47 protein-coding genes and 1 riboswitch (2 of these 48 only partly in view) are annotated in these 57,671 nt (G+C 49.7%); of the genes, 16 read left to right on the top strand and 31 right to left on the bottom strand.

Annotated elements, in window-relative coordinates:
- The 10 genes from relA to djlA all read right to left on the bottom strand — a co-directional run.
- Window positions 1–1,268: the 5' portion of a GTP diphosphokinase gene (relA, locus tag ACXAG2_RS06820; RefSeq protein ID WP_474865409.1), read on the bottom strand. It extends 916 nt beyond the left edge of the window; only the first 1,268 of its 2,184 coding nucleotides appear in the window; its start codon is at window positions 1,266–1,268; its stop codon lies off the left edge, out of view.
- Window positions 1,269–1,283: 15 nt separating this feature from the next.
- Window positions 1,284–2,588 carry a 23S rRNA (uracil(1939)-C(5))-methyltransferase RlmD gene (rlmD, locus tag ACXAG2_RS06815; protein ID WP_474865406.1) on the bottom strand — a complete coding sequence of 435 codons (1,305 nt, stop codon included), beginning with the start codon at window positions 2,586–2,588 and terminating at the stop codon, window positions 1,284–1,286.
- 32 nt (window positions 2,589–2,620) lie between these two features.
- Window positions 2,621–2,998, bottom strand: a complete 378-nt coding sequence (gene acpS / locus ACXAG2_RS06810; protein WP_303573694.1) for a holo-ACP synthase — start codon at window positions 2,996–2,998, stop codon at window positions 2,621–2,623.
- 2 nt (window positions 2,999–3,000) lie between these two features.
- Window positions 3,001–3,744 carry a pyridoxine 5'-phosphate synthase gene (gene pdxJ, locus ACXAG2_RS06805; protein WP_474865403.1) on the bottom strand — a complete coding sequence of 248 codons (744 nt, stop codon included), beginning with the start codon at window positions 3,742–3,744 and terminating at the stop codon, window positions 3,001–3,003.
- An 84-nt stretch (window positions 3,745–3,828) separates the two neighbouring features.
- On the bottom strand, window positions 3,829–4,524 hold the full coding sequence (recO, locus tag ACXAG2_RS06800; RefSeq protein ID WP_474865401.1) for a DNA repair protein RecO: 696 nt from the start codon (window positions 4,522–4,524) through the stop codon (window positions 3,829–3,831).
- Between the two features lie 7 nt (window positions 4,525–4,531).
- On the bottom strand, window positions 4,532–4,804 hold the full coding sequence (locus ACXAG2_RS06795; RefSeq protein WP_474865398.1) for a hypothetical protein: 273 nt from the start codon (window positions 4,802–4,804) through the stop codon (window positions 4,532–4,534).
- Window positions 4,797–6,527 carry a single-stranded-DNA-specific exonuclease RecJ gene (recJ, locus tag ACXAG2_RS06790; RefSeq protein WP_474865395.1) on the bottom strand — a complete coding sequence of 577 codons (1,731 nt, stop codon included), beginning with the start codon at window positions 6,525–6,527 and terminating at the stop codon, window positions 4,797–4,799. Before recJ ends, ACXAG2_RS06795 begins: the two co-directional genes overlap by 8 nt.
- Window position 6,528: 1 nt before the next feature.
- On the bottom strand, window positions 6,529–7,314 hold the full coding sequence (locus ACXAG2_RS06785) for a DsbC family protein (protein ID WP_474865393.1): 786 nt from the start codon (window positions 7,312–7,314) through the stop codon (window positions 6,529–6,531).
- 146 nt (window positions 7,315–7,460) lie between these two features.
- Window positions 7,461–8,375 (bottom strand): site-specific tyrosine recombinase XerD, encoded by a 915-nt coding sequence (xerD, locus tag ACXAG2_RS06780; protein WP_474865390.1) that lies wholly within the window; start codon window positions 8,373–8,375, stop codon window positions 7,461–7,463.
- 6 nt (window positions 8,376–8,381) lie between these two features.
- Window positions 8,382–9,227: a co-chaperone DjlA gene (djlA, locus tag ACXAG2_RS06775; protein WP_474844942.1), complete on the bottom strand. Its 846-nt coding sequence runs from the start codon at window positions 9,225–9,227 to the stop codon at window positions 8,382–8,384.
- Between the two features lie 333 nt (window positions 9,228–9,560).
- On the opposite strand from djlA, the gene ACXAG2_RS06770 reads away from it, so the two are divergent.
- The 8 genes from ACXAG2_RS06770 to ACXAG2_RS06735 all read left to right on the top strand — a co-directional run bounded on the left by ACXAG2_RS06770 (window position 9,561) and on the right by ACXAG2_RS06735 (window position 20,221).
- The gene (locus tag ACXAG2_RS06770; protein WP_474865388.1) at window positions 9,561–11,804 is read left to right on the top strand and encodes an LPS-assembly protein LptD; all 2,244 of its coding nucleotides are present in this window, start codon (window positions 9,561–9,563) and stop codon (window positions 11,802–11,804) included.
- 58 nt (window positions 11,805–11,862) lie between these two features.
- Window positions 11,863–13,143, top strand: a complete 1,281-nt coding sequence (gene surA / locus ACXAG2_RS06765) for a peptidylprolyl isomerase SurA (RefSeq protein ID WP_119500150.1) — start codon at window positions 11,863–11,865, stop codon at window positions 13,141–13,143.
- Window positions 13,144–13,157: 14 nt separating this feature from the next.
- Complete coding sequence (gene pdxA, locus ACXAG2_RS06760; RefSeq protein WP_474865386.1) at window positions 13,158–14,141, top strand: 4-hydroxythreonine-4-phosphate dehydrogenase PdxA; 984 nt, start codon at window positions 13,158–13,160, stop codon at window positions 14,139–14,141.
- On the top strand, window positions 14,138–14,959 hold the full coding sequence (gene rsmA, locus ACXAG2_RS06755) for a 16S rRNA (adenine(1518)-N(6)/adenine(1519)-N(6))-dimethyltransferase RsmA (protein WP_474865384.1): 822 nt from the start codon (window positions 14,138–14,140) through the stop codon (window positions 14,957–14,959). Before pdxA ends, rsmA begins: the two co-directional genes overlap by 4 nt.
- A 1-nt stretch (window position 14,960) precedes the next feature.
- Window positions 14,961–15,338 carry a Co2+/Mg2+ efflux protein ApaG gene (gene apaG / locus ACXAG2_RS06750; protein WP_474865382.1) on the top strand — a complete coding sequence of 126 codons (378 nt, stop codon included), beginning with the start codon at window positions 14,961–14,963 and terminating at the stop codon, window positions 15,336–15,338.
- Window positions 15,339–15,384: 46 nt separating this feature from the next.
- Window positions 15,385–16,200 (top strand): symmetrical bis(5'-nucleosyl)-tetraphosphatase, encoded by an 816-nt coding sequence (locus tag ACXAG2_RS06745; protein WP_474865379.1) that lies wholly within the window; start codon window positions 15,385–15,387, stop codon window positions 16,198–16,200.
- 241 nt (window positions 16,201–16,441) lie between these two features.
- Window positions 16,442–18,466: a methyl-accepting chemotaxis protein gene (locus tag ACXAG2_RS06740; protein ID WP_474865377.1), complete on the top strand. Its 2,025-nt coding sequence runs from the start codon at window positions 16,442–16,444 to the stop codon at window positions 18,464–18,466.
- Window positions 18,467–18,598: 132 nt separating this feature from the next.
- On the top strand, window positions 18,599–20,221 hold the full coding sequence (locus ACXAG2_RS06735; protein WP_474865375.1) for a sensor domain-containing diguanylate cyclase: 1,623 nt from the start codon (window positions 18,599–18,601) through the stop codon (window positions 20,219–20,221).
- Here ACXAG2_RS06735 and ACXAG2_RS06730 read toward each other — a convergent pair.
- From ACXAG2_RS06730 to ACXAG2_RS06705, 6 genes are all read right to left on the bottom strand, one after another.
- Window positions 20,175–21,119 carry a DMT family transporter gene (locus ACXAG2_RS06730; protein WP_474852396.1) on the bottom strand — a complete coding sequence of 315 codons (945 nt, stop codon included), beginning with the start codon at window positions 21,117–21,119 and terminating at the stop codon, window positions 20,175–20,177. The genes ACXAG2_RS06735 and ACXAG2_RS06730 overlap by 47 nt on opposite strands.
- A gap of 110 nt (window positions 21,120–21,229) precedes the next feature.
- Entirely contained in the window at window positions 21,230–21,937 is a 708-nt protein-coding gene (locus tag ACXAG2_RS06725; RefSeq protein ID WP_474865372.1) for a helix-turn-helix domain-containing protein, read from the bottom strand.
- A 39-nt stretch (window positions 21,938–21,976) separates the two neighbouring features.
- Window positions 21,977–23,326, bottom strand: a complete 1,350-nt coding sequence (gene lysC, locus ACXAG2_RS06720; protein WP_474852394.1) for a lysine-sensitive aspartokinase 3 — start codon at window positions 23,324–23,326, stop codon at window positions 21,977–21,979.
- 33 nt (window positions 23,327–23,359) lie between these two features.
- Window positions 23,360–23,809: a DUF192 domain-containing protein gene (locus tag ACXAG2_RS06715; RefSeq protein ID WP_442858450.1), complete on the bottom strand. Its 450-nt coding sequence runs from the start codon at window positions 23,807–23,809 to the stop codon at window positions 23,360–23,362.
- A 67-nt stretch (window positions 23,810–23,876) separates the two neighbouring features.
- A complete protein-coding gene (gene acnB / locus ACXAG2_RS06710) occupies window positions 23,877–26,489 on the bottom strand; it encodes a bifunctional aconitate hydratase 2/2-methylisocitrate dehydratase (RefSeq protein ID WP_474865370.1) in 2,613 nt (870 codons plus the stop codon).
- Between the two features lie 188 nt (window positions 26,490–26,677).
- Entirely contained in the window at window positions 26,678–27,766 is a 1,089-nt protein-coding gene (locus ACXAG2_RS06705; RefSeq protein ID WP_474865367.1) for a PQQ-dependent sugar dehydrogenase, read from the bottom strand.
- A 94-nt stretch (window positions 27,767–27,860) separates the two neighbouring features.
- On the opposite strand from ACXAG2_RS06705, the gene ACXAG2_RS06700 reads away from it, so the two are divergent.
- The 4 genes from ACXAG2_RS06700 to ACXAG2_RS06685 all read left to right on the top strand — a co-directional run bounded on the left by ACXAG2_RS06700 (window position 27,861) and on the right by ACXAG2_RS06685 (window position 33,934).
- A complete protein-coding gene (locus ACXAG2_RS06700; RefSeq protein WP_474865365.1) occupies window positions 27,861–28,301 on the top strand; it encodes a hypothetical protein in 441 nt (146 codons plus the stop codon).
- A 95-nt stretch (window positions 28,302–28,396) separates the two neighbouring features.
- Window positions 28,397–29,539 carry an FIST signal transduction protein gene (locus ACXAG2_RS06695; RefSeq protein ID WP_474865362.1) on the top strand — a complete coding sequence of 381 codons (1,143 nt, stop codon included), beginning with the start codon at window positions 28,397–28,399 and terminating at the stop codon, window positions 29,537–29,539.
- A complete protein-coding gene (locus tag ACXAG2_RS06690; protein WP_474865359.1) occupies window positions 29,539–32,853 on the top strand; it encodes a PAS domain-containing hybrid sensor histidine kinase/response regulator in 3,315 nt (1,104 codons plus the stop codon). The genes ACXAG2_RS06695 and ACXAG2_RS06690 overlap by 1 nt, the downstream gene beginning before the upstream one ends.
- A gap of 13 nt (window positions 32,854–32,866) precedes the next feature.
- Window positions 32,867–33,934 (top strand): response regulator, encoded by a 1,068-nt coding sequence (locus ACXAG2_RS06685; RefSeq protein WP_474865357.1) that lies wholly within the window; start codon window positions 32,867–32,869, stop codon window positions 33,932–33,934.
- Window positions 33,935–33,950: 16 nt separating this feature from the next.
- On the opposite strand, the gene ACXAG2_RS06680 is transcribed toward ACXAG2_RS06685, so the two are convergent.
- The 13 genes from ACXAG2_RS06680 to phoB form a co-directional block, all read right to left on the bottom strand.
- Window positions 33,951–35,057, bottom strand: a complete 1,107-nt coding sequence (locus ACXAG2_RS06680; protein ID WP_474865354.1) for an energy transducer TonB — start codon at window positions 35,055–35,057, stop codon at window positions 33,951–33,953.
- 95 nt (window positions 35,058–35,152) lie between these two features.
- Window positions 35,153–35,800 (bottom strand): class I SAM-dependent methyltransferase, encoded by a 648-nt coding sequence (locus ACXAG2_RS06675; RefSeq protein ID WP_161599091.1) that lies wholly within the window; start codon window positions 35,798–35,800, stop codon window positions 35,153–35,155.
- 353 nt (window positions 35,801–36,153) lie between these two features.
- On the bottom strand, window positions 36,154–37,452 hold the full coding sequence (locus ACXAG2_RS06670) for a tetratricopeptide repeat protein (protein WP_474865352.1): 1,299 nt from the start codon (window positions 37,450–37,452) through the stop codon (window positions 36,154–36,156).
- A gap of 5 nt (window positions 37,453–37,457) precedes the next feature.
- A complete protein-coding gene (locus tag ACXAG2_RS06665) occupies window positions 37,458–38,066 on the bottom strand; it encodes an energy transducer TonB (RefSeq protein ID WP_474844959.1) in 609 nt (202 codons plus the stop codon).
- Between the two features lie 3 nt (window positions 38,067–38,069).
- Window positions 38,070–38,477, bottom strand: a complete 408-nt coding sequence (locus ACXAG2_RS06660) for an ExbD/TolR family protein (protein WP_070123859.1) — start codon at window positions 38,475–38,477, stop codon at window positions 38,070–38,072.
- Between the two features lie 23 nt (window positions 38,478–38,500).
- Entirely contained in the window at window positions 38,501–39,025 is a 525-nt protein-coding gene (locus ACXAG2_RS06655) for a MotA/TolQ/ExbB proton channel family protein (protein WP_119500130.1), read from the bottom strand.
- Window positions 39,026–39,028: 3 nt separating this feature from the next.
- Window positions 39,029–40,393 carry a MotA/TolQ/ExbB proton channel family protein gene (locus ACXAG2_RS06650; protein ID WP_474865349.1) on the bottom strand — a complete coding sequence of 455 codons (1,365 nt, stop codon included), beginning with the start codon at window positions 40,391–40,393 and terminating at the stop codon, window positions 39,029–39,031.
- Between the two features lie 12 nt (window positions 40,394–40,405).
- Window positions 40,406–41,164: a DUF3450 domain-containing protein gene (locus tag ACXAG2_RS06645; protein WP_119500128.1), complete on the bottom strand. Its 759-nt coding sequence runs from the start codon at window positions 41,162–41,164 to the stop codon at window positions 40,406–40,408.
- Window positions 41,165–41,337: 173 nt separating this feature from the next.
- Window positions 41,338–43,989, bottom strand: a complete 2,652-nt coding sequence (locus ACXAG2_RS06640; protein WP_474865347.1) for a TonB-dependent receptor domain-containing protein — start codon at window positions 43,987–43,989, stop codon at window positions 41,338–41,340.
- 123 nt (window positions 43,990–44,112) lie between these two features.
- Window positions 44,113–46,872 carry a hypothetical protein gene (locus ACXAG2_RS06635; RefSeq protein WP_474844962.1) on the bottom strand — a complete coding sequence of 920 codons (2,760 nt, stop codon included), beginning with the start codon at window positions 46,870–46,872 and terminating at the stop codon, window positions 44,113–44,115.
- Window positions 46,873–47,187: 315 nt separating this feature from the next.
- The gene (locus ACXAG2_RS06630) at window positions 47,188–48,150 is read right to left on the bottom strand and encodes a PstS family phosphate ABC transporter substrate-binding protein (RefSeq protein ID WP_474865344.1); all 963 of its coding nucleotides are present in this window, start codon (window positions 48,148–48,150) and stop codon (window positions 47,188–47,190) included.
- Entirely contained in the window at window positions 48,147–49,445 is a 1,299-nt protein-coding gene (phoR, locus tag ACXAG2_RS06625; protein ID WP_119500124.1) for a phosphate regulon sensor histidine kinase PhoR, read from the bottom strand. Before phoR ends, ACXAG2_RS06630 begins: the two co-directional genes overlap by 4 nt.
- 83 nt (window positions 49,446–49,528) lie before the next feature.
- Entirely contained in the window at window positions 49,529–50,218 is a 690-nt protein-coding gene (gene phoB, locus ACXAG2_RS06620) for a phosphate regulon transcriptional regulator PhoB (RefSeq protein WP_474865341.1), read from the bottom strand.
- A 198-nt stretch (window positions 50,219–50,416) separates the two neighbouring features.
- Here phoB and ACXAG2_RS06615 point away from each other — a divergent pair, with 198 nt between their 5' ends.
- Window positions 50,417–52,147, top strand: a complete 1,731-nt coding sequence (locus tag ACXAG2_RS06615; protein ID WP_474865339.1) for a sensor histidine kinase — start codon at window positions 50,417–50,419, stop codon at window positions 52,145–52,147.
- Between the two features lie 97 nt (window positions 52,148–52,244).
- On the top strand, window positions 52,245–53,150 hold the full coding sequence (rdgC, locus tag ACXAG2_RS06610) for a recombination-associated protein RdgC (RefSeq protein ID WP_119503293.1): 906 nt from the start codon (window positions 52,245–52,247) through the stop codon (window positions 53,148–53,150).
- Between the two features lie 17 nt (window positions 53,151–53,167).
- On the opposite strand, the gene ACXAG2_RS06605 is transcribed toward rdgC, so the two are convergent.
- Both ACXAG2_RS06605 and ACXAG2_RS06600 read right to left on the bottom strand, forming a co-directional pair.
- A complete protein-coding gene (locus ACXAG2_RS06605; RefSeq protein ID WP_474865337.1) occupies window positions 53,168–54,352 on the bottom strand; it encodes a benzoate/H(+) symporter BenE family transporter in 1,185 nt (394 codons plus the stop codon).
- Window positions 54,353–54,604: 252 nt separating this feature from the next.
- Window positions 54,605–55,441, bottom strand: coding sequence for an HDOD domain-containing protein (locus tag ACXAG2_RS06600; protein WP_474865334.1), 837 nt, complete (start codon window positions 55,439–55,441; stop codon window positions 54,605–54,607).
- A gap of 303 nt (window positions 55,442–55,744) precedes the next feature.
- Window positions 55,745–55,886, top strand: a riboswitch (cobalamin riboswitch).
- 164 nt (window positions 55,887–56,050) lie between these two features.
- On the opposite strand from ACXAG2_RS06600, the gene ACXAG2_RS06595 reads away from it, so the two are divergent.
- The gene (locus tag ACXAG2_RS06595) at window positions 56,051–56,884 is read left to right on the top strand and encodes an ABC transporter ATP-binding protein (RefSeq protein WP_474865332.1); all 834 of its coding nucleotides are present in this window, start codon (window positions 56,051–56,053) and stop codon (window positions 56,882–56,884) included.
- A protein-coding gene (locus ACXAG2_RS06590; RefSeq protein ID WP_474865329.1) for a FecCD family ABC transporter permease crosses the window boundary here: on the top strand, window positions 56,874–57,671 show its 5' portion. The gene runs 213 nt beyond the window's last position; 798 of the gene's 1,011 nt are visible here — the first part of the coding sequence; it begins with the start codon at window positions 56,874–56,876; the stop codon falls past the right edge of the window. The genes ACXAG2_RS06595 and ACXAG2_RS06590 overlap by 11 nt, the downstream gene beginning before the upstream one ends.

The following is a 57,671-nucleotide window of genomic DNA, read 5'->3' as shown; positions in this document are numbered from 1 at the left end:
TTACTGTGAATGTAATAGGCAAAATCCAGCGGCGTTGCGCCCTGTGGCAGGTCGACAACATCCCCTTTCGGGGTAAACACATACACACGGTCGTCGAATACCTGACTACGTAATTCTTCGACCAGGTCGCCGCTCTCCGCCACTTCTTCCTGCCAGGCAAGAATGCGGCGCAGCCAGTTAATACGCTCATCGTAACCGGATGCCTTTCCGGTAGACCCTTCTTTATATTTCCAGTGAGCCGCTACACCCAGCTCTGCATCCTGATGCATTTGCTGAGTACGGATTTGAATTTCAACGGGCTTGCCTTCCGGCCCCACAATGACCGTGTGGATAGACTGGTATCCATTCGGTTTTGGTGTGGCGATATAGTCGTCAAACTCTTTGGGAATATGTTTGTAGTTTGCGTGAACGGTACCCAATGCGGCATAACAATCCTGTAACCGTTCAGCAATGATGCGTACCGCACGAATATCAAAAAGCTGCTCAAAAGTAAGGTGCTTTTTCTGCATCTTTTTCCAGATACTGTAGATATGCTTAGGGCGGCCGTAGACTTCCGCTTTGATGTGCTCGTTATCCACCAGCGCCTGTAAGTCAGACACGACATTCTGAATGTAGGTTGCCCGCTCCTTGCGCTTACCATCGAGCTGTTGAGCAATATCTTTATAGGTTTTCGGATGCAGGTAGCGGAAAGCCAGGTCTTCCAGCTCCCACTTTAGCTGACCGATACCCAGACGGTTGGCCAGCGGCGCATAAATCGTCGCACACTCTCTGGCAACCAGCACCCGGGTCTCTTCGTCGGCTTTTTTAACCTGTTGCAGTGCACAAATCCGCTCAGCCATCTTAATTACCACGGCGCGGACATCTTCCACCATAGCAAGTAACATCCGGCGGATGCTGTCGATATGTTGTTCGTCAGGAACAGACAGGGAAGATTCGTTCCGGCGGCGGCTGTGCAGAGTTTTGATAGCGTCCATGCGGCGGACACCATTGATCAGATCGCTGATCTCTTCACCAAATTCCGCCAGCACGTCAGTATCGGTGAGATTATGCTTTTCACAATACTGGTACACCAGTGCCGCCTGCAGCGTGGCATCATCCATGTTCAGCTGATGCAGAATTTCCACCATTTCCTGCCCGACCAGCAGACGGTCAGGCATATGGGACACTGCTTTTAATTTTTCTTTTGTAGTATCACTTAGCGACAGACTATTTAACCAGGCTTCAAATGACGGTCTGTCAGGCTCGTGTACTTTTCGTGTTGATACCATAAAACATCAACTCGCTTATGCTTTGTTCTTGTGGTCCGTTAATAACATCATGACTTCCAGATGTCGGGTATGGGGAAACATTTCAATGAGCCCCACGCGCTCGATTGCATACCCAGACGCCAGAAGGCACTGCGCATCTCTTGTCAGAGTACCCGGATTGCAAGAAACATACAAAATTGATTTTACCCGTTGTCGTGTCAGGGTTTCACATACGGCATACGCGCCTTCCCGCGAGGGATCCAGCAACAGTTTATCAAAACCGCCGGTCAGAGCCTGAGCTACTGCCTGTTCATCAGACAAATCCAGATGTAACCAGTTCACATTGTCTACGCCCTGTTTTGACGCATTTTCTTTAGCCCGCTGCACCATTTCAGCCACGCCCTCAACGGCCTGCACCTGTGCTCCCCGTTTTGCCAGCGACAGGGAAAAGTTACCCAGCCCGCTGAACCAGTCGGCAATTTTTTCACCGGGCTGCGGATTCAACCACTCCATGGCCTGTGCCACCATCATAGCGTTAACCGGCCCGTTTACCTGAACAAAATCATCTGCCGCCGGAGACAAACTCAATCCGGGTTCTGTGGTGCAATACAGCTCCGCTTCTTTATGCAATGTAAGCGTGCCTTCCTGTCCTTCCACGGTCATGTTTACTTTATGCTCAACAGCAAATGCTATCAGTGCATCGCCGAATGCCGGGGACATGGGTTTAGTCAGCCGCACAGAAACAGCATTCACATTATCGCCGGCAAGTAAGGTGACATGGCCCACATGTTTACGGGCAGAGTGACCCGACAGAAGTGCTTTTAAAGGCGCGATCAGCGCAGATAATCCGGGTTGCAGTACAGGGCACTGGTCAACATCCACCACCTGCTTACCCTGCTCTTCCCGGTAACCTAACTTAAACTGTTTGTCATTTCGTGCGTCTGTTGCGAGCCGGGCTTTCCGGCGATAACCACGACGTTCTCCGGTGACCGCTGCGGTCCAGGGAATGTGATCTAACCCAAACTGTAATTTCCACCAGCTATCCAGCGCTTCCTGACGATATGTGAGTGCCGCACCGGCATCTGCATATTGCAACTGGCAACCTCCACAACGATCAGCGAGGTCGCAAAAAGATGTTACCCGATGAGGGCTGGACGTGAGGATTTTTTTTACCGACGCTCTTGCGAAGCGCTTTTGTTGTTGTGTAACCAGCACATCAACTTTTTCGCCGGGCAGCGCACCATCAACAAACAGTACTGGTTTGCTGTCGTTACACACACCTTGTCCGGTCATGTCCCAACGTTGAACGGTGACGGTTTTACCGGTTTGTGTTTTTTTCAACGACTTTGCCGGCTTATAGAAACTGACCATAATTATGATTCTAAAATAACAGTAGCAGTAGCGTAATGCTGCTCATCAGAAATGGAGACATGACTGCGAACAACGCCCTTTTCTTCACAGCGTTTTGCAAATTCATCACTAAATGTCAGAAAAGGGGCGCCGGACTCATTGTTACTCACACAGATATGATGCCAGCTGATCCCCCGGCCAATCCCCGTGCCTAATGCTTTGACCGCTGCTTCTTTCACTGCGAACCGCTTAGCCAGATATCTTGCTGGTTCAGGGCTCGCTCCGAAGATAACCATTTCCTGCTCAGTAAGAACACGGCTGGCTAACCGCGCTGAACGGGACAGAGCGTCTTCTATGCGGGCAATTTCGACAATGTCCGTGCCCATTCCCACAATGGCCATGCTCAGCCTGCTTTTCCTGCACGGGCTTCCTGCATCAGCGCACGCATATCAGCGACGGCTTTTGCCAGACCATCAAACGCCGCACGGGCAATAATGGCGTGACCGATATTCAGCTCAATGATTTCAGGAATGGCGGCGACAGGCTTCACGTTATGGTAGTGCAGGCCGTGACCGGCGTTAACTTTCAGGCCTTTTTTAGCGGCATAGTGAATACCTTTTTTAAGTCGTGCCAGTTCCACTTCCTGTTCACGCTCATTTTTTGCTTCAGCATACTGACCGGTGTGAATTTCGATATAAGGCGCACCACATTCAATGGCCGCATCAATTTGCTTCTCGTCTGCATCAATAAACAGGGAAACCTGAATACCCGCTTCACCCAGCATGGTACAAGCGTTTTTCACTGCATCAAAATTACCGGCGACATCCAGACCACCTTCTGTGGTCAGCTCTTCACGCTTTTCCGGCACCAGACAGCAAAAAGCAGGCTGTGTTTTCAACGCTATCTGCAGCATTTCGTCTGTCACTGCCATTTCCAGATTCAGACGGGTGTTGATCGTTTGTGCCAGTAAATCCACGTCACGATCTTTAATATGACGGCGATCTTCCCGTAAATGTACAGTGATCCCATCGGCGCCTGCCCGCTCGGCCACGTCAGCGGCATGTACAGGATCGGGATAATTCGTACCCCGTGCGTTTCGCAGCGTGGCAATATGGTCAATGTTAACGCCCAGTAAGATGTCGTTCATGGATAGATAACCCTGGCAATAAAGTGTGAAGATTGTAGCAAAGAAGTTCCCCGCTGACTCAGGAAAATAGGCGTCAGCCACCGCCTAAGCGCGAAATAATTCTCTGCTTTTTAACGGTTTATCGCCCAGCAATCGATGCAGTGCCTGGCGATTGATCAGTTTCGCAGCCCGCCGCGACAGCGCGGTCCATTCCCCGTGTCCTAATTCGATAAGCGCCGTTCCCGGCAACCGGTGTTTATGTGCGGGCTGATGACAGGCCACAAACCCCTGTTCCGGCGAATACAGATACCAGCCATCAGGTTCAATGGCTTCACCGCTCAGCCCGTCAGTAAACCAGTCCGCGAGCATACCCATTTCTTCTAACAGAGAAAACTCAAACTCACGTAATGTTTTTTCAATATCAGGTTGAACGATAAGGGAATTCAGGGCGTGCTCATATTGTGCATACACCGTATCACTGGCGAGGCCCGCCGGCATGACACGGTTAAGTATTTCATTTAAATACATGGCACAAAACAAATCGTTCCCTGCCAGCATGGGCACCGGCCCGCCACTTTCAATTTGTCTGAGGTTTTTAAGGTCGGTTTTTCCGCTGAGCTGGATGCGCACTTTACGGAAGGGTTGCAACAGGCTTTTACGCTCATTCTTGCTGCTTCTCACGCCTTTCGCTACCGCGCTGACCTTACCGGTTTGCAAGGAAAAGAAATCGACAATATAAGACGTTTCCCGATACGGACGGCGGTGGAGCACATAAGCATCTGACCAGTCTGGCTGACTCATCTGTGGGTTAACTCCGCTTGATCCGGACCACTTTCATTGTTTCAAAAGGGATACCCGCCACTTCCTCCTGCTGACGGTAATAGGTCAGGTTGACCCTCGCCCCTTTGAGTGACTGATACTGTTGTTTACGCCGGAAAATGAAGGGCACGTCCACGCCATCGAGCATCAACGTATGACGCACCCACTCGCCTTCTTCACGCTGCACATGAGACACGACCTTGCAGTTTTCACTGTGGGTCAGCGCCTGATGCTTCTCTGTGAGTGCTTTACCGTCATTCACCGGGTACGATCTCTTCAATAAGCAGTTGAACTGATTCCCGTCCCCGGAAGGTGTTTATATCGAGCTGATACACCACCTGTGCGCGCAGGATACCGGCATTTGGCCATACTGTGGTGTCTACACCAAATGCAATGCCGTCTACCTCTTCGCCATTGGTCTTACGGAATACCAGCTTAAGGTGATTTTTGTTTTCCCCTACCATGCGCTGATCAACAATATCCAGCACACCGTCAAATTTAGGGGCATCAAAGCCCTGACCGAACGGACCGGCCTGACGTAAGGCATGAGCCAGACTTAAATCTATTTCGTCAGCAGCCAGCTCACCATCAGACAGTATTTTTCTTTCGCAATCAATATTCGCCAGATGACGCAGGGTGACATGATGAAACGCCTTTTCAAACTGAGCCAGCGCATCTGTTGCCAGGCTTAAACCCGCCGCCATAGCATGGCCGCCAAACTTGTCGATCACACCCGGCCAGCCGGTATTCACTTCATCGAGAATATCGCGGATATGCAAACCGGGAATGGAGCGCGCAGAGCCTTTAATGGTGTTGTCGTCCTGGTTGGCAAATACAATAACCGGCCGGTGATGCTTTTCTTTTAAGCGTCCGGCCACAATGCCAATGACGCCCTGATGGAAATGGGGCTGGTACATCACCAGTGCAGGAGGCAGGTCCTCGCCCACAGAAACAGAAGCCAGTGCCGCTTCTGCCTCTTCTTTCATTTCGGTTTCTATGGCCCGCCGTTGTAGATTCAGACGGTCGAGCTCTGCTGCCATATGGCGTGCCTGCAACGGATCATCGCAAAGTAAACACTCTATTCCCAGCGCCATATCGTCCAGCCGTCCGGCTGCGTTCAGCCTGGGCCCGATAACAAATCCCAGATCGGTACTGGTGAGGTAAGCCAGCGGCTTATTGCGGTTAGCAATTTCGAACAGAGCCTGAATGCCCGGCCGGCAATGTCCGCTGCGAATGCGTTGCAGGCCCTGATACACCAGAACACGGTTGTTCTTATCCAGCGCAACAACATCGGCAACGGTGCCTACTGCAACGATATCCAGAAGCGTCGCCAGGTTAGGCGGCTGTTTGCCTTCAAACCAGCCTTGTTGCTGTAACGCTGCCCGTAAAGACAGCATCAGATAAAAGGCTACACCAACGCCGGCCAGATTCTTTGAAGGAAATTCACAGCCCGGCTGGTTGGGATTCACAATCGCATCGGCATCAGGCAGCGTGTTTCCCGGCAAATGGTGGTCCGTCAGGATAACAGTGAGTCCCAGCGCTTTCGCCCTCTTCACACCGGCAAGGCAGGCAATACCATTATCAACGGTAAGTAAGATATCGGTACCCTGCTCATACGCGACATCAACAATCTGCTCACTGAGGCCGTAGCCGAAATCAAACCGGTTAGGCACAAGATAGTTCACCTGCTGCAAGCCTAACTGGCGCAGCGCCAGTACACAAACAGCGGTGGAAGTTGCACCGTCGGCATCGAAGTCACCGATAATGGTGACCCGCTTTTGCATTTTGATAGCATCAACCAGGCAAGCCGACGCAGCGTCGATGCCTTTAAGCAGGTTGTAATGGGTGAGTTGTTTTACGGCGTTATCCAGCTCGTCAATATTCCGGATAGCGCGGCCGCGGTACACCCTGTCAAGTACAGGGTGTAGTTGTGTACTCAAACGGGAGTCAGAGCAAAGCTCCCGTCTCACAATGGGTAACGACATATTATTCAGTTTGTGCGATTTCTTGGATCAGGACGTCTGCAGGCTTATAACCCGGCAACATGGTTCCGTTATCAAAAATGATGGCAGGAGTACCACGGATCCCCAGTTTACGGCCGGCAACAAATTGTTCGGCGACTGTGTTATCGCAATTTTCTTTAGCAAAGGTCGGGTTAGCAATTGATTTCGCGCGGGTTAACGCTTCCTGCGGATTCTTTGCACACCAGATAGAAACCATGTTTTCATAGTTCTCTGTACCCAGTCCGGCACGGGGCCAGGCAAGATAACGTACAGTGATACCGGCCTCATTTAACTCGTCTACTTCACGGTGTAACTTCTTACAATAGCCGCAGGTGTAGTCTGTAAACACCGTCATTACGTGTTTTTCGTTTTCAGCTTTAAATTCGATGCCCTGGTCAGCGAACGGTGCAATGGCATCAAGACGAACCTGACCCAGCGCCACTTCGGTAAGATCTTTCATACCCGCGTTCACATCGTACATGTGACCGAACATCATATAATCTGCGTTTTCTGTTACGTAAAACACCTGATTCGCCGCAGTCACTTCCAGCAAACCATCGACAGGAGAATTAGCAATCGCTTCAGGTTCCACACCCACAATGCTTTTTACTTTATCGTTGACCGCCTGCTCTGCACTGCTGTTTACAGTCGCCGCAGGCTGGCTTGCCGCCTTTCCGGTGGATTCAGATGATGCATCAGATTCTGCCGAGCACCCTGTTGAAAGCACAATACCTAACGCAACCATCACGGCATAACGAATATTCTTCACAAAAACTCCCGGAACGCAGGCCAGTCGCCCGCATGTGTAAATACGTAAACAGATTCTTATGCAATACTATCACAATCTCACCACGGCAAAAGTTATCTGAAAGTCCGTGATCATTCTTTCACCGCAGAAAGCGTATGAGAATACCTTCATCCCCTCGGGTGATGGGTATGAATGAGGTTTTGCAGCCGCTCGGTGGCAACATGGGTGTAAATTTGTGTGGTAGAAAGATCACTGTGACCAAGTAACATTTGCACTACCCGCAGATCAGCCCCGTGGTTTAACAGATGTGTAGCAAATGCGTGACGCAACGTGTGCGGCGATAAATGTTGTGTGATACCGGCAACAGAGGCGTAGTGCTTGATGCGGTGCCAGAACGTCTGCCGCGTCATCTGCACGCCCCGCAGGCTGAGAAAGAGCACATCTGTCTGGTGTTTTACCAGTTCTGGTCTGGCAGTTTTACAGTAGGTTTCAATCCAGTCGACAGCGTCCTCTCCCAGCGGCACAAGACGGTCTTTATTGCCTTTACCGGTCACCCTGACAACACCTTGCTGAATACTCACCTGATCCAGCCGTAAGCCAATGAGTTCACTGACCCGCAACCCTGTGGCATAAAGCACTTCCAGCATACATTTGTCACGGCACTCTACCGGATCTTCGGGGTTTGGCGCATTGAGCAAATCATCCACCTGAGCTTCACTTAATGACGAAGGCAATTTTTTCGGCAACTTCGGATTAGCCAGCTGAGTCACCGGGTTATCGGTACGTACCTGCTTTCCGATAAGGTAAATATAGAACGCCCGCATGGCAGACATGGCCCGCTGGGTACTGCGGGCAGACAGGCCGGCCTCATGACGGTACTGTAACCAGGCCTGCACTGATTCAGTGTACAGCAGGCTGATATCGTCTATCTTTTCCTTCGCCTGACAGAACAGAGCCAGTTTTGATAAGTCAGTGCGGTAGCTCTGCTGGGTATGTTCACTCAACCCTTTCTCTAACCAGAGCATATCGGTGAACTCGTCAATTAACGCCCGGTTTTTGTCGCTCAGTACCTCTTTTGCCATGCCGGATCAGAACCCGCGCTTTTCTTTGATAAGTTCATAGGCAGCCTGAATATCCTGCGCTTTGGCTTTGGCAATATCCAGCGCCTGTTGCGGTAAGCCTTTTGATACCAGTTTGTCCGGATGATGCTCAGACATGCGCTTGCGATAAGCACGTTTTATGGTTTTCTCATCATCCGACGCGGTTACACCGAGAATACTGTAAGCATCGTCCAGAGACTGGGTATCAGAATATGACTGCGCCCGTTGCTGATGACCGTGCTGACCACCCTGCCCGCCGCGCTGACGGAATCGAATTTCCGCTTCATAAGCAGAAATCAGAAAATCCAGATCTTTTCGCTTGAAATTCAGCACCATGGCGACTTTTTCCAGCACTTTGTATTCTGGTGTGGACAGCGTGCCGTCAGCAAACGCGGCCTGAATCAGGATTTCCAGGAACATTTGCAGTATGTCCCGGCGGCCATGGCAGGACTCAACCAGGCCTTTAAGTGTATCTGCCAGCGGAAAAGCGGATGATTTACCTTCACGGAATGCCTGCTGGGCTTCACGGCGGGCATCGCCGGTCAGCTGCATATCATCCATCAGTACTGTAGCAATTTTTATCTCCCGCTCGGTAACCTGACCATCGGATTTAGCGAGGTGGCCCAGTGAAGAAAAGAGCGCATGGAAAAACACTGCCTGCTGCTTCATTCCGGACTGGTCAGTAAAGAAACGGCCAAATCCGCCCAGCTGATTAAAATCCTGACTGTAAGCCTTATCGAAGAAGTGCCCCACGATTAAACCTAAGATCGCTCCCGGTATTTTCAGGAACATAAAACCAAATACAAAGCCGAGGATTTTCCCCCAAAAAGACATACAACCTTTCTCCTGATAGACGTAAAGCAGCTGATGAATACTGTATAGCAATGCTGCCTGACTTGATACTCTGCCCTGACGGCACAGTAAACGGAATTTATGACATTAACGATGAGATATGGCGTCAAACCGTAAAGATCAAAGTCAAAAAAACACTGAATTGACAAAAACACTGTAAAACTTTTCAATTTTTTAGCTTTGACGGTTGGCTCAGACACCAGAAGTGCTTAGAATTGCTTACTTTATGGTTCGCTGGCGAAAGCATTAGTGAACCTTCGATTCAGGACACCGTCACATATCATTGTGATCACGAAACAGGCCTCCCACAGACGCATGAAAAAAACCTGTGCCTCCTTTCTGCTTGTCGCACTGAGCAGCACCGCCGCGCTGGCGCAAGAATCACGGTCTCCGGCCGAAAAAAATGACGATTCGCCCGGGTTTTGCCCTGTGCCACCGGTCAGTTTTTCCAGTAAAAAGCTGATGCCGGCCGGTGAAGTGAAAGTTGAGGCTAACCGTGCTGAAATCATTGAACGGGAAGTTGCTCTGTTTTCCGGCAACGTCGATATTACTTCAGACTCTGCCACTATCCGTGCCGATCAGGCGCAGATCAATAACAACGGCCAGCAATTGTATGCCAAGGGCGATGTTGAATACGCAGATAAGCAGTTGCATGTGGCATCTGACAGCGTGGATGTTGATTCCAAAGATGAAAGCCTGACTATGTCAAACACGGTTTATCATCTTAACGGTTCAAACGGCCACGGCGATGCCAGTACCATTGCGTTAAATACTCAGGATGGCCTTGTTCTTCGTGATGTGAGTTTCACAACCTGTCCTGAAGGTGAAGAAGAGTGGCTGATCCGCGCGTCTGAAATCAGTATCCGCCGGGGCAAAGCCTGGGGTGAAGCCAAGCACACCCGCTTTTATCTGGGCAATGTGCCGGTATTTTATCTGCCTTATTTTGCCTTCCCGCTCACAAATCAGCGTCAGACCGGCTTTCTGTTTCCTAAGGTGTCTAACTCCAGTAATACCGGCGTTGATTACGAACAGCCCTTCTACTGGAATATGGCACCGAACTATGACATGACGCTGTCCCCCAGGGTTATGAGTGCCCGTGGCGTGCAGCTGAAAACGGAATTCCGTCATATGTCAGCAGCCAGTTACAGCCAGCTGAATATGGAATATCTGCCACAGGACAATGACATGGCAGAGAATCCGGACCGCTATTTCTACCGCGTATTCCACGAGGGGAACTTCGCTGATAACTGGACCGCCTCAGTAAATGTTAACGGACTGAGCGACGACAACTACATTGTTGATTTAGGCAGTGATTTTTATAACCGGGCTGATACTCACCTGTTCCGGACCGGGTCTGTCAGTTACAGTTCTGATGAAGTGCTTTTCTCGGTGAACGTGAGAGACTTCGAAATTATTGGTGATTACACAGACACCTACCGTGCACTGCCTGAAGCCAAATTGAATTATGTTCATCCGCTGGCCCGTTATCTTGAATTCCGCCTGGATTCAGAGCTTGCCTGGTTTGACAATACCTCACCGGATGCGCCGACGGCGATGCGATTCCACGCTGCGCCCACACTGGCGATACCCTTTCAGCGACAGTGGGGAGAATTTTCCGCAGAAGCCAGCATGCTGAATACATATTATCGCCAGAAAAATATCGAAGGAACCGGACTGGAAGAGAAAGTGAACCGGACGCTGGGACAGGGAAAACTTTACGGCGCATTGTATTTCGAGAATGACGAAAGCTGGTTCAGTAAAGACATGTCGATGACCCTTGAGCCGCGGATCCAGTATCTGTATACCAGTTACGAAGATCAGAAGGGGATCGGATTCTACGACACCACCCTGTGGCTGACTGACGTTGAAGGTCTTTTCCGTGGTCAGGAATTTACCGGTCTTGACCGTATCAGCGACAATAATCAGGTTACCGTGGCGTTAACCAGCCGCCTGCTGGATAAGACTAACCGGGAACAATTCGTACTCAGTGTGGGTCAGATATTCTACCTCGATGAAAACAAAGTCATTGCCGCGACAAAAGAAGGTGACCGTTCAGCGCTGGCCGCAGAGCTGGACTGGCGGGTAAATGATGAATGGTTCTTCCATACTGATTTTCAAATCGCTACAGAAACCGATAAAGTAGAGCGCGCAAGCACCACGTTTGAATACAGGGAAAGCAGCAGTAAGCTGATTCAGCTGACGCACCGCTATGTAAGGGAACTCTCCGGCGAAACCATTGACCAAGTAGGACTGTCTGCCGCCTGGCCTTTATCCGACCGCTGGCAACTTGTCGGCCGGACATACCGTGATTTAGACCTGAACCGGAGTGTGGAAAACTACTTCGGCGTGCAGTATGAATCCTGTTGCTGGGCTATTCAGATTGTTGCCCAGCGTCAGTTAAGTAACCGTTATGCCGCCGACGGTGCGCAATCTGTCGATGAATTCGATTCCGGTATTTCCATGCAATTCATTTTCAAAGGAATGGGTTCAGGAAGCACCGGCAATAATATGTTGTCGAACGGATTATTTGGCTACCGGCAGCCATATAGTTTAAATTAATGCGCCCGGCTGTTAAACGCAGCCGGCAGCAAAGCATAAACCGATAAAAAGAGTGATTATGAAGTTCATTATCCGCGCTATCTGTATCAGTGCCCTGTTTTCATTTATGAGCATGGCGCAACCTGTTTCACTTGACCGCGTAGCGGTTATCGTTGACCAGGGCGTTATTCTGGAAAGTGAAATAGAAGACCTGATTGCAGATGTTAAGCGTAACGCAGAAGCACAGGGACAAGCTTTACCTTCAGACCGTGTTTTACGTACTCAGGCAATTGAACGCCTGATCACCAAAAGTCTGCAAATGCAAATGGCTGAACGGATGGGTGTACAGGTCAGTGATCCCCAACTAGAGCAAACCATCGCCAATATCGCTCAACAACAGGGCGCGTCGGTAGAAGATTTACGCAACGAACTTCGTCAGCAGGGCATTGCTTACGACGATTACCGTGAAGATGTGCGTGAAGAGCTTATCGTAGGCGAAGTGACCCGTGCTAACGTTCGCCGCCGGGTATACATCACACCTCAGGAAATCAGTGGTCTGGTGAAATTAATGGACCAGCAGGGTGCCGAGCAGGCTGAATATAACCTTGGCCACATTCTGATTGGCCTGCCTTCCAGCCCCACTGACGAAGACGTTGCCAGCGCCCGCGACCGTGCAGACAAAGTTATCGAAATCCTCGAAGGTGGCGCAGACTTCGCCAAAATAGCTATTACTTCATCTTCAGGCTCTAACGCTCTGGAAGGTGGTGATATGGGCTGGCTGAACATTAACTCTATGCCGACCCTGTTTGCCGAAGCGGTTCAGGGTAAAGAGAAAGGAGCACTGGTTGGCCCTATCCGCAGTGGTGCAGGTTTCCATATTCTGAAAGTCATCGATACCCGCGGTATTGAAAAAGTGACCATTGAAGAAGTGAATGCCCGTCACATTCTGATAAAACCGTCTATCATTTTAAGCGATGAAAAAGCCCGTGAGATGCTGGTGAAATTCCGTCAGCAAGTTATCGACGGTGAAGCCGACTTCGGTGAGCTGGCAAAAGAATACTCTGAAGACCCGGGTTCTGCTTTGAAAGGCGGCGAATTAGGCTGGTCAGATCCAAGCATCTATGTACCGGCATTCCGTGAAGCGCTGGCAGGCCTTGAGCCCGGAGAATACAGCCAGCCTGTACGCTCGCAGTTTGGCTGGCACTTAATGCAGCTACTAGACCGCCGCTTTGACGATGCAACAGAAAAACGCAAAGAAGATAAAGCTTCTCAGTTGCTGTACAACCGTAAATTTAAAGAAGAGTCAGAAGCCTGGTTGCGTGAAATGCGTGATGCTGCTTACATCGAAGTACTGGAATAAAACAGGTTAGTTAAATGAAGCCAATCAGAATAGCAGTCACTCCCGGCGAACCCGCAGGTATCGGTCCTGACCTCATCATTGCTCTGGCACAGGAGCAGTGGGATGCCCAGCTGGTAGTGTTCTGTGATGGCGACATGCTTAAAGCCCGTGCACAACTGCTCGGGCTGCCCCTTCAGCTGCAACCGTATGATGCCAGCAACAATGCCATCCAGCCGGCGGGCACACTGTATTTACAACAAATTGATACAGCGACAGCTGTTATTCCCGGTGAGCTGAACAGCGACAACGGTCATTACGTAGTTGAAACCCTGCGGCAGGCCTGTCAGGCGAATATGGAAGAAGGCTTTGATGCGGTGGTTACCGGACCGGTAAACAAAAGTATCATCAACAAAGCCGGTGTTTCCTTCAGTGGTCACACAGAATACTTCGCTCATCAGTCGAATACGATGGATGTGGTGATGTTGTTGTCTACTGACGGCCTTAATGTAGCGCTTGCCACCACCCATATTCCTCTGGAGTATGTATCCAAAGCCATCACCAAAGATCGCCTGAATAAAGTGATTCATATCATCAACACGGATTTGAAACTTAAATTCGGCATTCAGAAGCCACGAATTTACGTTTGCGGCCTGAATCCTCATGCTGGCGAAGGTGGGCATCTGGGTACTGAAGAGTTAATCACCATCATCCCTGCCCTTGATGAACTGCGGGAAGAAGGTCTTGATCTTACCGGTCCGTTACCTGCCGATACGATTTTCCAACCTAAATATCTGGACAATGCCGATGTCGTACTGGCAATGTATCACGATCAAGGTTTACCGGTGCTTAAATACAAAGGATTTGGCGCATCGGTCAATATCACGCTGGGCCTGCCCTTCATCCGGACGTCGGTAGACCACGGCACTGCCTGTGATTTAGCCGGCACCGGTGAAGCAGATGCAGGCAGCTTCAGAAAAGCTATGCAAAAAGCTATTGAGTTAGCGAACAAACAACAATGAGCAAAACACATTTAGGCCATACCGCCAGAAAGCGGTTTGGCCAGAATTTCCTGCATGACGATTATGTCATTGGCAATATTGTCAGCGCCATTAACCCTGTTGATGGCGAAAACCTGGTTGAAATCGGACCGGGTCTGGGTGCACTGACCGATCCGGTTTGTGAAGAAGTTTCAAAGCTTACCGTCGTTGAACTGGACCGGGACCTTGCCGAACGGCTGCGTCATCATCCTTTTCATGGCAGTAAACTGACGATCGTAGAAAAAGACGCGCTGAAACTCGATTTCTCCACGTTACTGCCCGACATGCCCGACCCGGAAGGTAAACTCAGAGTATTCGGTAACCTGCCTTACAACATTTCCACGCCGCTGATGTTCCACTTGTTCAGTTTTGCCGGAAAAGTGCAGGACATGCACTTTATGTTGCAAAAGGAAGTGGTTAACCGCCTTGCCGCCGGCCCGGGGTCTAAAAGCTATGGCCGCCTGTCGGTTATGGCACAATACTACTGCGCAGTAGTACCGGTTCTGCATGTACCTCCCGGTGCGTTCAAGCCGCCCCCGAAGGTAGACTCTGCGGTGGTACGGTTGATCCCCCACAGCCAGCCTCCTGTAGAAGTCACATCAGTCACGTTACTGGAAAGAGTCTGTTCTGCAGCGTTTAATCAACGCAGGAAGACTATCCGTAACAGCCTGGGCGACTGGGTGAGCGAAGAAGAATTAGTAGCGCTGGGACTGTCACCGACAGCCAGGGCTGAAACCTTATCACTGACAGATTTTGCTGCCGTCGCCAACCAGGTAGCGAAACGGGACGGGGAATGCTGATATGCAGGCATCGTCAGGCATTATCGTCTCCGTTTCCACACGGCACCTGCCGGATCACCCGGCCAGCGGGCCTGACAAATACGCCTTTGCTTACCACATTACTATCCGTAACCACAGTGATGCCCGCGTTCAGTTGCTGAACCGCTACTGGCTTATCACCGACGGTAACGGTAAGAATACTGAAGTTCAGGGTGAAGGAGTTGTTGGCAAAAAGCCCCATATCGACCCGGCAAGTGAATATCAGTATACCAGTGGCGCATTACTGGATACGCCGGTGGGCAGTATGCAGGGCCATTACGAAATGGAAGATGAAAACGGTCAGCGTTTTCGTGTGCCCATTCATATATTCAGCTTAAGTGTGCCGAACGCGCTCAACTAGCTGATATACCGGCACATGCCCGTAATCAATAAGACAGGATGCTGCCATGAGTGAATCACAGACTCTCGTTATCGGGGATATTCAGGGCTGCTTCGGTGGCCTGATGGCCCTTTTAGAAAAAGCCGGTTTTGATGAGCAAAGAGATACACTTCTTGCGGTGGGTGATGTGCTCGCGCGGGGAGAAGACTCCCATGCCACGGTAAAATACCTGATGGATCTCGGCGACCGCTTTCGTACGGTGCTGGGTAATCACGACCTGCACTTCCTGGCCGTATCTCAGGGCATTAAAAAGGCCAAAAAAAGCGATCGCATTGACCCGCTGTTAAATAGCAAAAAACTGGGCGACTATGTTGACTGGTTTCGTCAGTTCCCGCTGGCCCTGGCTGTCAGCGAAAACACCACGATGGTTCACGCCGGGCTTTATCCCGGCTGGTCTCCCGCCCAATTACTCGCTTACAGTGATGAAATCAGTACGGTTCTCAAAGGAAGCTGCTGGAAAACGTTGCTGGAAAATATGTATGGCAATGGTCCTTTCGAATGGAAAGACACACTGAAAGGTGTACAGAGGCAGCGGTTTATTATCAACGCCTGTACCCGCATGCGTTTTATACAGGATCAGAAATATCTCGATTTTGCCTGTAAGCATCACCCAGATGACGCTCCGGCCAACCTCACACCCTGGTTTTCTATCCCCAACCCTGCATTAAGCGCTGAACAACGCATCATTTTCGGACACTGGGCGGCACTTGAGGGAGAAACCGGTTCAAAACAAATCACCGGGCTTGATACCGGCTACGTATGGGGCAATACCCTGACAGCGCTGCGACTGGAAACTAATGAACTGGTTAGTGTATCAGCCTGAATACCTCAGAAACTGGCAAGATACGTTGGTTTATACGATAGTTATGGCTCTTACGTGCAAAATCTGTTTACAATCACTTTAAACCGCAACAATTCCGACTAAAGTATAGGAATATTTTGTCGATAAAAACTTGCGGAGAGTAACTAAAAGATGGCAGGTCATGTCACGTCCTTAATATCAGTCATAAAGAACACAACTGATAGACCACAACAATAAATAAAACTGTGTTTCAGGAGTTCGGATGAAAATCACGGTAGCAATGCGTATTATCGGCGGATTTATTACTATAAGTCTGTTGTTAATTATTATTAGTGTGTCGTCACTCATTAACCTCAACTCTGTGGGATCAGCGGTTGATGAGGTTAACCGGGTCGCGGTACCTACCCTTTCAAGCAGCAACTCATTAAAAGCGAGTTTTCTGAATATGAGCCGGGTCACCTTCGAAGCTTATATCGAAGAGCAGGTCACCGGTCTGGAAAACAAATATGCACGGTTTACCGACAGCAAAGCCGACTTTGATGCTGAATTGAAAGCGCTGAATACTGTGCTGTCGGATGACAGTGCCATGCAGAGCAGTCTGACCGGTGTCCGTGAATCTTATAATGAATACGTGACTAACGTCGAAGCCATGTACAGCAATCACCGTCAGTCTATGGAAATGCGTAATGCCATTTTCGACAAAGTTGGTGATGTGGAAGACAATGCTGACGACGCCTCTACCTACCTGCTGGATTTCTCTGAATCTGATGCAGTCGCTGCAAACCGCGCCCTTCAGCAGGCTTCAGATATCGGTGGAGAGCTGGAGAGCACTCTGCTTGGTCTTATTACCGTTGCTAACGAATATGCCAAGACCCAGACACTGGTGCGGGCACAGGTACTGGGTAATGAAGTAGAACTCACCGTGGGTAAAGTCCGAGAACTCATGAACAACATGCAGGCGACGGCAGCCGGCAGTGATAGCTCAGGTACGCTGGATGAAATATCAGGCCTGGTTGACGACGCCATTGATGCCATCACAGGTTCAGACGGTGTGCTGCAGTTACAAAAAGCGCGTCTGGAATTCCGCAATGCCGCCGAACAGGCATTGGCCCGTTCTGACAAAAATGGTCAGGAAGGTATCGCTGCTCTGGAAGCCTTACTTAAGCAGGCCGATCAGAAAGCAGATGATATAGATGAGCAGGTATCTTCGAAAGTTACCTCAGGTAATACCATCGTTATCATTGTCGCTCTTGCATCGCTTGCAGCAGCCATTGTTATCGGATACTGGACCGTGATTGCCATTACCCGTCCGTTAAACCGCGTGAACGAACTGCTGACGGTAGCATCTTCCGGTGATTTAACCCGCCATCTGGATGACACTGCTGAGGACGAATTTGGTCAGTTAGCGAAGAATTGTAACAAGCTGATTGCCAACCTGAAGTCATTAATCACCGGTATCAATACCCGTGCAGAGCAACTGGCTGCAGCTTCTGAGCAAACATCAACGGTAACAACGCAAACGACCCATTCTATTCAGAATCAGAAGTCGCAAATCGCCCAGGTGGCAACAGCAACGACAGAGATGCACAGCACTTCTCAACTGGTCAGTCAGAGTGCGGAAGACACGCTGAACGAAATCCGCCACGCGGACAGCGAAGCCGAAAAAGTGCGTACTATTTCACTGGAAAACAAACGCACTATTGAAGTACTTGCCCAGGACGTTCAGCAAGCCGCTGAAGTTATCAATAAACTGCATCAGGACAGTGCAAGCATCGGTGGTATTCTGGATGTTATCCGTGGTGTTGCTGACCAGACCAACCTGCTTGCTCTGAACGCAGCTATTGAGGCTGCCCGTGCCGGTGAGCAGGGTCGTGGCTTCGCAGTTGTTGCTGACGAGGTGCGTACACTTGCTTCACGCACGCAGCAATCGACGCAGGAAATTAATTCTATGATCGAAATGCTGCAGGCAGGAGCAGAAAAAGCCGTGTCAGTCATGAATCAGGGTAAAGAGCAGACGGCTGTGTGTGTTGAACAAACAGATAATGCAACGAAAGCGCTGGACGTGATTTCAGATGCGGTTCGCAAGGCTTATGATGTCAGTACGCAAATTGAGCAGTCAGCCCGCGAACAGAACACAGTTTCCCAGGAAATCAGTGAAAAACTGGAAACCATCGTCGGCATTGCTGAAGAAACCACTATCGGTGCACAGCAAACGTCTGAGTCCAGCTCAGAGGTGGCCCGTCTGGCTGAAGAACTGCAGCAATCTATCCGACAGTTTAAAGTGTAATTTTTCACATTTTTCAATGCAAAGGCGCGTCCGCAAGGACGCGCCTTTTTTATTTTCAGCCTGCCTTTCAGGCAAAGCTGCTGACAGCGTTTATACTGTAAATATGCAAAACGACCAATGCTGCCCCGACGAATGATTAAATTCAACACGCTGCGCACCCAGCTTATGCTGGGCATCCTTCTGGCGTGCCTGACTATTCTCACTGCTCAAGCGTTGATCCGCTATTACTACATCCTGCCAGTATTTGAAACGATGGCGCAGGAGGGGGATCGTCAGGACCTTGAAAGGGTTGCCTCTCAGGTTCGGCAGGAACTGGAGTCCCTGCACAAACTGGTCTACGACAGTGCCGTATGGGATGCAATGTATAACGCCGCCATGAACAAAGACAGTGACTGGTTTGAAGAAAATTATCTTATCCCCGAATCCTACCGGCGTATTCATATCAATGGCTGGTATCTTTATGACAGTAGCGGTGAATTAATCAGTGGCAGAAGTTATCGTGACGACGGCACAGAACTAGTGCCGGAGAACCTGTCATCTTCTACAAAATTGAATCTGAACAGAGCTGGTAATGAAGCAACGGCACAGCCATCTGCCCACACTCTTTTCACCCGCATTGCCGGGAATCCTGCGGTTGCAATTTTTCATCCCATGTTACCTTCTGATGAAAATGGCGAACCAGCCGGTACACTGGTGCTGTGGCGCTTTATCGATCAACAGTTTGTCGATTCACTTACGCCGGGTATGGCAGGTGACATTATCTTTCATTCGCAAAAAACTTTGCCTGATAACCCTGAAGCGTTTTCACTCAACGTTGCGTCCGGCAGCCCGGTGCATGCACAGCCATTTAAAGGCAGACTGTATCTGGTCATCAATAGTCTGCAGAACACTCCGCTTTTTGCTCTGTCTATCCAACCCAGACCAAGGCAATATGATGATTCATTGTTTGATGCCAGCCTCATTGCAGGCATTGTGATCACGCTGACTGTGATTGCAGTGTTCTATTTATGGGTAAACCGGCAACTTATCGCGCCGATAGCCAGTATTCACGATAACGTGAGCTTCGCTATGCGTAGCAGGGACTTTTCCCGTCAGACGCCATACAGAGGCCGTAATGAAGCTTTCCGGCTGGGTCGTAAACTCAATGAGATGTTCGCCCTGATAAATCATCAGCGCAACGAAGTTCTTCAGCATAACAAACAACTGGAAAAGATCAGCAATACCGATCCCCTGACAGGGCTTGCGAACCGGAGGCACCTGGACTGTTATTTCAGAAACCTCCCTCTGCCGGTCAGAGCAGGAGGCGGGAGTATTGCCGTTATCCTGGCCGATGTAGATTATTTCAAGCGTTATAACGACCACTATGGCCACGCAGGCGGTGACAAAGTATTAAAACAGGTTGCCGCGTTACTACGTAAAAATACACGCACCGGCACAGATATCGTTGTCCGTTACGGCGGAGAAGAATTTCTTATCGTGCTTCAGCAAACCTCTGCGCAGGGAGCTGTCAAGGTTGCAGAAACCTTACTGAACGAGATCAGACTGGGAAATATTCCCCATGAAAGCAGAGATGACAGTAAGCACATAATCACTGTGTCTGCCGGTATTGCCTGGCAAACAGAGGGGGAACCCCTGCTACCGGAAAAGTTGCTTAAGAAAGCAGACGACGCCCTGTACAGAGCGAAGTCATCGGGACGGGACTGCTTTATTACTGAGGATCAGACTGAAGCACCTCTGCGTGCCGGCGGCGCTTAGCTTTCCGTCCGCCCTTTATCATCTGCACAGAAATACAACCCGCAATAAGTCCAATGCCCACCCATCCGGTCAGTGAAAACCGTTCAGACAACATCCACACAGCCAATAATGTGGCGACCACCGGCTCAAGCAGCGTGATCAGCGTGGCAATACTTGCATCTATTTTTTGTAATCCGTATCCGAACAACAGATAGCCGCCAAACATAGGGATAAAAGCCATATACAGGGCAACCGTAATATTACCGGAAGAAGCGAGCAGATTATCTCCGGTAAAGAACAATGAGGGCAGCAGAAGACAGGAAGCAACACCAAATTGAACTGCCATGGCAACATCTGAACGCACGCCGTTGACTATCATACTTTTACCCGTCCATGAGTAGGCGGCATAGGTTAAGCCTGCCAACAATCCGAGCAGAATTCCCCATTCCCGTTGATCACCGGCTACAGCAGTTTCAGCGTGTGGCTTAGCCATGACCAGGCACAAGATCCCGGCAAACCCGAGCAAAAAACTCAGCATCCATTTTGCCTTTACAGGCCTGCCGTTAATAAACCGCTCCATTAAGACTGCGAAGCACGGAGCACTGGCAATGGATATGACTGTACCGATGGCGACGCCGGCCAGACGCATTGAAGAGTAAAAGGCCAGTGGATAGACGGCCACGCTAAGGCCTCCCCAGAAAACGTATTTAAACTGAGAAAACAATAAACCCCGTTGCCTGAGCAGCGGACCGGAGGATTTCAACAGCATCAGAAAACCGCCACCACCCGTTGCCACAGCGCCAATGGCGAGGGGGCTGACATCCGGCGCAAAGCTGGCGGCGGTCCCTGTGGTTCCCCATAAAAAACTGGCGATGATTATAGCCAGCACGCAGCGGAAGAGGTGTTGCTGTTCAGACATGAAAAATTTAATGAGTGATGAATTTAAAGACAGTATAAACAGGCGAATTGAAGAGCACTTTGCTGAAAGGACGCTTCATGGTGTTGCAAAGACGCAATTAAAGGCATTTATTATTGCAGCATTTTAGACGGGGGAAGTCCGAAATAGGCAGAGAAACGACGGCTGAAGGCAGAAAGGTCCTGATAACCGGCTTCTTCAGCCACCCGCTGTACCGGCATATCGGTATGAATAAGCAGTGCTCTCGCCTTCTCCATTCTTAATGCCGTGATATACCGTGCCGGCGTTTTCCCCGTTTGTGCCCTGAAAATCTTTTTGAACTGGGTCGCGCTCATGCACGCCACAGAAGCCAATTCCTCAATGGTGAGAGACTCACTGAGCCGGATTTCAATAAACTCCACCACATTCCTGATCCGGGGGTCTAATGCAACGCCCTGCTCCTGTTCTGCAAGCACTGCCAGAAAAGTTTGCAGCATCAGTGTTTCCACCTCACTGCTGACTCTGTGTTCAAGCTGAGTTGCGATAAAAGATAAAAGGGATGTCATGGGCTTACTGACAGCAAAAACGCTGGCAACTGCATCTGAGAGGTTATCGGGTAACTCGTGTAAGTCTGCCACAACAAACCGGGCCTGTTCTTCGGCAGTAAATATGTGCAGGGTGTTACGCCGGATCACTACGCATTCACCGGGTGCGACCTTACCCTTTATATCCCCTGCGGCAATATTGATAACACCACTGAGGGGCAGCACGAGCTGATGAAAGTCGTGACTGTGACCCGTTGTTTGCTTGCTGTAAGAACGGATTGAAAGGGAATCAGGCATGCATTAAAAATGGGCAGTCTGATGACTGCCCTCCTCTTATTATTCGAACAACTCTTTATGCAGTTTCTGCACAATGTCAGTGCTGTTCTCTTCGTTCACCAGGAACGACAAATTGTGGGGGTTTGCACCGAAACAAATCATCCGCAAATTGTAATCATGTACTGCCGCGAAAATACGGCTGGATACACCTTTCGCTGTTTGCATGTGATTGCCGACCACAGTAACCAGATCGAAACCTTTCTCAACGGTTACATCACAAATCGTTTCCAGCTCTGCAATGGTTTCTTTATTCAAACGGGATGCCACAGAGTTAGCCGGGTTATCCAGCGTGAATGACACAGAAATTTCTGAAGTCGTTACCAGATCTACGCTGAGTTTATGCTTGGCAATAATAGCAAAAACCTGTTGCAGGAAGCCCTGAGCATACATCATCTTCGGCGTTTTAACCGTTACCATCACCTGCTCTTTACGGCGGGTGATCGCACGGTACGGAGGCTCAACTTCGCAGTCGCGCATGATCCATGTGCCGCCTTTTTCAGGCTCTTTACTGGAACCCACGAACACTTTGATATCTTTACGCAGCGCCGGTTCCATAGTGGCCGGGTGAAGAACTTTGGCACCGAATGTGGCCATCTCTGCCGCTTCTTCAAAGCTCAGTTCAGGTAACGGATAGGCTGCAGAAACAATACGGGGATCCGTGGTGTAAACCCCCGTTACATCGGTCCAGATTTCGCAGGTATCAGCTTTCAGTGCTTCAGCCAGTAAGGCAGCCGTGAAATCTGAGCCTCCGCGACCCAATGTGGTTGTTTTGCCTTCTTCGTTGGCACCGACAAATCCCTGAGTCACTACGATTGCGTCTTTAATTTCCGGGCGCAGCAGTTGTTCAGCTAACTGCTCAATGTCTTCCAGTTGCGGAACCGCTTCCCCGAATTCACTGTCAGTACGCAGTACTTTACGCACATCAAAGTTCAGAGTAGCCGCCGACTGTTCTGCCAGAACCGCACTGAACAACAACGACGACATACGTTCGCCCATAGAGAGCAGCTGATCTTTTAAATCGTCGCGGTGCAAAATTTCTTCATGATTCGCCAGACCGCGAAGTTCTTCAAACAAGTCTTCCAGTTTGTCACTGACCGAATCTTTGTTTTTAATTTGTGCCAGCACAGCCATTTCGATGTCGATGATAGCCTGGCAGGTGTCCTTAATTTGCTCGCTGGTCAGCGCTGTGTGCGCAATGCTGACAAGGTGATTTGTTACGCCTGCCTGAGCACTGACGACAACAATGCGTGTCGCCTCATTGCCAGCCACGATTCTGGCGCAGTTTTGCATAGCCTGATAAGTAGCAACACTCGTACCACCAAATTTGGCGATATTAAGAGGATTCGTCACGGTATTCTCCGGTTTTCCCAACACGTTGATGTGTTAAATTTTGATACTAATGTGGTCGCCGACACGAACATTATTTGCCGCAAACCACCCTTGATTCATTTCCAGCGCGTACATCACCGCTTTCGATGCTCCCACAGACGTTAAGTCATGCGGCATCAGCGGTTTTATATCTGTAATCACGCCATTCCCGTCGATAAATGCCACATCCAGCGGTACAAATGTATTTTTCATCCACATACTGGCTTGCCTCACCGGCACAAACCTGAACAGCATGCCACAATCTTCGCATAAAGACTGGCGATACATGAGGCCACGTGCCCGTTGCTCTGGTGTGTTTGCAAACTCCACCGGCAGCGACTTACCTGCCACTTCAATGGCGGCAGTGTCAAATTCAACCGGCTCCTGCGCAGCACTCTGACATGCAGCAAGGGCAACACACAAGATAAGCAGGCAATTTCTCAGCACCATGAATGATTTCATTATTTCTTCCTTGCAAAGACAAAAAAAGCCGGGTCCCTGAGGTACCCGGCCCGATAGTTTATAACTCAAGTCAGGCAACATTCAATGTCGGAATGATCTTAGCCTTTGCATCCTCTTCTGCTTTCTTAAAGCTTTCCATCTTATCGAAGTTCAGATAGCGGTATACATCGGCTGCCATAGAGTCGATTTTACCGGCATATTCCATGTACTCTGCCGCCGTGGGGATCCGGCCGACAATCGCGCCGACAGCTGCCAGTTCAGCAGAAGTCAGGTATACGTTGGCGCCATCACCAAGACGGTTAGGGAAGTTACGGGTCGATGTAGACAGTACCGTGGCACCGGCATCAACACGCGCCTGGTTACCCATACACAGTGAACAGCCGGGCATTTCGGTACGAACACCCACGCGGCCGTAAATGTTGTAATAACCTTCCTCCATCAACTGGGCTTTATCCATCTTAGTGGGCGGAGAAATCCACAGGCGGGTTGGAATGGTTTTGTTGTACTGCTCCAGCAGTTTACCAGCGGCACGGAAGTGTCCGATGTTGGTCATACAGGATCCGATGAATACTTCGTCCACCTTGTCGCCGGCAACCTCAGACAGTGTTTTCGCATCGTCAGGGTCGTTCGGGCAGCACACGATGGGCTCTTTGATTTCTGACAGGTCGATTTCAATCACTTCTGCGTATTCAGCATCTGCGTCAGCACGCATCAGAGAAGGTGACGCCAGCCACTCTTCCATCTTCTGCGCACGACGCTCAAGCGTACGGGGATCGCCATAACCTTCGTTGATCATCCAGCGCAGCATGGTGATGTTAGACTTCAGGTACTCAGCGATAGACTCTTCAGACAGGTTGATAGTACAACCGGCAGCAGAACGTTCTGCAGAGGCATCAGACAGTTCAAAGGCCTGTTCTACCGTTAAGTCTTCCAGACCTTCAATCTCAAGGATGCGGCCGGAGAATGCGTTAATCTTACCTTTCTTCTCTACCGTCAGCAGGCCCTGCTTGATACCGTAAAGAGGAATCGCGTGTACCAGGTCGCGCAGAGTGATACCAGGCTGACGCTCGCCTTTGAAACGAACCAGGATTGACTCAGGCATATCCAGCGGCATCACACCGGTAGCCGCAGCAAAAGCAACCAGACCGGAACCCGCAGGGAAGGAAATTCCCAGAGGAAAACGGGTGTGCGAGTCGCCGCCGGTACCGACAGTGTCAGGCAGAAGCATACGGTTCAGCCAGCTATGAATGATACCGTCACCGGGACGCAGGGAGACACCACCGCGATTCATGATAAAGTCAGGCAGGGTGTGCTGAGTTTCGATGTCTACCGGCTTAGGATAAGCCGCGGTGTGACAGAAAGACTGCATGGTCAGGTCCGCCGTGAAGCCAAGACAGGCCAGGTCTTTCAGTTCGTCACGGGTCATCGGGCCTGTAGTATCCTGAGAACCCACAGTGGTCATTTTGGGTTCGCAGTAAGTACCCGGACGGATACCTTCCACGCCACAAGCTTTGCCAACCATTTTCTGTGCAAGGGAGAAGCCTTTACCTGTGTCTGCTGGTTGCTCCGGCTTACGGAAAAGATCAGAAGGCCCCATACCCAGCGCTTCGCGGGCACGCTCAGTCAAACCGCGACCGATGATGAGGTTAATACGGCCACCGGCACGTACCTCATCCAGAATTACCTTAGATTTGTAGCTGTACTCTGCCAGCACTTCGCCGGTTTCGTGATTAGTGATTTTGCCTTCGAAGGGATAGATGTCGATAACATCACCCATATTCATTTTTTCTACATCGGCTTCGAATACCAGTGCGCCGGCATCTTCCATGGTATTGAAGAAGATTGGTGCTACTTTAGAACCGATACAGACACCACCACCGCGCTTGTTAGGCACACCCGGCAGATCTTCACCGAAGAACCACAAAACAGAGTTGGTGGCTGACTTACGTGAGGAGCCGGTACCCACAACGTCACCGACGAAAGCGACCGGATAACCTTTGGCTTTTACCTCTTCGATTTGCTTCATCGGGCCTTTCACGCCGTGCTCTTCCGGTTCAAGACCGTCACGGGTCATTTTATAAGCCGCAAGGGCATGCAAAGGGATATCAGGTCGTGACCATGCATCCGGGGCCGGAGAAAGGTCGTCAGTATTGGTTTCGCCGGTAACTTTGAAGACAGAGTAAGTGATCTTGTCCTCCATTTGTTTACGGCCAGTAAACCACTCGCCTTCTGCCCATGATGTCATCACATCAGCAGCATATTCATTGCCCGCTTTACGCTTTTCATCCACATCATGGAAAGCATCAAACATCAGCAAGGTATGTTTAAGTTCTTTCGCCGCCAGCGGAGCCAGTTCTTTATCATCAAGCAGCTCTACCAGTGTAGCGATGTTATAACCGCCGTGCATGTTACCCAGCAGTTCAACCGCTTTTTCTTTATCAATAAGGGGACAGCTGTCTTCGCCTTTCGCAATGGCACTCAGAAAACCGGCCTTAACGTAAGCTGCTTCGTCAACGCCCGGAGGAACACGCTCAGAAATGAGTTCTAATAACGTCTCTTCTTCACCAGCAGGCGGATTTTTCAGTAAGTCGACCAGACCGGCAACCTGCTCCGGATTCAGGGGTTTAGGGGGGATGCCCTGAGCAGCACGTTCTTCAACATGTTTACGATATTCACTTAACACGATTGCTTCCTCCTTGTTACTCAGGCTGGAAGGATTCAACGGTCCTGAGCCTGACTACACGTTATCGACGCCGGAATTATATCGGCGCACAGTATAAAATAACACCGGACTGCACCCTTGTTACGCCTGTTACCACCATTCACAAAACTTATAAATATATGGAGCTACAAAAATAATGATTATTAGATTCAGAGGGGTGCAATTCGCAAAACGGTGGCGTTTTCACCATCGGTTAGTACATAGATTGCGCCTTTACGATCAATTTCAATGTCCCGCAAACGCTGATTAATAGTAGCAAACAATTTTGTTTTGCGGGGAGGCGTGGTTGACATATCCACAGCGATGACGGACTGGTCTTTCAGCGTAGTCACCAGCAACTGGCCTTTCAAACCCGGAAACAGATCACTGTTATAAAAAACCATGGCAGACGGCGCAACAGAAGGAGTCCAGTCAACCAGCGGAGACTCCATGCCGGCATATTCTGTAAATGGTGAAATACGGGCACCGGAATAGTCTCTGCCTGATGTCGCTACCGGCCAGCCATAATTGAGTCCCGGGCGGAGTATGTTTATCTCATCGCCTCCGTCGGGACCATGTTCGTGTTCATAGATGACTGCGGCTTCTTCATCGATAGCCAGTCCCTGAGGATTGCGGTGGCCCGTTGAATAAATATAGGGCGCAGTGTCATAAAAAGGATTATCAAGCGGCGCAGCGCCATCCTCGCGGATTCGCAGAATTTTCCCCAGTTGACTGTCAGTCCGCTGTGCATGCTCACGGTAATCAAAACCGTCACCGGATGACACCAGCCAGGTGCCGTCATTCAGCACTGCAAGACGGCCACCATAATGAACCGGCGTGTCTTTATCCGGTGATACTGTAAACACGACGTTGATACCGGTAATGGTATCGTTCTGAAGCGTTGCTGTGGCCACTGCCAGATGATTCGCCGTTTCCGTTCCCTGAGAAAATGTCAGCATGATACGTCCGGACAAGTCGAAGTCCTGCGCCAGCGCAATATCCAGCAGGCCACCCTGCCCGGCTACGTACAGGTCGGGCAACGCCAGCGGTACCCTGAGCAGCCGGGATTCTCCCCCGAGGATTACCACATTGCCTTCACGCTCAGTGACCAGTAACCGGCCATCAGGCAAAGATTCCAGCGCTTTGGGATAGTGTAATGTCCATGGTGCAATGCGCTTTGCCTGATAACGAATGTCTTCAGCAAAAGCGGGCAAAGCAAGGATGGTCAGAGTGATAGCAACGAGTGTGTTTTTAAACATGGAATTGTATCGTTCCTCTTGTGATCTGTAGCATGGCGTGAAAAGATGCGGTAAATCAGTTTCGCACTATACATCGAAAAATCGTCTGAACAACATGCCGTTAGCAACTGCAAAATCGTTTTCACTGGCTTTTTTCCCCGCCTGGCTGCTTTGTTACTGCCTGGCAAGCGTTTTCCATACGCAAATGGTACTGCTTGAGTTGCTCCGGTTAGACGTAGTCATTCCTCTCCCGCTCTGGTTACAAACAACATTCGAAGATATCTTTGGTCTGTTACCTGTGTATGGTTCTGCCACGGCCGCCGCCCTGTTTATCGCTTTCTCCCTGTGCGGCTGGCTGACAGGAAACTTCACCCGTCGGAGGTGGCTGCTGCCGCTGGCCGGTGGCGTGGCGATGCTGGTGCTGTTGATGGCCATGTATCCGGTAATGCATGTCACACTTATCGCCGGCGCCCGTTCTGCTGCCGGCCTGGCTTTACAATGTCTGGCGGGTTGTCTTGGCGGACTTGTCTTCCTGCGAATATCCCGTCCCGGTTGATCCTGCGCATTAAATTTCAGTAAATTTATGGCGTTACCCGTAAGGTCGCGCTAGATTTATTTTATATTTTGTATGTTAGCCACGGATGTTGCGGCATGGAAGTTACCCAACACATTATTCGCAGTACCCAAACGGAAGATGATGCTATTTTGCAGGCAGTTAAAGCGCCCTGCGATTTGCTGCTGGTATTCGCAAGTCCTGCATTTCTTTCCTCATCATCTTTGCTCACTGACATCATCGCCTCAGGCGCACCGGTGGCAGGTTGTGGTACCAGCGGAGAAATTACCGCCGGCGATGTGCGCGAACAGAGCGCTGTTTTCACCCGCATAGATCTTGAGGGTAAGGGATTTGCCCGCATTGCCGTGAGTCAGGTGCATGAAGAAGATTATTTTAACTGCGGTAAAACCCTTGGCGAATCGCTTCGTGGCGACGACTTAAAAGCCGTCATTATTTTTACCCGCGGTATCGACTTCGTACCCGGAGAAATGTTCGACGGCTTACACCATGTGCTCGGAACAGATTTGCTGATATGTGGCGGCATGGCCGGTGACAACGCCAGCTATGTGCAGACCTTTACACTCTCTCCTCAAGGGATCAGCGATCAAGATGTGATTGCGGCAGGGCTCTACGGAGACAATCTTGCCGTCAGTCAGGCCGTTATCGGAGGGTGGCAGTCTTTCGGCCCGATCCGTCAGGTTACCCGCAGTGAAAATAACATTTTGTATGAACTGGACGGCACACCGGCTCTGGATATTTACAAAAAATACCTGGGCCGTTCAGCCAGTCGCCTGCCCGTATCAGGGCTGCTTTTCCCCCTGGAGATGATGGACAGCTACGACGAGCCCTCCGGATTGCTCCGCGCTCTCTATGATGTCGACGAATCAGACGGCAGCCTGATTTTGGGAGGAAAGATTGAACAGGGTGCCTATTTCAGGCTGATGCATGCTTCCACAAATGATTTGATAAGCGGTGTGGAAGATGCAGCGCAGTCCTTCAGTCTCAGTGTAGAAAATCAGTTTAAGCCGGCTTTTGCGCTGGTAGTCAGTTGTCTTGCCCGCAAAATTGTCATGGGTGATCAGGTGGAAGAAGAAGTAGAGGCCATCACCAGTGCGCTCGGGCAGGACCTGCCGGTTTGCGGATTCTATTCAAACGGCGAGTTTGGCCCCCTCACGGCCCCGGGCCCCTGCAAATTGCATAACCAGACAATGATTGTCACGCTTTTCGGAACGACGGACTGATGCACAGGCTGTTGTTCAGACAAATCAAGAAAACCATGGGCTTTCAGACCATTGAAGAGGCTGAACAATGGCTTGATACGCTGCTGGAGCATGCCCTTGACGATTCACTGCCACCGGCAGTTCAGACGTTATTACAAGGTCTGATGCCTTTCGTCGACAGGGTCGACAGCAGTTACAAATCCCATGAAAGAGACATGGAAATCCGCGACCGCAGTATCCGCTTAAGCTCTCAGGAACTCACTGAATCACTAGAGCTGGCCCGCCGTGATGCGGTTAAGCAAAAGCAGGCGGTACGGGAACTGAAAATAGCGGCAAATGACTTGCTGAAAGGCCTGTCCAAGCCGGAATTATCAGAAGATACAGACTCACTGAACGGACTGGCAGAGCTGATGGCTGACCTCGCCAGAGAACGTAATGAAGCACTGCATGAAGTAGAAGTTCAGCGCCGTGCCATCGACCAGCATGCGATTATTGTGGTGGTGGATAATGAAAAGCAAATCCTCTTCGCCAACAGTAAGTTCTGTGAGATTTCAGGCTATGAGGAGAAGGAGCTTAACGGCAAAAGCCTCGAAATTATCCGCAGCGGTTATCACGATGAAAGTTTCTATACACCAATCTGGCGCGCGGTGCGGGCTGGCGAGGTGTGGCACGGCGAAGTGCACAATCTGAGAAAAAACGGCGAGACATTCTGGGTGTCCTCCACCATTGTGCCAATCGAAGGCAATTCCGGGCAAGCGGAGCGGTACGTCGCCATCATGACAGACATTACCCATCAGAAACTGCTGGAGGAACGTATATCCGACAGTCAGCGTTTTTATCAGAGTATTACCGACTCTATCGGTGAGGGCATTTTCGCAGTTGACCGCAGCGGTACTATTGAATTTCTTAATCCGGAGGCCAGTCGTCTGCTCGGCTGGACTATGGATGAACTGAAAAACAGACGTTTCCACGACACCGTGCAGTTCCAGTCACCGGATAAAAAGTTCATTCCGGTACAGCAAAGCCCTCTTATTCAAACCATTAAGAAAGGTGAAATCTATTTCTCTGAAGAAACTTATTTCACCCATAAGAACGGGCTTATGTTTCCGGTATCTATCACTGCCGTGCCACTGGAGGATGACAGGGGTAACATACGGGGACACGTCGGTGTGTTCAGGAATATCAGCGAACGTAAGAATATTGAGCAAGCCATGCGGGACGCCTTCTCTCAGGCTGAGCGGGCAAATAACGCGAAAAGTGAATTTCTCGCAAACATGAGTCACGAAATCCGTACGCCGCTTAATGCCGTACTGGGCCTTACTCATCTGGTGCTGAACTCGTCTCTTAGTACTCAACAGAAAGATTATCTGCAAAAGGCCACCAACAGTGCCAACACTCTGCTGGGCATCATTAACGACATTCTGGACTATTCAAAAATTGAAGCGGGTAAGCTGGATTTAGATATTCAGCCATTCATCTTCGATGATTTACTGGAGAAAGTGTCGAATTTGTTTCAGGACAGAGCTGTCAGCAAAGGGTTATTACTGCTTTTTGATATGGGCGGCGATATGAGTCTGCCCCTGCTGGGCGATGAAAACCGCCTGATGCAGATTTTCAATAACCTGGTCAGTAATGCCGTCAAATTCACCCGGCAGGGTCAAATTATTGTATCGGTTGAATTACAACCCCGTCAGGGACAACAGGTATCGGTTAAATTAAGGGTTACAGATACCGGTATCGGTCTCAGCGATGCCCATCAACAAAAGCTGTTTGACCCTTTTACTCAGGCCGACGCCTCTATATCCAGACAATATGGCGGCACCGGTCTGGGCATGAGTATTACGCGCCACCTGGTTGAACAGATGAACGGCACCATTTCGGTTGAAAGCGCACCCAGTGAAGGCAGTAAGTTCAGTATTGATCTGGTATTACCTCTGGCCGGAACCAGCAATACAATGCCGCCTTTAGGTGCACATCAGTTTCTTACACTCTGCTGTCTGAACGATGCCCTTTTACCGGTAGTGGGACTGGTGGAAAAAACGTTATCGACGCTGATGGTTCCTCATGAACACTGCACAACTCACCGTGCTGAATCTCTGCCGGAACAAACCACCCACCTGCTGGTGGTTGCAGATAAAATTACGGAAGAGCGGATGAAACAACTTGCTGAGGCATTCCGCTCGAAGCAACTGGATTATTCTCACCTGCGCATCCTCACCCCGGGCAATCAGGAGGAGATGCGTCATCTTCTGGTGAGTCACGGATTGTCTGATGCCGCCGTGATGCAACTTCCGTTTACCCAGCGTTCTATGCACGACTTCCTCAATCAGGGAGCAATACTTAAGGACACTCAAACAGGTTTCACTTCACTGGACGATATTGGCCTGGTTGAGCGCAGGCTAAGCGGCAAACACGTACTGATAGCTGACAGCGACGACATCAGTCAGACCGTTATGTCCCAGCAACTTAATTCTGCCGGTATTAAAGCCACCTGTGTCTCTTCTGGTGCAGACTGTATCACCTTGTGTAAACAACTGACCTTTGACGCCATTATTCTGAACAATAAATTACCTGATATTCCCGGCTGGGAAGTGGCTGAAAGTCTTGTATTTGGTAACAGCCTGACCACCCCGATTATCTGCACTTCCACAGAAGATGCCTCTGCCATTGAAGATTTAATCAGTGATTCCGGAATGTGTGCGTTGCTCACCAAGCCGGTAAGTAATGATGATCTGCTCCGTACTCTCGATAACTACATGATTTATACCGGCGAAGCAGAACACGCCGGCGATGACTTCGACGACATAAAAGCTCCCTATGCGTCACTGCTTCAGAGTTTTTACCGGAAATACAGTGTCAGCGGAAATACCCCCTTTGACTTCCTTGTTGAAGGTCTGCAGCAACAGTCATCAGTGCCGGTGGAAATTCTTGCAGGGATCAGAAAAGATGCCTCAGCGATTGGCGCGAAGCCACTGAAGAAAATGCTCGGCGCATTGCTGCAGCAGGATACTCCCGCTGAGCTGGTTCAGGCCGCCATTCCCAAACTTGCCGGAGAGCTGGATATGACGCTGAAGAAAGTCGTCGCCAGTCTGGACGCACTGAGCAATGTTGAGGAAAAACAAGAAAATGAACAGGATTTCACGTCACAAGTTCAATTTATACTAAACTTACTGGAAGACTACGATGCAAAAGCATCGGACAACCTGCAACAACTCTATAGTGAACATCAGCAGTCTCCCCATCGCTGGGTGCTGCAACAGGCAATACAGAAAGTATCTCAATACGATTTTGAAGCTGCGGCTGTGCTCTTGCAGCCATTAGTAAACGGGCAATAATTGTGGGCGTAATGTGAAAGCGTTTAGTGTTTTAATCGTTGATGACGAACCGGCAAACATTGATATTCTCAAAGATATACTGATCCATCAATATCAGGTAAAGGTGGCACCGTCGGGGGAAATTGCACTGAAAATTGTCAGTAAAGCCCCGCCCGATCTTATTTTGCTTGATGTCATGATGCCCCATCTGGATGGTCTGGAAGTGTGCCGGAGATTGAAAGCGGATCCGGCAACGGCCTCCATCCCGGTGATTTTTGTCACGGCGCTCGGGCAAGGGGAAGATGAAGAGCGCGGATTCGCCGCCGGTGCAGTGGACTATATTGCCAAGCCTATTGTACCCGCCATTGTGCTGGCCCGGGTAAAGACCCATATTTCACTCGCCCATCAGCAACGGGTCACCCGCCAGGAAGTGGAGGAACGGACAAAAGAACTTCAGGTAAGTCAGTTGAGTGCTATCAGTATGCTTGCTGCAGCGGGCCACTATAACGATACCGACACTGGGCTGCATATCTGGCGGATGGCGGCTTATGCCAGGAGGCTGGCCACTGCCGCAGGATGGTCTGTCGGAGCAGCCAGATTGCTGGAACATGCAGCTCCTATGCACGACACGGGAAAAATAGGCATTCCCGACAGTATTCTGAAAGCGCCCGGGCGGCTGAGAGACGAAGAAATGGTGATCATGCGGACCCATGCTCAAATCGGTCACGATATCTTATCTAACAGCCATTCACCGTTGTTCAAACTGGCTGCTGAAGTGGCGGTGAGTCATCATGAGCGCTGGGATGGTTCTGGCTACCCGAATGGACTAAAAGGGACGGATATTCCCGAATCAGGCCGTATTGTTGCTATCGCTGATGTGTTCGACGCGCTGACCATGATAAGACCTTACAAAAAAGCATGGAGCATCAGCGACTCTTTTGACTACATCCGCGACAACGCAGGTTCTCATTTTGATCCGGCACTGGCAGAGAAATTCCTGACCATAAAAGATGACATTATCAGCATTAAAGAAAAAGCGGATAATGCCTCTTCTGAGAATGAAGAATCAGTCTTTTACGCCGGATTTGTGGAAGATAAATAACCCCGCCGAATCCTACTCAGCCCAATTTAAAATCCATTCTGACCATGCGCGATTTCGTTACAACCGCATTACCACCGACAAATCTGGGAGCATAACGCCAGCGTTCCAGCGCCTTTATGGCTGCGGTACCAAACATGCTGCCACCGTCAGTTTCTATCAATTCAATGTCACGGACAAAGCCTTCATCATCGATAGTAAATGACAGGACCGCACTGCCGTCTTTACCCCGCCTTGCATAAGACACCGGATAATCCGGATTTACACGATAAAGCGGCTCAGGCTCCTGATCATCTGACCACGGCTTCATTTTCCCTATCGCCCGGCAGTGCTCTGTAGCCTTATCTGACTCTCCTTTCTTCTCATACAACCCGACCAGTTTCGCATGGGCATTCAGCGCATACGGATGGGAGAAATCAAGATTACTGTCGAAGGTATCAGCAACAATCTCATAATTCCCGATGGCCTTAGAAGAATGATTAAAGCGTTCGTAGACCAGTGCCAGTAATAAGCGGGATTCCAGAGTCCGTAGATCTTTATCCCCCCAAAAGCCATCGACGATACTCAGGTTGTCTTTATAGAAACGCAATATTGCGTTGTTGGTCACTCCTAAGATTGAATTGATAACTACTGTGGCAGCAAGGTAATGCGTCGTAACCTTCTGAGCGTCATCTTCAAACTGGATGTCGTCCATGTTGAGAATGATGTAACGACTCAGCCGTTGTGAAAAGCTGACCTTAGCTTTATCCATGCCCTTAAGCTTATTTACTGCACTGAGGATATCGATGTGCATATTCAGTAACGCAGGGGAATTTTCGTCATACAGCGAATCATATTGCTCCAGTACAGCTTTGAACTGGCTGACAGCCTCATCCACATAATCCTGCTGTGCGAGCATATTGGCGTACGAATGCCTGAGCTTCACCGCATTTTCGCTGTCAGCACCGTATTTTTGCTGACCCAGTTGCCAGGCTTGTTTCGCCAGCGCCGTACTCAGTACGATGTCATCTTTTTCCACCGCCTCCTTAAACGCACGGTAGACCTCGCTGAATTCATCAGCCGCAGCAGACATTGAAAGCAAAGAAGAAAAAAGTGTGATTTGTGCGAGTCGTTTAACACCACTCATGACAGCATCCTTGTTCATTAGTGAGTTTTCACTGTAGTGAAATGATGCAGTAAAAGCAAACCCGGCTTGCTGGCCGGGTTTGTTGGAAGGGAATATCAGATTTTTGTGGTTTTAAGGAAAATACAATTCTGACTGATGTGCTCACTGTCAAGACGCAGTCCGAATTCAGGTAAACTGGCCAGCACTTCTTCCCGCGTGTAAGGACGGTTAAGGATACCGATAGATTGTCCGTAATCGTTCACCTTCGTACTGATTTTATTCATAAACCCTTCACCGGGATATAGCAGCACATTCATGTAGAGGGTACCGCCTTTTTTCAGCACTCTGACAATTTCATGCATGGCTTTTTCAATCCCGCCAATGGTGTGATAACCATTTGGCAGGTTCGCAGTATCGAACGTTTCGTCCTCGAAGCTCATATTTCTCAGATCTTCGATGGCCAGCTCAGCCCCTTTCAGCTTCTTCCTCGCGCCCCCCATCAGGGCTTTGGAATAATCTACACCTACCAGTGAAAATGGCTGATCTTTCTGTTTTTTTCGCGCATGCTTCATGCAAATTTGGGTGAATGTACCGGTACCGATAGCACATTCAAGATGTTTGCCTTTAAGGTTCTCGGCAAAAAAACGGACCTGAGAAGATAAGGTATTGCGGTACGCCAGGGTCAGAATAAAAAAACCACGGACGTCATAAAGCATCGGCGTCAGGTTATAACTGTTTTCATTAATGATACTTTCATCTGACATGACAAAATGCCCTCTTTCAAAAAACTGCCGTTCATATTCAGCTATCATGACGACAGACAGACCTGCTAACTAACACGGGCTACTATCCACGCTTTACAAAACTATACATCAGGTGGAGAAAAAACTACGTATACCAAACATATACATAGGAATGAATCCGCAACACGCAGAGTAAATACTATGCCGGACAGCCGGAATCACGAGCCATGAGCATAGTCGCTGACATGCGCTATGTAAATGAAAGTAAAATGACACCTTACAAACATAAAAAAGGCCGGTTATCCCTTTTTTACCAGGAAAGCCGGCCTCTTTGTGCCCGTGTGGCATGCAACGGGCTTAGTATTTAACACACGTCAAATTTCAGCCATCGCTTCCTGCTGAGTCTTTTCAGACTGTACAAAGCGCTTCCATTGCTGTGCCATTGCTTTGCTCTTCTGATGCTTTTCAGCTTCAGCAAGCTGATCCAATGCTTTGGCGTACTGCTTATTGTTGTACAACGCCATGCCTTTAATCAGATACACAATACCCGGATTCCGTAACTGACCTTTTTCAATAGCATGGTCAGCAGCGGTAATGGCATCATCCCAGCGCTCAGCATTCAGCAATACCTGTGCGAGCTGGGCATCCAGTTCACCGTCTTCTGACAATTCAGCGGCAGACTGCATCACCGGAATGGCTTTATCCTGCTCTTTGGCAAGGGTCCAGCTCTGGCCAAGGAAACGTAAGTTACGCAGGTTCTTTTCCAGCGTACCGTCTTTCATCGCCTGTTCCATCAGCAAAGCGCCTTTATAAGGGACTTTGTGATAGTAATAAAGCTGTGCCAGGTTGAAGATGTCGGCAGACGATTCCACGTAACCTTGCTGATAAGCTGATTCCATGATTGCCAGTTGCTTTCGCTCTTCACCCAGTTCACCGTACATGCCGGCAAGCTGGATCCAGTACTTGGGCTCGTCAAACAACTTCACCAGTTTAACCAGAACATTCTTCACCTTTTCAGGTTGCTTAAGTTCATAGTAAATGGCCCGCTGCAGAATTAACCAGTTCTCATCAGGGAGCATGCCCTCAGCTTCATGATCAGCAATAGCTTTAGTGATGAACGGTTCGGCTTTAGCGTATTCCTTATTCTGATAATAAGCCTGAGCTTTTAAAATCAGATTCTTAGGCGGAACGACACCGTCGTTCAATGCTTCCCAGCGCTCAAGATAGGCAATACTCTTGTCGTAGTTACCCTGCATCAGGTTTAACTGAGCAAGACTGAACAAGGTCGTCATCTCAAACTTTTCAGGGATCGGCTGCTGCTCCACCACCTGCGCAAAGCTGTCTAATGCTTTATCGTACTGCTCATCGTTGTAATAGATGAAGCCGTAGAAGTTATACATCATGGCTTTTTCGTAGCTGTTCATCGAACTGTCTTTGTCTTTCACCTCGTCCAGGATGGCAATGGCTTCAGGAATATTTCCTTCATCGCCGGCCGCCTGAGCGCGGGCTAACTGTTCGTAAACTTTGCCACGCAAAGTCGGTACTTTGCGGGTTTTCTTTTCACTGGCTTTCACTTCCTGTGCCTGCGCGCTGATAACAACGGCGGGTACAACAGCCAGGTTTAAGGCCATTGAAAAAGCGCATACCAAACGTTTGGATAAATGATTCTTCATAGTACTTACCCGTCAATCTGGAAGGTGATTCGGTTCTGCACGCCGGACACTTCAGTCGCCTCACCGTTTACAACACGAGGCTTATATTTAAACTTCATGGCAGCATCCATCGCAGCCTGCTCAAATATGCCCGAAGGGTTCGCTTCTACCACTATCGGATCGCGCACTGTACCTTGCTTGGTTACCGTAAACTCCACGATAACGAAACCTTCAATACCACGCTGCAATGCACGACGGGGATAGACCGGCGCAACCTTAACGATAGGCAGATACTCACCGTCTCCGGATTCAAGTGCTAAGCCGCCGTCCAGGGCTACGTCAGCGCCAACATCACCGCCGAAGTCCATAGACGTGCCATTGGCGTCAGGCGAAGGCGAATCCATTTGCGGTGAACTCATTTGCGGCGGTGGCTCTTTTGGCGGTGGTGGCTTCCGGGGCTTACGGTCTTTTTGTTCAACCGTTTCCTCTTTCTTCACCCGCACAAAGTCAAGCACACTGCCTTTTGGTGGCTCTGTTAACGCACTGCCGCCCATCTTGATGAGTGATTGCATCAAGAAGAACAGGCCAAGCGTAATCGCCAGCGAAATGACAAATGCGATGATAAATCGTGGCATGGCTTAAGGCTCTTGTGCTGCGATTGAAACTTCGTAAACACCCGCCGCACGGGAGGCATCCATAACTTTGATCAGCGTATCGGTGGTGGCCTTCTGATCTGCCTGAATCACCACAGTACCCTGCGGGTTCTCAGCATGCAGACGCTCGATGTTGGCCTGTACCGCACGTACGTCAACACGACGCTTGTTGATCCAGATTTCACCGGTATCAGAAATCGCGATAAGAATGTTGGCGCGATCCTGTTTTACTGCGGTGGCCGCTTCAGGACGGTTTACATCGATACCGGCTTCTTTCACGAAAGACGCCGTTACAATGAAGAAGATAAGCATGATGAAAACAACGTCCAGCATGGGCGTCATATCAATTGTGGCTTCTTCTTCGTCAATCAGATTTTGAAAATGCTGCTTCATAATAAGGTTCCTGACAGAAAGGCTTAGCCTTTGCGATCAATAATCAAGGCGTCTTCTAAGTGTGTGCGTTCAGTCTTCACCATACGGTTCAGCCAGGTCGAGGCGAATACGCCTGACAACGCGCCAACCATACCCGCCATTGTCGGGATAGTGGCTTTAGATACACCAGATGCCATAGAGCGGGCGTTACCCGAGCCGGAGATGGCCATTACATCAAAAACTTCAATCATTCCGGTAACCGTACCCATCAGGCCCAACAGCGGACACAATGCCACCAGCGCCTGAATAATCGGAATACTGCCCCGTAAACGAATGGTCAGTGCAGAAATCGTTTTCTGGCGTACTTGCTCAGCAAACCAGGAGGAACGATCGCTGCGGGCTTTCCATTCAGCTACGGCCTGTTTCTTAAAGTTCTTGTGCCAAATCAGCAGGTACATCGCACGCTCGAGAATAAGTAACCACATGATGAAAATCAGCAGACCGATGACCAGGAGAACCTGGCCCCCTGTCTCTGTAAAATCACGAATGGCTTCGAGAAATGCGATCATGGCTTAGCCCCGCTCAGCGCGCTCTGCGATAACACCAGACGCCTGCTCTTGCAGCACGTACACGATATTCTTACTACGGGTATTCAGCATGGCGTATAACAATGTCATAGGAATTGCTACAACCAGACCCAGTACTGTAGTTACCAGTGCGGTAGAAATACCACCTGCCATCAGTTTCGGGTCACCGGTACCAAACAGTGTAATTGCCTGGAAGGTGTTAATCATACCGGTTACTGTACCTAACAGACCCATCAGAGGCGCAACCACTGAGATGATCTTGATAATGGTCAGGTTACGACCCAGTTTTGGTACTTCACCTAAAATCGCTTCTGTTAAGTGCAGTTCCAGCGCTTCAACATCCGCATTAGGGTGATCTTCACGAACTTTCAGTACACGGCCCAGCGGGTTGTCAGTTTTGATTTCTTTACGCTTAAGTTGCTTTTGTACTTTCGCGTTAATCAGCGTCAGGCTGATAAGACGCTCAATCGCCAGAAGCAGACCAATAGCACCTACGATAAGGATGATATAACCCACTTCACCGCCCTGCTCTACACGCTCTTTCAGATCAGGAGCCTGAACCAGCAGACCCAGGATAGAACCACCTGTAGGGTCAATACCAAACTCAACCAGTTCGCCGTTTGAGTTTTGCAGCGCCTGTGCAGAATCGCCGTAACGGTCAGCCGGCTGGCGAACCAGTTCAGCTACAGTGCCGGTGATGCCGTTGAAGTCGAGGTATTTACCATCAGCAACCAGTGCAAACGGGCCAACACGTACGATTTCTTTGTTAACTTTCTCGCCGCCGGCTTCAACAACAGACGTGTCGAACTTAGTCACTTTGCCTGACTCAGTCATTTCACGCTGCATTTCAAACCATACGCGCTCAATTTCCTCGATAGAAGCTAACTTTGAGCTCTTACCCATTGACTGTGCCATGTTGTCAAGAAACTCAGCGCGGCCGGGGATTTGAGCAGAAACAACAGAGTTCTGGAATTTGCTCTTGGTATCACCGGCAACCTGCTGCAGTACACCGAACAGTTCTTTCAATGAACCTAAACGGGTATCCAGAGCGGCATTCAGGTCGGCCAGTTTAAATTCGTTTTCTTCAAACTGAGTTTCCAGACTTTCTGAATTCGCCAGCGCCTGATCACGCTTCTTGCGGGTATCAGCCAGGATCTGGTCCTGCTGAGCAACCTGTTGAGTGAATTCCTGTTCACGTTGCTTATTCTGTTGTGATTGAGCGAACTGGCCTTCTTCCAATTGCTTCAACAGGGCATCAAGGTCCAGTGCGCGGTCGTTTTCCGCCAGTGCACCGAAGCTTAATGTTGCAGCGGCAAGACCAGCTGCTAAAAATTTAATCTGCTTTAACATGGTCAATACCTCTTAGTCCGTGATTGCAACAGGCAGCATTAACAAGTCTGGTGCAAGCTGTTTCTTCGCCATGCGCAGACCTTTAGTGATCTGTGTACGGTAGCTGCTGTCCAGTTCTTCCCACTGACGTGTTTGTTTATTCCAAACACCTTGCTTACCAGCGTCACGGGTTTGGTAAATCAGTGCAGTACGGCCAAGACGTAAAAACTCAACATCACGCTCTGTACCGTCAATTTCATGAATACCTGTGTAAGCTTCCATGGTGCGGCCGTAATCCATCTCAACCTGATAGGCTTCCATTACACGACGGAATTTCTCAGAGGCAGACACATCGGCACGGTCCATCATGTCTTTTAAGTCAGCGATACGCTTGGCACGCTCTTCTTCCAGGAAAGGAACGTCCAGGGCAACGAATTGCTCAAGACCGTCAATCATGCGAATCATTAACGGCGTAATTTGACGCTCGATAACCGAAACTTCGTCGATTGATGCGTTCAGATCAGCCATTTCCTGTTCCTGGTTGGCAATCTGTTTGCGCAGCTGGTTGTTGTAAACTTCCAGCCCTTCGATTTCTTTATTCAACGTTTTGAACGTTTGAAGTTTATTATCGATTTGGTCAGCGATATTGTTGATTTTGTCTTGTGATTTAGCTGCACTTTCATTGATTTTTGCAGCCTCATCGACAACGGGTTTCAAGACGCTATCGTCTTGTGCCATGGCGGTAGTGGCCGTCAGGGCGCTCGCCAGCAGCAACGAGTTGAAAAGCTTCATACATTCAAACCTTACTGTTAAAAGGAATCGGATTTAACCGAGCGTAAATTTCTGCGCGTAGGATAGGAACTTTCTATGACAGTTTTATTACATGACTGTCATATTTCCTCTGTCATAATCCGACGGGAGGTGACGAAAAAAGAGCCGCTGATGCGGCTCTTTTTGAGTTGATTTTAGAAGTCGTAGCGATAAGCCAGACTGAAAGACGTTCCTACGGTTTCGGACCTTAGGAGTGTGTCCTCAAACTCAATTTTCTTTTCCTGATCAAGCATATTCTGCACTTTCAATGTGACAGTGGTATTAAAATCAGGGTACCACTTGTACACCACATCCAGAGAGTGGAAAGGCTGCTCGAAACTGTCATCGAACCCGTCGATGCCGGGAATAAGAATACGCGGACCAAACACGTTATAGACTAAAGATGCAGAGTGCTCACCGTTATCTGAGTCATAACCTAACTGTGTATTGACTACCCACTTAGAGTGACCTGTCATTGCACGCGTTGTGTTGGTAATAGATGTAGACACACCGGTTTGCTGTTCAATGGCTGCCGGATCAAGCTCGATCTCAGAGTCACTTAACGTCAGGTTACCGGACAGGAACAGGTTGTCCCATACGCCGTCACCGAGCACCTCAAGCCCTTGCAGGAACTCCACTTCCACACCGTACATCTTACCGGTTTCGGCATTAGCGATACGGATGAGCGGCGGACCGTCCTGTGCAGGTGACTGAACAGATTCAATAGGTGTATCCATGTCTTTGTAGAAAAGACCTACAGACAGGTTATTACCGGCCTCACGGTACCATTCCCAACGAACATCAAAGTTATCGATGGACGTGGTTTCCAGACCCGGCGTACCACCCACAGGGTTTTCAGTCAGCGGGTCAATGTAGGTGGCTGAAGATACTTCACGCAAGTCAGGACGTACTACCGTTTTACCGTAGCTGAAACGCAACTGCATATCCTGCTCAAGGAAATAAGTCACTGCCAGAGACGGATAGAAATCTGCTTCAGCAAACGCCAGTTGTGAACGGTCCGCATCGTCAGTTAAGTCAAACTGGTTTGTACGGGGGTCAAAAGGTACAACAGCCTGACGGAAGTCTTCGTAACGCACACCACCACTGAAACGCCACAGGTTGTTCCAGAACAGATCCGCTTCGAAGTAGTACGAATCCACTTTCTGACCGGCGGCATAGTCATCACCGGCAACGGTGGTGTCACGCAGCAGGTTCTGTGTGGTGTAGCTGGCATTGTCCAGCGCTTCATCGTCAAGCACTTCGTCAAACTCATAGCCGGTAAGCAATGAGGTATCAGAGAAAGCACGGGTGCTCACATCAAGACGGCGGTTTTCTGCAGTACGGGTTTTGGTCAGGAAATTTCCACCCGCTTTAAATTCCATCTCCCACTTATCTACCATCAGCGGATAGTTGAAGTTGTAGGCATAGTTTTCTACGCGGTCATGGAGACCCTGGAATGAATAACGTCCGGCAACGGTAGAGTTACTCACGCTGCTTTCGGTTTCACGATCGTAAATACCATCCAGGTTTTCATCTTCCAGCAGGAAGCGGGCTTCCATATTACCCGGCGCGTCACGCAGTGAACGGCCTAATGAGTATTTCCAGTCAAACCCTAAGAAACCCAATTCAGGGAACGTATGGGTACCACGAATCTGATTAGTAAACAGTTTACGCTCTTCGTACTGCACTTCGTATTTGCGAACACGCTGGTTATCAGACAAGGTGATGTTCGCCGTGTTACCAATCATGTCACGGATCTGGTCACGGGTATCGCTCAGTACAATGACACTGTAATCCACGCGGTGCTGGCGGTTATAGTCGATACCGACGTTAAACAGTGAAGACCACTTCACAGATTTCTCTGTGGTGTTCACTTCGTCATAGTAGCGGACCATACGGATTTCATCGCCGTTACGCAGTGGCTGCTCACCAATGTATTCTTCACTTACATTGGTAGAACGGTCATAACCGGTAGCAACAAGGAAACCGAAACGCCAGTCGTCGTTATAATCGAAACTGTTACCGATGGAGAAGTTACCCTTCATATCAGGGTCAACACTTTCCAGTACAGGGTCGTAGTCACGGTTTAATTGCTTGAACAGCGCGACAGATTCTTCCTGGCTTAAATCATCCAGAAAGTCTTTGCTGGCATACTGGGCTGCAATGTCAGCAGGCATGGCGCGGGTGCCGTCATCTTTACCCATCCAGTCATCGCTGCCGCCGTTGTACATGTAGGCATCGTCAAAGTTATCGGAGTTATAACCTAACTGGCCCTGCACACTCATCACAAAATCGGAAGGAATGGTACGCAACCGGATATCTACGTTACCACCGCCAAACGAAGCCGGCATTGAAGGCGAATACGCTTTCTGAACCGATAAGCTTTCGATAATAGATGACGGGAATAAATCGAGAGGCATAACGTTACGGGTAGGATCAGGGCTTGGTACCGCCAAACCGTTTAACTGGGTAGATGAATAACGTTCACCCAGACCACGAACGTAAATGAACTTACCGTCAACCAGGGTCAAACCTGTTACACGACGCAATGCTGATGCCGCATCAGAGTCACCGGTACGAGAGATTTGCTCAGCACCCATGATATCCGCAACAAAAGCCTGGTTCTTACGTTCTTCCATAACGGCAGTGGCCGTACCTTTTAAGCGGGTGCCGGTGGCAACCACTTCTTCAATGACTTCTTCGTCATCTGTTTCCTGAGCAACTGCGGGCGCGATGCTGGCAGATAATGTTGCCAGTACAGCCAGACTCAGTGGTTTGACAGGAAACCTGATTGCAGGCTTTTTCATTGTAAACCTCGTGGAAAAGCGTTCTTACAATACAACGATAAAAATCGATGCTTTTAATACTTAAAAAGCAAGCACGTTACTTTTACCGCAACGTGCCTGCTCTGATGGTGGGATTAGGAGTGATTACTCCAGACCAACAGTCCAGCCAGCTGTCCAGTCGTTGTCTTCAGATACTGCACCTACGAAGTCAGCATTGTCGAAGAACGTGTCGCCAGTCCAGTCTTTAGGCGTTACTGCATCAGTGATGCTGTAGATACCGTTAACTACTTCAGCCTGAGTAGCAACAACTGCGTTGCCGGTCATGGTGTTCAGGAACCAGTTTTCCAGGTCAACTGCACCGTCATCAAACTTGAAGTTCTCGTCGTTTTCACAAGCGATTACAGAGTTAGTGAAGGTTGTTGTACCGTCAGACAGGTTAGCTTGTGATTCGTTAACGTTTTCGATTTCGAAACACTCACCCATGCCTGCAGGGCCTGTTACGATGAAGTTAGACAGCTGAGCGCCTGTACCTTCACGTAAGTAAACACCTTCTGAATCGTCATCACCGTCAAACTCGTTACCGATAATGGTGACGTTAGACAGAGTCGGGTTAGACTGAGGCTCATTAGCCGGGTCTGAACCGTCGTTGTCCGCTTCGATACCACGGTTTGCATCAGAGTTGTCAGTCGCCTGGCGAACTAATACATACTGCATGCGACCCTGGAAGCCGTTATCCCAGTCAATGCTGTCGTCCTGGTTGTCAGTCAGTACTACGTACTTCATATCAACGTTACCGCCGAAGAACTCAACACCGTCGTCAGATGATTTGTGGATTTGAATGTAGCTGATATCAGTACCTGAACCCACACCGCCCATAGTCAGACCTTGCAGCTCGTTGTCCGGTGCGATTTCGAAACCAGAGTACATGATACGCACGTAGCGGATAGTACCTGAGTTATCAGCAGTGTCTGAACCACCGAATACCGCACCTTCTTCTGCACCTTCGATTTGCAGAGAGCAGGCACCTTCAGCAGGACACTGGTTAGATGGGGCGTTACCCAGCATTACCAGACCACCCCACTGACCAGGCTCACCGGCGTCAGACGCCACATCAGCTTGTGAAGTGAAAGTGATTGGGTTTGCAGCAGTACCCTGTGCATCAATTTTAGAGCCACGGCTGATTACCAGGTAATCGTTACCGCTTGCACCGTACAGCGTTACACCGTCTTCGATAGTCAGCGTCGCGCTGTCAGCATTGTCATTACCGATGAATACTGCACCAGACAGAGCATACATGTTGCCTTCAGTCAGTGTCAGGTCAGAAGTAATGCGGCCAGACAGTTCACATGTTGTGGTTGTACCATCAACAGAAGTGATTTCAGACGTACCGGAAGGACAACCTTCTACAGTTTCTACTACGCCGGTCACTTCACCGCCGCCGTAACCAAATGCCCAGCCTTCACGCCAGTCAGTTGTTCCGTCTAACGCACCGATGTAATCAGTCGCATCGAAGAAACCGTCAACCTGAGAAGCATCAGCACCGGCACCTAACAGCGGGCTGCCTGATGTAGGAGAACCGTCTGCATTCAGGGCAATCGCTTCAGAAACAGAGTTACCTGTCATGGTGTTCAGGAACCAGTCTTCCAGGTCAACTGCACCGTCATCGTTCTTGAAGTTTTCGCCGTTACGACAAGCCATAACAGAGTTTTGAATCGTGATAGTGCCGTCAGCCAGGTTAGCCTGAGATTCAGTCACATTTTCAACTTCGAAACACTCGCCCATACCAGCAGGGCCCGTTACAACCATGTTGTAGATCTGAGCGCCGGTACCTTCACGAAGGTAAACGCCTTCAGAATCGTCGTCACCGTCGAAGTTGTTACCGATGATAGTAAGGTTAGAAATCATTGGGTTAGACTGTGGCTCGTTTGCCGGATCTGAACCGTCGTTATCCGCTTCGATACCACGGTTTGCGTCAGAATCATCAGTAGCATGTTCAAGGAATGCGTACTGGATTTTACCGGTGAAGCCGTTATCCCAGTCTAATGAATCATCTTGCGCGCCTGTAACCAGAACATATTTCAGTTGCGGGCTACCGCCGAAGAATTCGATACCGTCATCTGAAGATGCGTGTACCTGGATGTGGTCGATAGAAGTACCTGAACCCACACCGCCCATAGTCAGACCTTGCAGCTCGTTGTCGGGTGCAATTTCGAAACCAGAGTACTTGATAACCATGTAGCTGATTGAACCAGAGCTTTCTGTATCGTCTGTTCCACCGAATACCGCGCCTTCTTCAGCACCTTCGATTTGCAGAGAACAGTCACCTGTATCAGGACACTGGTTAGATGACGCATTACCCAGCATTACCAGACCACCCCACTGACCAGGCTGAGCGTCACCGCCAACTACGTCTTCAATTGAGGTAAGGATTACCGGTGCTGCTGCAGTACCGTTTGCTTCAATAGTAGAACCACGGCTGATAACCATGTAATCGTTACCGCTGCGGCCGAAGATAGTTGTGCCCGGCTCGATAACCAGGTTTACGCTGTCTGCGTTATCGCTACCGAAGAAAACCGCGCCGTCTAACGCCCATACGGTGTCGTTAGTCAGAGTAATGTTACCGCTGTCGTCTGCATCATCAGCAGTTAAACGACCAGACAGTACGCGAACAGTTACGTCGCTGCCAAATGCAGTTGAAACTTGAGTGCTCAGGCCTGAGCTCACTTCGCCGGGTGCTGTATCAGTATCGCCAGAATCGCCTGAGCCAGAATCGCTACTACTTCCGTTGTTATTTGTAACGCTGTTATCGATGTCGCCTTCGCTGATATTGATGTCACCACCACAGCCGGCTAAAACAAGCGCCGCTGCGATTGCTGAAGCCTGAAATAAGTGCTTAAGTTCCATTCATCTCTCCAAGTGCAAATATAATTATGGATTTAGAAAACGCAGGCACTTTACCTAAGCTAAATGACACATTTGTTACACTTCTGCGTTGTCACAAAACTTTCACAGTGAAAAGTGAACTTTTAATATCTAAATCAGACCTGTAGGATGGTTAAAAATCTTAGTATATGATTTTGCTTAATTTATTATTTCCCGTCACACGGGAAAATAAAGGCTGGATTTGTGGTTTAGCGTTAAAAAAGCGGCAGTCCGGCGAATTTGCCGGTAACAATTAAACGAAAGTATGAAGGAAAAATGACAGCCATCACGGCGTTTTTAACGCTGAACGTTGTCCAGAAGACGGCGCTGGCGAAGCAATACATCTTCCCTGACAGGAAAATAGCCGTCACGCTGAACCTGCACCTGCCCTTGTTTTGACAGTACATACTTCAGAAACTCACGCTCCAGTGTGGGCAGAGGTTTTCCCGGTGCTTTATTCACCACCAGGTAGAGAAAGCGGGCATAAGGGTAGGTTTCATTACGAACAGTCTCTGTAGTCAGCGGCACCAGTGAATCCACGCTTTCACCAATTGAGAGCGCCTTTACGCCGGCGGTTTTGTAACCGTAGGCCGCGTACCCCATTCCATGCTGACTGGTTGCAACCGACAGTACCACGGAAGCAGAACCGGGCTGTTCATTCACTGTCGTCCTGAAATCTCCGTCACATAATGCCATGAGTTTAAACAAGCCGTAAGTACCGGAAACTGAATTTCGCCCGAACAGGCGAATTGGAGAAGGGCTGGTTGATGAATTACCGGTAAGTTCAGACCAGTCTGTCACCGGTGAACCTGCGCCGCAATAACGGGTTTCAGAAAAGATAGCGTCAACCTGTTCCAGTGTCAGGCCCCCGACCGGGTTACGACGCTCGACGAAAATGGCAATGGCATCCATGGCCACCTTCAGTACCGTTGGCGGATAACCATGCTCACGAACAAAATCACGGATTTCAGAAGGTTTCATTTCACGGCTCATGGGGCCGATCGTCGCCGTGCCCTCTGTCAGCGCCGGCGGTGCAGTAGAAGAACCGGAAGCCTGGATCTGAAACTTCACCTGCGGATACATTTCCATGAACTCCTGCGACCACAGGGTCATCAGGTTGGCCAGCGTATCAGACCCTACGGAGGTAATTTTCCCTGCCACGCCCGGGCTGCGGGTATATTCCGGCACAGGCTCAGCAGCATGGGCCCGGAAGATAACAGAACAGCAAAGGAACAGAACTAAGGCCGTAAACCGGCTCATGACTTCTCCGTAATTAACTCTTCGTCCAGCAGGAAAGAAAACTGACTGCCCTCGCCTACTGTACTGGTGATATCCAGCTGCGAATTATGATGGCTGAGCACGTGTTTCACAATAGATAAGCCCAGACCGGAACCACCTGTTTTTCTGGAACGCGCCTTATCCACACGATAAAAACGCTCAGTCAGCCGCGCAAGGTGATTCTGCTCAATACCGTCACCGTTATCCACCACCGCAAATAAAGCGCCGTGATCATCCCGTTTCCAGTAAACATCAATTTCGCCCCCGGCCGGCGTGTAATGCACAGCGTTAAACACCAGATTAGAACAGGCACTGCGAAGTTCTGTTTCCACCCCGAAAACCCAAAGTTCAGGGTCGATATGGAAGCGTATGGTATGACCTTTTTCCGCATTGAGTGTCTGCGCTTCTTTTTCCAGTTGCCGGAACATGGAAGGCATATTGACTTTATTTTCGTAGATACGCTCCGAACTGGCTTCAATGCGTGACAATACCAGCAGATCCTCAATCAGGTTTTGCATTCTGTGAGTCTGGGCGTTCATTTCTTTGAGCGCTTTGGTCACCATGGGATTGTCTTCATTATCCGGTAACAATTCCAGATAACCGGAGATCACGGTGAGCGGCGTGCGTAATTCGTGTGAAACGTTTGCCACGAAATCCTTACGCATTTCTTCTAACTGGCTAACACGGGTCACGTCACGGGCAATCAGCAACAGGTGCTCTTCCCCATAGGGCATGATCCGGTATTCGAATGTTTTACTGGGGTTTGCCGGTGCCGGTACTTCGATAGGATGGCTGAAATCGCCGGCATGAAAATATTCTATAAATTCAGGATGGCGGATAAGGTTATCAATACGTGCGCCGGCGTCGCCGGGCCATTTAAGCCCCATTTCCAGTCTTGCCAGCCGGTTGCACCAGATAATACAGGCCTTGGAATCCACCACCACTGCGGCATCAGGTAAGGCTTCCGACCCTTCACGGAAACGCTTTACCAGCTCACCGAGTTCTTTCCTTTTATTGCGGTTACGCCGCTGGAGATAATAAATACCTTCGTAGATATGCTCCCACACCCCGCTGACCGTGGGCGGAGACATTTTCCGGCTATGCCATAACCAGCGGTTGAGCTTAAAAAGCTGCCAGTAGTTGATTATCAGCAACCCCAGCGCGCCCAGCGTAATGGCGAATAACATGTCATCCAGGTACAACCCCACCAGCGCGAAGACAAGCAAATAGGCCAGCAGGCGAATTGCGCTTCTCAGCCAGGAAAAAGGATAGTACATGTAATTGAAGGCCTTATTTTAATGTGAAGGCTATTGTGACAATGTCGGGCGGCGCACGCAACGTATGCCGGTGCGCCGTCAGATTACAGTTTGGTAGAGAACCGGTAACCTGCACCACGTACTGTCTGAATCATCGCGTCATGTCCGTGCTTAGAAATAGCTTTCCGTAAACGACGGATGTGCACATCAACGGTACGGTCTTCAACGTAAACGTTCGTGCCCCACACGTTATCCAGCAAAAGTTCACGACTGTACACCCGCTCCGGGTGAGTCATGAAAAAGTGGAGTAACTTAAACTCTGTAGGCCCCATATCCAACGGATCATGATTAGCCATAACACGGTGAGAAACCGGCTCCAGTTTCAGACCATTAAACTCAATAGGCTCTTCACTGGACGTCGGTGTCACACGTCGCATTACCGCTTTGATACGGGCGATTAGTTCCTTGGGAGAGAATGGCTTGGTGACGTAATCGTCGGCACCGGCATCTAACCCGCGGATTTTATCTTCTTCTTCACCCCGTGCCGTTAACATAATAACGGGAATATCACGGGTAAACTCATGTTGCTTCAATCCTTTAGCCAGCTGGACACCGGAACCTCCCGGTAACATCCAGTCAAGCAATATCAAATCCGGATATGGTTCACAGATTTTCTGTTGTGCCACATCAAAATCTTCAGCCTCAACGGTATCAAAACCTGATTGCTCAAGAACGAATTTCAGCATTTCGCGAATTGGCGCTTCGTCTTCCACTATCAAGACAGTACGGGACATTGATATTTTCCTGCTCATAACAAAACGCCGCTATTATTAAGGTGGTCTGTGACAGTTTTATTAAAACGATTACATTTATGTGTCAAGGAGATTACGGTTTTTTATGCTTTTGTCGAATATCATCTCGCTTGTTAATTCAAGCTTTTACGCCTATTCTGTGTAGCAGGAATCAGGATTTCACGGTGAGGTTACGGTTGGATGGCCACAGTTAAGACAGGATTGTCGCGCAAGCTGCTCACGCGGGTACTGTCGGTGTATTTCATCCTGACACTTATCGTTACAGTGGGACAAATTTTCACTGAGTACCTGAGTACAAAAAATCACATCGAAAGTGAACTCCGTACTCTCAAAAATACCTTTGCAGAAAGCCTGACACGGGCCAACTGGGAACTGAACAAGGTTCAGGCCCGCATCATTGCAGAAGGCCTGACTAAACTCCCTACCATTGAAGGCGTACAGGTACGGGATGAAAACGGCGATCTGGTGGCCGATGAAGGTCAAACCATCCCGAGCAACGGCAGCCCTGTGCAAACAGGTATTATGCAGGACCACCCCGGCGGTATTTTCAGCTACAGCTTCCCGCTCATTTTTGAGTTTTCCGGACGGGAGTCTTTCGTCGGTGATGTAACCCTCTATTCCAGTTTCGACATCATTTTAAGCCGCATCGAAGTCGGTATTTTCTTTCTTATCGGTAATGCCATTGTAAAAACCGCTTTTCTGATTTTTCTGTTCATGACGGCATTTAAACACATGCTCTCTGAGCCGCTGGCAGAACTGACCGGGCAAATGACGACCTTCGATCCTGAACATCCGGAAGATTCTAAAATTCAGGTGACAGACGGCGAAGACAACGAATTACGCATGCTGCAACAGTCTTTTAATCAGGTTATCGACGACTTCGTCGTTTCCCAGGAAAAGCTGAAAGGTACCCGGGAAGCCCTGCGACAGGCGAATAAAAAACTGGATGATCAGAACCTGATCCTTGAGCAGGAAGTTGCCAAGAAAACCGCATCCTTATCACAAATTATGCTTGATCTTGAACAACAAAAAGATGAGCTCATCGCTAATCAGCGGGAACTGCGTCAGGAAAACGAAAACCGTCAGTACATTGAAGATGAATTGCGGAAGCGAAATACCGAACTGGCAAGAAATATGGAAATGCTCAACCTGATCAAAGATCAGCTGGTGGAATCTGAGCGCATGGCATCACTGGGCGGTCTGGTGGCCGGTATCGCCCATGACGTTAATACTCCCATCGGCGTGAGTGTTACCGCTGCCAGTTACCTGAATGAACGCCTGGTATCGTTACGGGCCGCCTTCGATGACAAAACGTTATCGAACAAGTCCATGAATACTTTCATAGACGAAGCCGAACAGGCCTCCACTCTGTTACTGAGCAACCTGAACCGGGCATCTGATCTGATTGCCAGTTTTAAACAGGTCGCGGTAGATCAGACCAGCGAAGCAGAGCGTCTTTTTAATCTTAACAGCTACCTGCATGAAATTTTACAGTCGCTGAAGCCCACTTTTAAGAATACCAGACATCAGGTCAATATTCAGTGTCCCGCTGATCTTGAGATACTCTGCGCGCCCGGCGTCATTGCCCAGATTGTCACCAATATGATGATAAACTCTTTGATGCACGGCTTTGAACACATACAAGAAGGACACATCTCGCTGGTCGTGTCCCGTGAAGACGGTCATATCGTGATGGAATATCAGGATGATGGTAAAGGAATGAGTAAAGAGGCTTTATCTCATTTATTTGACGCCTTCTACACAACCCGGCGAAACCAGGGTGGCAGTGGCCTGGGCACGCATATTGTGTTTAACCTGGTTACCCAGACGCTGGACGGTTCAATTGAAGCCTTCAGCGAACCGGAAAAAGGCCTCCGCTACGTTATCCGCTTCCCTGATAAACACGCCTGATCTTTACTAAAAACCACAGCCCGGCGTTGCAGCAAAACGCTGGCATTGGTACGCTTGCCGCCTTTAATAAAAACAATCTGGATCAGGACGTATTTCTATGTGGTTCAAAAACCTCAAAGCCTATCAGCTTACTCAACCACTTTCTCTGGACGATGATGATCTCAGCCGTATGCTGATGGATAACGCTTTCCGTCCCTGTGGTAAACAAGACACCGCCACTATGGGCTTTGCTTCGCCTTTCTCTCAGGCCGGAAAAGAAGGCGTGATGTTCCACAAAGTGCAGGAACGCTACTGGATCACGGTAAAAAAACAGGAAAAAATTCTGCCCTCTTCAGTGGTCAATGCTGAACTGGCTGACAAGGTCGCACACATCGAAGCGGAAACCGGTTCACCGGTGGGCAAAAAACAACAGCAGGATCTGAAGCAGGAAATCATTTTCCAACTGCTGCCTCAGGCATTCGTGCGTAACACGTACACCCACGGCTTCATTTCTATTCCTGAAAAAATGGTCGTAATAGATGCGTCTGCAGACGGTAAAGCAGAAGCCTGGCTGGCTCTGGTCCGTAAAGCTATTTCGTCACTGCCTGTCGTACCACTGGCCCGCCGCAGCCTGCAATCAGAGCTGACCCACTGGCTGACAGATGGCGCACCGGAAGGTATTGAACTGCTTGAAGAAGCAGAGCTGAAGTCGACCGACGATCTGGAAAGTGTGATCCGTTGTAAAAACCAGCCTCTGGACAGCGAAGAAATCACTATGCACCTGGACAACGGCAAGCTGGTTCAGAAAGTCGGCTTCGCCTGGCAGGAAGTACTCACAGCGACCATTGCGGAAGACGGTTCATTTAAACGGGTGAAATTTACTGACCGTTTAAAAGAAGAATCTGAAGATATTCCTAAAGATCAGGTTGAAGCCCGTATGGATGCAGAGTTTGCACTGATGTCAGCCGAACTGTGTCAGTTCCTCGATTTCATGCGCACCACGTTGAAGCTCAACGACGAATAACGTTAAGCTTACCCAGCTCAGGCCCGCTTTGATTTAATGCGGGCCTGCAGTTTATCCAGCCCCAGCACGCATAAACCAGCCAGTAATCCCCATACCGGTGCCCCAAGCTGAGCCACAGTGATGCCGGATGCACAGCAAAGAAAAGTCAACAAAGCCGCTTTACGATGAGCCTGATCCTCAAGCGCCTTGATCAATGATGCCTGTAATGTGCTGAATAAAGCCAGTCCGGCAAGCAGATGTACAACCACCAGCGGCATCTGGCTGAACAAATACACCACCAGCGAAGCCAGTACACCAAAGAGTATATAACCTGCACCGGCCATGATTCCGGCCTTATAACGTTGCTGCCGGTCTGTTCCCGCGTACTCCCCCATACAAATCGCCGCAGTAATGGCTGCCAGATTCAGTGCAAAACCCCCGAAAGGTGCAATGATCAGATTGACCACATACACCCCTGACAGAACCTGTCTCACATCCGGGTGGTAGTCATAACTTTTTAAAATAGCGATGCCGGGTAAATTCTGCGATAGCAGCGTGATGAGAAATAACGGAACAGCCAGACTCACAGTCGCTGAAAGGGTAAATGCCGGGGCTACCCATACAGGCACCGGCCAGGCCCACTCAAACGCCATTGCAGGCTCTCCGGCCATCCACATACCAGCAACCAGTGCCACGGCGAGCAATATCAGCATGCTATAGCGGGGAAACCACACCGTACCCAGCAAATACACACTGATAAATATAACCACCAGAAGCGGATGCTCCGGCGCGTCAGAAAATATGCCCAGACATACCGGCAGTAGAATGCCCGCCAGCATGGCCGAAGACACCGCAGACGGGATGCGCTCAATTTGCTTAGTAATAAAGCGGCTCCGGGCGGCGATAAGTGCCAGCAATGCCGCGATGACAAAAGCCCCGATGACTTCTGCCAGCGAAAATCCGCCTGCAGCACCAATGAGAAAAGCAGCGCCCGGCGTGGACCATGCCGTAACCACCGGCACCTTATAAAACCAGGAAAAGCCGATACAGGTGATGCCCATACCCAACCCGAGCATCAGCAACCAACTGACAATCATGCCCGCATCTGCTCCGGAAGCCTGAGCAGCCTTTATTACCAGCACCACTGCACTACTGTACCCCACAATAACAGCGGTGAGTCCGGCAGTTATATGGCTCAGCTTGGGAAGTGATGATGTGGACACGATATTCTCCGTCAATTTAAATGTGCGCTATAGCGCACAATAAAGGAAACAAAGTTTACCACCGTGCGCTATAGCGCACAAACGAATTCATCGTTCACCTGAAAACGACTTTGTCCGGGATAAAAGGAATACCCGTAAGCGAATGAACAGGATTATGAACAGAATAAAGTGAGAATGGACGTGGATGCTATCAGGGGATGGCGGAAGATTCAGACCGGCAACAGCGCTGCCGGTCAGATATTACAGTTAAGCTCAGGCGAAGACTTGCTTGGCGTTAACACACATTTCTTTATATTCGTCAGTGGTCAGTTCTTTAATGTCTTCAATTACGCCACGCTGAATTGCCAGATTCAGAACGGCATCTTTCTGACCTTCCATTTTACCCGCCAGCGCAGCACCGACACGGACAAAATCCAGATAAGACAGCTTCTCCGGTATGACTGACAGATCCCGCCATTGCTCGGCTACCATAGTGAAATCATCACTGAAATCCCAGGCTCGCATGATGCTGCCGCCAATCCGGCCGGACAACTTATCAATAGCAACATTCAGGAAGGTCGGGTTCGCAAACACCTCTTCGTGGCGTTCAGCTTCTGTGAGAATAGGCAGTACGCCAATGTTGTGAACCAGTGCAGCGAGGGTCATGGTGTCCAGGCTCAGCTCACGGTTCTTCGTGCGGTTGATGTAAAGCTGCAGCGTAGCCATAGAATAGGCCACTACATTAACCGTTGAAGCCCATTCTTTTTTCAGGTGTTTGGCAACGACATCATTCTTAGACACGAACAACTGTTCCATTGCCAGCGCAGTGGAAATATTTTTAATCTGGCGCAGGCCGATACGGGTTACTGCCTGACCGATGGATGTGACTTTAACTGTACGACCCAGGTATGCACTGTTAGCTATCTTAATCATCCGCATACTTAAAGAAGGATCTTTGCCGATAACGTCTCCCATGGCATTCAGATTCACGTTAGGATCATCTGCTGCCTTACGGACTTTCAGCGCAATGGCCGGTAAAGTGGGCAGTACCAGTGTATCGTTATTAATCTTTTCAACAAGAATCGTGAGAAGCGCGTTTTGTGTTGACATATACCTACCTTTTTATTGTCTGTAAGCCACCCGCCTGAAAGCATAGAGTAGCCGAGAGGTATGTGGAAATCCGGCAATCCTTCGCAGTGGAACGACCAGGCCATCATTAAAGCGTGTTAATGAAAATATATCAGCAGAATAAGTAATCTGCATCCTACAAATGCGATTTTATTGAAACAGGTCATATACAGGCGTTTCTTCTGTCATACGTTTTCTCACCTAAAGTATTGTGGCATCAACGGCCAGGTAAATCGTTGATATATGTATCAGCGAACTCGTCAGCCAGCAGAAAACTTGCTAGACTCCGGCACACGTTCCGGAGGTGCTGTACTCATCAGATAATGAGCAGCCTGATTGGGAATCCGGTGAAAATCCGGAACTGTACCCGCAACTGTAATGCTGCCTGTCAGCAAAGTCAGATACCAAACTCCGGCCTTGCGCCTTTTGACAGACATCATGGTGCAAATATAACCATTTAAATACTTAACTCGTGCGGGAAAACACGAAGACAGTGACACTGTCCCTGCCACATCTTCTGGCAGGAGACCTTGCCTGTACCGGTTCTGACCGGTGTTTTCTCCTGCGCCCGGATTGACGCGGCAGAACACCATGACCACAACCACGGCTTTACAAACTGAAGCCATCCGGTTACAAGCCGGTGACAAAGTCATTCTTGATGATATGACTCTTTCCTTTTGCGGCGGTCAGTTTCATGGTGTTCTGGGCCCCAACGGGGCGGGCAAAACCAGTTTACTGAAAATCCTCACCGGCCAGCGGCAAAGTGAAGGCAAAGTTATATGGCAGGGCCAGCACCTTAATACCCTTTCTCCTCAGGCACTGGCCAGACAAATCGCCGTGGTCAATCAGGTTAACGATACTGTATTTGCCCTGACCAGCCGCCAGGTGGTGACCATGGGTCTTCTGCCTCATAAAAACCTGCTATCACGTTACACCAAAGCAGACATGCAGGTGGTGGACTGCGCGCTGAACGATGTAGGCCTGAGCGACAAACGGGACCAGTTTTTCAGTGAGTTGTCCGGGGGTGAACAACAACGATGTCTTATCGCCAGAGCTCTGGTACAGGGCGCATCACTATTAGTGCTGGATGAACCGGTTAATCACCTTGACGTGTATTACCAGCACCAGGTTCTGCATTTGCTGCACAGTCTTTGTCAGCAACACGGGAAAACCGTAATTGTCAGTTTGCATGATTTAAATCTGGCTGCCGCCTACTGCGATCACGTTGTTTTGCTCAACAACGGTAAAGCCATTGCCACCGGCACACCGGAACAGGTCCTGGAAGCAGAACGGCTGAGTGACACGTTCAGGATCCCCTGTACCGTCCATAGAGGCCATTCACCCGGCTCTGCCCGCGTAGAGTTCATGCCACAAAATACTGAGCATCAATGGCAACAGCACTCAGGACAATCCCATGAAGTTTAAATGGATCCTGCTGGTATTACTGGCACTTTCAGCCCCTGTTCTGTCACTTTTTTTTGGTGCAGCATCATTATCCGCAGATACGATTTTTCAGTGCGTATTCGCACAATGTGCCGATCCGGTTGATCAGGCGATTTTTATGGAAATTCGTGCTCCCCGCGTACTCACCGGCTTTCTTGTTGGTGCAGGTTTGTCTGTAGCCGGCGCAACACTGCAGAATGTCACCCGGAACGGCCTGGCCGATCCTTATCTTTTCGGTGTTGTTGCAGGCGCAGGACTCGGTGCAACCGTTGCCGCCCTGCTGTTTAACAGCCCTGCCGGCAGCGAAGCCGGTTTTCCGGCACAAATGTACAGCATCGCCCTGCCCGCATCTGCATTAGCCGGAGCGGTATTGGCTGTACTGCTGGTGCAGGTGTTGTCACACACTACTTTCGGCAGACGCATAGAACACATGTTACTGGCAGGTGTTGCCGTGTCTTTCATGCTCAGTGCACTCAGCCAGTTTTTACTGTTTGTCGGTGACCCTTTCGCTGCCAACCAGGTGGTGTTCTGGCTCATGGGTTCGCTGGCGCGGGTGGAAGGCTGGTATGCCTGGGCCATGCTGTTGATTGTGGCAGCAAGTACCGGCGTGCTGTACCTGTACGGACCGCAGATTGATGCATTGTTGCTGGGCGATGAAAGCGCCCGCACACTGGGCGTGAACGTCACCAGGATGCGCGTTTTATGTTTACTGCTGTGCGCCGCTCTGACAGCTGCCATTGTTTCCTACTGCGGTGGCATTGGTTTTGTG

Source organism: Alteromonas sp. ABH4_456 (assembly GCF_056160645.1).
This window is presented reverse-complemented; position numbering and strand designations above follow the sequence as displayed.

Coding starts and splice junctions, on each gene's coding strand:
- acpS (WP_303573694.1), bottom strand. CDS start 2,998: ATGGCCATTGTGGGAATGGGCACGGACATTGTCGAAATTGCCCGCATA.
- pdxJ (WP_474865403.1), bottom strand. CDS start 3,744: ATGAACGACATCTTACTGGGCGTTAACATTGACCATATTGCCACGCTG.
- recO (WP_474865401.1), bottom strand. CDS start 4,524: ATGAGTCAGCCAGACTGGTCAGATGCTTATGTGCTCCACCGCCGTCCG.
- recJ (WP_474865395.1), bottom strand. CDS start 6,527: ATGTCGTTACCCATTGTGAGACGGGAGCTTTGCTCTGACTCCCGTTTG.
- xerD (WP_474865390.1), bottom strand. CDS start 8,375: ATGGCAAAAGAGGTACTGAGCGACAAAAACCGGGCGTTAATTGACGAG.
- djlA (WP_474844942.1), bottom strand. CDS start 9,227: ATGTCTTTTTGGGGGAAAATCCTCGGCTTTGTATTTGGTTTTATGTTC.
- ACXAG2_RS06770 (WP_474865388.1), top strand. CDS start 9,561: ATGAAAAAAACCTGTGCCTCCTTTCTGCTTGTCGCACTGAGCAGCACC.
- surA (WP_119500150.1), top strand. CDS start 11,863: ATGAAGTTCATTATCCGCGCTATCTGTATCAGTGCCCTGTTTTCATTT.
- pdxA (WP_474865386.1), top strand. CDS start 13,158: ATGAAGCCAATCAGAATAGCAGTCACTCCCGGCGAACCCGCAGGTATC.
- rsmA (WP_474865384.1), top strand. CDS start 14,138: ATGAGCAAAACACATTTAGGCCATACCGCCAGAAAGCGGTTTGGCCAG.
- apaG (WP_474865382.1), top strand. CDS start 14,961: ATGCAGGCATCGTCAGGCATTATCGTCTCCGTTTCCACACGGCACCTG.
- ACXAG2_RS06745 (WP_474865379.1), top strand. CDS start 15,385: ATGAGTGAATCACAGACTCTCGTTATCGGGGATATTCAGGGCTGCTTC.
- ACXAG2_RS06740 (WP_474865377.1), top strand. CDS start 16,442: ATGAAAATCACGGTAGCAATGCGTATTATCGGCGGATTTATTACTATA.
- ACXAG2_RS06735 (WP_474865375.1), top strand. CDS start 18,599: ATGATTAAATTCAACACGCTGCGCACCCAGCTTATGCTGGGCATCCTT.
- ACXAG2_RS06730 (WP_474852396.1), bottom strand. CDS start 21,119: ATGTCTGAACAGCAACACCTCTTCCGCTGCGTGCTGGCTATAATCATC.
- ACXAG2_RS06725 (WP_474865372.1), bottom strand. CDS start 21,937: ATGCCTGATTCCCTTTCAATCCGTTCTTACAGCAAGCAAACAACGGGT.
- ACXAG2_RS06705 (WP_474865367.1), bottom strand. CDS start 27,766: ATGTTTAAAAACACACTCGTTGCTATCACTCTGACCATCCTTGCTTTG.
- ACXAG2_RS06700 (WP_474865365.1), top strand. CDS start 27,861: ATGCCGTTAGCAACTGCAAAATCGTTTTCACTGGCTTTTTTCCCCGCC.
- ACXAG2_RS06695 (WP_474865362.1), top strand. CDS start 28,397: ATGGAAGTTACCCAACACATTATTCGCAGTACCCAAACGGAAGATGAT.
- ACXAG2_RS06690 (WP_474865359.1), top strand. CDS start 29,539: ATGCACAGGCTGTTGTTCAGACAAATCAAGAAAACCATGGGCTTTCAG.
- ACXAG2_RS06680 (WP_474865354.1), bottom strand. CDS start 35,057: ATGAGTGGTGTTAAACGACTCGCACAAATCACACTTTTTTCTTCTTTG.
- ACXAG2_RS06675 (WP_161599091.1), bottom strand. CDS start 35,800: ATGTCAGATGAAAGTATCATTAATGAAAACAGTTATAACCTGACGCCG.
- ACXAG2_RS06670 (WP_474865352.1), bottom strand. CDS start 37,452: ATGAAGAATCATTTATCCAAACGTTTGGTATGCGCTTTTTCAATGGCC.
- ACXAG2_RS06665 (WP_474844959.1), bottom strand. CDS start 38,066: ATGCCACGATTTATCATCGCATTTGTCATTTCGCTGGCGATTACGCTT.
- ACXAG2_RS06660 (WP_070123859.1), bottom strand. CDS start 38,477: ATGAAGCAGCATTTTCAAAATCTGATTGACGAAGAAGAAGCCACAATT.
- ACXAG2_RS06655 (WP_119500130.1), bottom strand. CDS start 39,025: ATGATCGCATTTCTCGAAGCCATTCGTGATTTTACAGAGACAGGGGGC.
- ACXAG2_RS06650 (WP_474865349.1), bottom strand. CDS start 40,393: ATGTTAAAGCAGATTAAATTTTTAGCAGCTGGTCTTGCCGCTGCAACA.
- ACXAG2_RS06645 (WP_119500128.1), bottom strand. CDS start 41,164: ATGAAGCTTTTCAACTCGTTGCTGCTGGCGAGCGCCCTGACGGCCACT.
- ACXAG2_RS06640 (WP_474865347.1), bottom strand. CDS start 43,989: ATGAAAAAGCCTGCAATCAGGTTTCCTGTCAAACCACTGAGTCTGGCT.
- ACXAG2_RS06635 (WP_474844962.1), bottom strand. CDS start 46,872: ATGGAACTTAAGCACTTATTTCAGGCTTCAGCAATCGCAGCGGCGCTT.
- ACXAG2_RS06630 (WP_474865344.1), bottom strand. CDS start 48,150: ATGAGCCGGTTTACGGCCTTAGTTCTGTTCCTTTGCTGTTCTGTTATC.
- phoR (WP_119500124.1), bottom strand. CDS start 49,445: ATGTACTATCCTTTTTCCTGGCTGAGAAGCGCAATTCGCCTGCTGGCC.
- phoB (WP_474865341.1), bottom strand. CDS start 50,218: ATGTCCCGTACTGTCTTGATAGTGGAAGACGAAGCGCCAATTCGCGAA.
- ACXAG2_RS06615 (WP_474865339.1), top strand. CDS start 50,417: ATGGCCACAGTTAAGACAGGATTGTCGCGCAAGCTGCTCACGCGGGTA.
- rdgC (WP_119503293.1), top strand. CDS start 52,245: ATGTGGTTCAAAAACCTCAAAGCCTATCAGCTTACTCAACCACTTTCT.
- ACXAG2_RS06600 (WP_474865334.1), bottom strand. CDS start 55,441: ATGTCAACACAAAACGCGCTTCTCACGATTCTTGTTGAAAAGATTAAT.
- ACXAG2_RS06595 (WP_474865332.1), top strand. CDS start 56,051: ATGACCACAACCACGGCTTTACAAACTGAAGCCATCCGGTTACAAGCC.